The sequence below is a fragment of the Algiphilus aromaticivorans DG1253 genome, from assembly GCF_000733765.1.
Lineage (GTDB): Bacteria > Pseudomonadota > Gammaproteobacteria > Nevskiales > Nevskiaceae > Algiphilus > Algiphilus aromaticivorans.
Genome location: NZ_JPOG01000001.1, coordinates 961,141 through 1,018,003 on the forward strand (window position 1 = coordinate 961,141; position 56,863 = coordinate 1,018,003).

The window sequence follows — 56,863 nt, forward strand, 5'->3', positions numbered from 1 at the left end:
TCTTTCCCTACGAGTTCAAGGGCAAGTCGCGCAGCTTCTTCGTCTCCTACTCCTACCGCTACTGATCCGGAGGCCAACATGATCCGCTCTTCTCTTAGCTGCGCCCTTGGTCTGTTGCTTGCGGCCTGCTCGCCGCAAGCCACTGCCGACCGCAGCGGTCACGACCATTCCCACGAGTCCGGATACCACAAGACTTTGCGCGGCGATTACACCGCCGGCGAGCTGCGCTGGTGGAAGGGCAACACGCATACCCACAGCTGGTGGAGCGATGGCGACAGCCCGCCGGAGAATGCTGCGGCCTGGTACCGGGAGCACGGCTACGACTTCCTCGTCATCAGCGACCACAATCAGATGCAGGCCGGTGCGCTCAGTCGCGGCGGCATCGTCAAGTATCCGAGCTTCTGGTACACCATCGATCGCGAGGACAAGCAGCGCGCGCTGGCGGTCTATCGTCAGCGCTTCGGCGAGGACTGGGTGGAGACTCGCACCAATAATGACGGCGAGACCGAGGTGCGGTTGAAAACGCTGGACGAGTTCCGGCATCTCTTCGAGGCCGCCGGCGAGTTCATCTTCGTGCCGGGCGAGGAGATCACCACCCGCGTGCTGAAGGCGCCGGCGGTCCACATGAATGGCATCAATCTGCAGCGCGTAATCCAGCCGCGCGGCGGCGACAGCGTCACCGAGGTCATCCAGAACAATCTAGAGGCGGTGCTCGATCAGGGACGGGAGACCGGGCGCGAGATGATCGCGCACGTCAACCACCCGAACTTCCGCTACGCCATCACCGCCGAGGACCTTATTCCGTTGCGCTTTGCGGAGGGCGAGGGTTTCTTCGAACTCTATAACGGGCATAGCGGTGTCAACAATTATGGTGACGACTACCGCGTCGGTACCGAGCGCATGTGGGACATCGTCCTTTCCAAGCGTATCGGTGAGCATGGCGCCGCGCCGCTGTATGGCGTGGCCAACGACGACGCGCACAGCTTCGCCTCCTGGGAGGTCGAGCAGCATTCCAACCCGGGTCGCGGCTGGGTCATGGTGCGCGCCCGGCGGCTGACGCCGGACAGCATCGTTGCTGCCATGAAGGGCGGTGACTTCTACAACTCCACTGGCGTGACGCTCGCAGAGCTGAAGCGCGAGGGCGACACGCTGGCGCTGCGTGTGGAAGCCGAGGAGGGTGTCGACTACACCATCACTTTCATCGGCACGCGCGCCGACGCCGATCTCGCCAGTCGGCCACCGCCGGCGCTGCCGGAGGACGCCACCGGCCGTATCGGTCGGCGTTATAGCGAGGATATCGGCGTGGTCCTGAAGGAAGTCAAGGGTACCGAGGCCAGCTATCGCCTGAGCGGCGAAGAGCTCTATGTCCGTGCGCGCGTGACCTCCAGCAAGCCGCATCCGCACGGCCACATGGCCGACGACGTGGAGATGGCCTGGACACAGCCGCTAGCGGCGCCGCGGGCGCGTTAAGGGTTGCCGACGGGGACTGTGTCGCCGCCTTCCTGCGGTGTTTCCTCTTCATCAAAGCCGGCCATGCCAGCGCGCAGGCCGTCGAGGAGCTGCAGGAAGGCGACGACCAGCCGCGAGCGCAGGCGGTCGCGCAGGCAGATCACATGGCAATAACTGTGGGCATCCAGGTCGGTCACGGGCAGCGGCCGCAGGCGCGCGTCCGGGATGTAGGCGATATCGGAGACGACGCCGATGCCGATGCCGCAGGCCACGGCTTCGCGGATCGATTCGCGGCTGCCGATCTCCATGACCGGGTTGACACGTACGCCGGCCCGATCCAGCGCTGCTTCGAAGACGCTGCGCGTGGTCGAGCCAGGCTCGCGCACCACCATGTCGGCCCCTTCCAGATCGGCCATGCGCAGGCTCTCGCGCGCGGCCAATGGATGATCGCGATGCGCGAAGACTCGCAGCGGCTGCTTTCGGAATGGAATGGAGTGCACGAGCTCGTCGTCCACGCCGTGCACAAGGACGCCGACATCGACGTGGTAGTCGCGGATGCGTTCGACGATCTGCGAGGAATCGCCCACCGACAGCGTCACGAAGATGCGTGGGTACTGCTGCCGGAAGGTCGCCAGCATGGGCATGACATTGAAGGGTCCGACGGCCCCGATGCGCAGATGACCGCGCTGGATGCCGTAGGCCTCGCTGAGCATGTCGTGCGCCTCGTCCTCCAGCTCGAAGAGGCGGTTGGTGACCACCAGCAGGTTCTCCGCGAACTCGGTGAGGACCAGCCGTCGCCCCAGCTGGACGAAGAGCTGCACGCCGTACTGGCGTTCCAGTGCGGCGATGTGCGCCGAGACGGTGGGCTGGCTGACTCCCATGGCCTTGGCCGCGGCGGTGGTGCCGCCGCAGCGGGCGACGAAATGGAAGGCGCGCAGGCCGGTGAGAAAACGCATGGCGATCCATTGATCCGCTCTATGGAACGCGCATTAGAACGGGCCGGTTTTGCAGGGCGGTGACTGTGTGCCTTGCGGCCTCACAACGAAGGAAAGCAAGGTGAGTGAGACGCAGCTCCCCTCGCAGCGCGCCGGCTTCGAATGCATCGTCTTCGATCTGGACGGAACGCTGCTCGATACGCATGAAGCCCTGTTCGGGGCGCTTGATGATCTGCTGGGCAGCCTGCATCGTCCGCCGGCGGATAGACACGCCTTGTCCGGCGCCGTGCACCACGGGCTGACTGCCATGTTGCACGCGGCGCTGGTCGATGCCCCGCTACCTTCCGGCAGGCGCATGGATCGTCTGGAAAGGGGGCTGCAGGCGCACTATTTGCGCACCGCGCGCAGCCGCGTGCAGGCCTTTTCCGGCGTTCCCGAGCTGCTGGAAGCCTTGCGCGCGCGCGGGCACTGGCTGGCGGTGTGCAGCAACCAAGCCGAGCGCAGCGCTCGTCGCCTGCTGCAGCAGCTCGGTTTGGCGCAGCACTTCTCGCGCATCGTCGGCGGTGACAGCCTGCCGCGCCGTAAGCCCGACCCCATGCCATTGCAGTGGCTGATGGCGCAGGCCGGGAGCCATCCGGAGCGGACGCTGATGGTTGGCGATAGCGCCGTTGACGTGGCCTGTGCCGAGGCCGCCGGCTGTGCGATCGCCCTGATGCGACATGCCGAGTCGCAGCCGCCGGTGGACCACCCGGTCCCCAGCTATTCGGGCTTCAAGGCGCTGTCGCTCGACCTGCTGGGTGCCGCCAATCCATAGAGCAAGTCGATGGAAGGCTCCGGAATCCGATGCTTCCTTCACGGTCGTGCAACCTGCGGCCCATAGCCTCTGCCCCTCGCTGGCGCATCGAGACGCCGCCATCCACGCAAATCGAGGGAGATCATGAGCGTGCATTTCAGGCTCGCCTTTGTCGGCTGGCGGTTCCTTGCGCTTGTCGCGGTGATGCTGGCGGCGGTGTCGCCGCTGTCCGCCGAAAGCCTGCGCGACGGCAGTGTGGAAGCACCGCTGCGCGTCATGCTGATCCCGGCGGACGGTGGCACCGCCAGCGGCACGCGGGCGGATTTCCAGCCGCTGTTCAATGCCATTACGCGCGATACCGGGCTGCATTTCGAGTTGCGGGTCGGGGACAGCTATGCGGCTGTCATCGAGGCGATGAAGCGCGATCTCGTAGAGCTGGCCTGGTTCGGGCCGGTGTCCTATGTGCAGGCGCGCGCCGCCGGCGCGGCCGAGTTGCTGGCGGTGTCGGTGACGGACGGCGAATCCGCCTATCACGCCGGCATTTTCGTGCCGGCTGACGCCGCTGTTGCGGAGATCGCCGACCTGCGCGGCAAGCGCGTGGCCTTCGGCGACGTCAATTCGGCCTCCAGCTTCACCTTCCAGGTGGCGATGATGCTGGATGCTGGCCTTGACCCGGCGCGGGACCTCGCGGCTGTGCGCATCACCGGCAGCCACGCTGCCAGCCTCTCGGCGCTGGCGGAAGGGCACGTTGACGCCGCCTGCCTGAGCTTTCCGTCCTTCCTGCGTGCGCTCGATCGTGGCTCGGTGGATGCTGAGCGATTCCGCGTGCTGGCGCGCAGCGTCCCCATTCCGAATCCGCCCATGGCCGTGAACAGCCGGCTATCCGAATCGTTGAAGACGCAGCTGCGCGAAGCCTTCGGTAGCGTGCACGAAGCCCCCGGTATCCGGCCGGAGATGATCCGTGGCTACGGCGGCAAGCAGGTGGATCGTTACGACCCGGATTTCCCCGAAAGCGCCTTCGACGTACCGGCCGAGACGCTGGCCCGTATCGGCGACGACACCCGTGTGGCCATGCTGCGCAAGGCTGGGCAGCGTTGAACGCGGACACGGAGGCACTTCTGCAGCTGCAGGGCATCGGCAAACGCTTCGCCGATGGCACAGTCGGCCTCGCCGACATCGATTTGACGCTGCCACCTGGCCAGTTCTGTGTGCTGCTGGGCGCTTCCGGTGCCGGCAAGTCGACCTTGCTGCGCGTCATCAACGGCCTGCTAGCCCCCACCGAGGGCAGCATCTGGCTGGGGGAAGAGCATCTGCCGCACGGGCGCCCGCGCCGGCGGCGGGGCCGGGTGGCCACCATCCACCAGGGCGTCGATCTGGTGCCGCGGCTGTCAGTCCTAGGCAATGTTCTGACCGGTGCCATCGGTGAGATGCGCGCACCCGCGGCGCTGCTCGGCGGCTTCGGGCGCGCGCGCAAGCGGCGCGCTTGTGCGCTGTTGCACGAAGTTGGCCTGGAGCCAGGACAGCTCTACCGGCGCGCGAGCACGCTCTCCGGTGGACAGCAGCAGCGCGTCGGTATTGCTCGCGCCTTCATGGGGGCGCCGCTGCTGGTGTTGGCTGATGAGCCGGTGGCGAGCCTGGATCCGCATATCAGCGCCGATATCCTGGCGCTGCTGCAGCGCGCCGCGCGCGAGCACGGCGCCACCGTTCTGTGCAGCCTGCATCAGGTGGAATTGGCGCGCCGCTTCGCCGATCGCCTCGTCGGCATGTGCGGCGGTCGCATCGTGCTCGACAGTTCTGTGGACGCGCTCGACGAAGCCGCGCTGGGCGCGCTCTATGGCGGCGCGCTTGCGCGGGAGGCGGCGTGAGCGCCTCGGTCGAGACACGGGCGGTTCCACCGCCGGACGACTGGCCGCTGCGCCCCGGACTGCGGCCGTGGCATCTGCTGCTATTGCTTGCGGCGCTGGTGGCGATGAGCGCCTCCGCCCAGCGCACCGAGATCGATCGCATGGCGGTGATGGTGGCCGAAGGCATCGGCGCGGCAGTGGGTCTGCGCGAGGAGGCGGAGGTCGCCGATGGTCTGGCGCGGATCGGGCGCGACCTGTTCCCGCTGCAGATCGCGGAGCAGCGTCCAATGGCGCGCATCGAGAACCTTGATCGCGATGATCTGCCCTGGGGCGCGCGCATCGAGACCGAACAAACGGTCGAGACGAAGCTGGACCCGGATACGCTGGAGCTGACCGAGGAGCGTGGCAGTCGCGAGGTGCTGGTGGAGCCCTGGGGTTATCTCCTGCACGCCGTCCGGCTCATGCTGGAAACCATCGAGATCGCCTTCTGGGGCACCGTGCTTGCGGTCTTGCTGGCGATGCCGCTCGCCTTCTTCGGTGCGCGCGGCTTGGCGCCACTGGGCCTCTACCATCCCAGTCGGGCGTTGTGCAGCTTGTTACGCGCTATGCCCGATTTGCTGGCGGCGCTTTTCCTGGTGCTGGCCTTCGGCTTCGGACCCATCGCCGGCGTGCTGGCGTTGGGGTTGCACACGGCCGGCTTCCTCGGCAAGTTCTTCGCCGAGGACATCGAGAATGCCGACCCGGCGCCGCAGGACGCTCTGCGTGCCATCGGGGCCTCGCGCCTGCTGGTGCTGCGCTGGGCCGTGCTGCCGCAGGTGCTGCCCTCCTATCTGGGCTATGTGCAGTACATCCTGGAGCGCAATATCCGCACCGCGACGGTCATCGGCGTTGTCGGCGCCGGCGGTATCGGACAGGAACTCAAGGGCCGCTTCGAGATGTTCGACTTCGGTCATGTCGGCACTTTGCTCGTGGTGATCTTCGCCACGGTGATGCTGCTGGAATACGGCACGGGCTGGCTGCGTCGCCGGCTCATCTGAGTGCGCAGGCGAGAGCGGGGGCAGGCAAACTGTCGGCCCACTTCTCAAGAGCAGCCCCATGGCCTACGAGACGCTCCAGACCGAGCAACGCGACGACGGCATCCACATTCTGCGCCTGAGCCGGCCGGATCAGATGAACGCTTTCACCGTGCAGATGGCGAACGAGCTGGAGGATTTCTTCCGCCGCGCCAATGACGATGACGCCGTCCGCGCCATCGTCGTGACGGGCGAGGGCAAGGCCTTCTGCGCGGGCATGGATCTCTCGGCCGACGGCAACGTCTTTGGCCTCGATGAATCCATGGAGCCGACCCTAGCGGATATGGACAGCAAACTGGAGGATCCGGCCTTCATCGCGGGTGTGCGCGATACCGGCGGACGCGTGACGCTGGCCATCTACGATTGCCGCAAGCCGGTCATCGCCGCGATCAACGGCGCGGCCGTGGGAATCGGCGCCACCATGACGCTGGCCATGGATGCGCGCATGGCTTCCGAGAAGGCGCGCATCGGCTTCGTCTTCGGTCGGCTGGGCATCGTGCCCGAGGCCTGCTCGAGCTGGTTCCTGCCGCGCATCGTTGGCCTCGATACGGCGCTGGAGTGGTGCTACAAGGCCGATATCCTGGACGCCGAGACGGCGCGGGCCGGCGGGCTGCTGCGGCAGGTGGCCGCCCCGGAGGCGCTGCTCGACGAGGCCTGTGCCTACGCGTTGTCGCTGGTGCAGAACCGCTCGCAGGTAGCAGTAGCGCTGACGCGCCAGATGATGCTGCGCAATAGCGCGGCTTCTCATCCGCTGGAGGCGCACAAGGTCGACTCGCTGGCCATGTTCTACACAAGCCGCGAGGATGGTCGCGAGGGCGTGGACGCCTTCCGCGCGAAGCGGGACCCGCAGTTCGAGGATAGTGCCTCGCGCGATATGCCGCCCTTCTACGAGGAGTGGCTCAAGCGCAGCCGCGACCGTCACCAGTAAAGGGAAAGCGACACATTCTCATACGCACCGGAGAATGTTTCGCAAGTTGCTGATTTTGGGACAGAAATGCTACGATTCAATGGTGATGAAGCGCGAGCGACTAGGCTTGCGCCCCTGATGATCAACCGAGATGACAGCATGAAGAAGTTCCATGGCAAGTCCTTCGATCGCCGCGGTGTCCTGAAGCTCGCGGCCCTCGGTACCGGCGTTCTCGCCACCGCTCGTATTCCGGCCGTGTTTGCTCAGGATGATCGGGTCGATCCTGAGTCGGCTCAGGCGAAGTCGCTGAATTATGTGCACGACGCTGCCGAAGCCGCGGAGCACGAGCGTTTCAAGGAAGGCAGCAATTGCGCCAACTGCCAGCTCTGGCAGGGCGGCGATGCCGAATGGGGCGCTTGCGCCATCTTCCCCGGCAAGAAGGTTGCTTCCGTGGGCTGGTGCACGGCCTGGGTCGCCAAGAACTGAAGCTCTTCGGCTTACCCTGCCGCTTCGCGGCAGGGTAAGGCGGGACAGCTCAGGCAGGCGTCGGCCCGGCGCGCCGCCGCCGCTTCCAGATCGGCTCGATACCGTCGCAGGTAGGCTGATACGCGTCGCTGAAGGTCTCGAAGGCGGCCAGGCAGCCTTGCGGGTCCTGATCGGCCCGTAGCTGGAAGGCATTGACGCCGCAGCGTGCCAAGTTGAAGAGCTGATCGCGCACGACAGCTTCGCCGCAGGCGCGCACTTCCCCGGAGAATCCGTAGCGGTCGCGCAGCAGCCGCGCCTGCGAATAGGCACGGCCGTCCGGAAAAGCGGGGAAGTCCAGAGCAATCAGCGGCCGTTGCGCAATCTGCTGCCAGCCTTCCGCCAGATCCAGCGTGTTCGGCATCTGCACGCCGACTTCGGGGTAACGGCCGTCGTCGGTCGTGCCGTCGAGCAGCGTCTGCCAGCGCTCCCAGGAGACGATCACGGGCGTGCCGTCCTCGGGTAGCGCTGATTCGTCATCGAGCCACTGGCGGTCGTCGGCAACGATCTTCCGATCGCGGATCAGCGCGCTCATGCCGCCTTTTCCTTGGCCGGATAGAGCGCGGCCTTGAAGGGCGCCATGCCGACGCGGCGATAGCAATCGAGGAAGCGCTCCTCCTCGCCCTCGCGCACGTCGAGATAGGTGCGGATGATCGTCTCGACGGCCTCGGCGACGTCCTCGCGGTCGAAGGAGGGGCCGGTGCGGTCACCCAGCGTGGCATCGTTTTCCGACGAGCCGCCGAGCGTGATCTGGTACCACTCCTGGCCCTTCTTGTCGACGCCGAGAATGCCGATGTGGCCGACGCTGTGGTGGCCGCAGCCATTCATGCAGCCGGACATCTTGAGCTTGATCGGCCCGACGTCGTACTGGTAATCCAGCGCGTCGAAGCGCTCGAAGATCTCGTGATTGACGCCGATGGAGCCGGCGTTGGCCAGCGAGCAGAAGTCCAGTCCGGGGCAACAGATCAGATCCGTTACCAGGCCGATGTTGGGCGTGGCCAGCCCGTGTTCCGCCAGCTTCTGCCAGACGGCGTAGACGTCCTTCTCGGCGATGTCGGGCAACACCAGGTTCTGGTCGTGCGTTGTGCGGATTTCGCCAAAGCCGTAGCGATCGGCGAGATCGGCGACGACCTCCATCTGCTCGGCCGTGGCGTCGCCGGGCGCAATGTCCTTCGCCTTCAGCGAAACGAAGACGACCTTGTAGCCGCCCTGCCGGTGGGCGTGGACATTGCGCTTGACGAAGGCACGGAAGGCGCTGTCCTGCTCCTGCAGGCGCTGATAGTCTTCGCTGGCCGCGTCCTCGGCGTAGTCCGGCGCCGGGAAGAAGGACTTCATGTAGGCGATGTCCTCCGGCTGCAGCCGATACTGAGCGTGATCGATCTGCTGCCACTCGGACTCGACCATGTCGCGGAAGGCCTCGGGACCAGTGGCCTTGACCAGCACCTTGACCCGCGCGCGATGGATGTTATCGCGCCGGCCGAGCCGGTTGTAGATGCGCATCACTGCCTCGAGGTACGAGAAGAGATCGGCCTCGGGCAGGAATTCACGGATGCAGTGGCCGATCATCGGCATGCGGCCGAGGCCGCCGCCCACGAAGATGCGATAGCCCAATTCGCCGGCGTCGTTCTTCACGATATGCACGCCGATGTCGTGCACGGCGGTGGCCGCGCGGTCCGTCGTGCTCGCCGAGAAAGCGATCTTGAACTTGCGCGGTAGCCAGTTGAACTCCGGATGGAAGGTCGACCACTGCCGCGTCAGCTCGCAGTAGGGGCGCGGGTCCACCAGTTCGTCGCGCGCCACGCCGGCGAGATGATCCGTGCTGATGTTGCGGATGCAGTTGCCGGAGGTCTGAATGGCGTGCATCTCGACTTCGGCGAGTTCGGCGAGGATGTCCGGAGCTTCCTCCAGCTTCGGCCAGTTGTACTGGATGTTCTGGCGCGTGCTGAAGTGGCCGTAGCCCTTGTCGTAGGTGCGCGCGATATGCCCCAGCCGGCGCAACTGATCGGAGGACAGCAGGCCGTAGGGGATCGCGACGCGCAGCATGGGCGCGAAGCGTTGGATGTAGAGCCCGTTGCGCAGGCGCAGCGCCTTGAATTCCTCGTCCGGGATGTCACCGGCGAGATAGCGCTGGGTCTGGTCGCGGAACTGGGCGACGCGCTCGTTGACGAGCTGCTTGTCGATGGCGTCGTAGCGATACATAGGGGCCTGGTAGCAGGGGTTTGTGACGGGGCGCGATATTGCACTTTGCCAGGGTTTCCGGCAATCGCTTATTCCTTATCAGTCTTACAAAAGGCAGAGCGGGCGTCAGGCGCGCTACGGCTCTCGAAGCGGGCTCAGAGGTCGCTGTATCCCCGACGGCGACGGCGTGCCAGTACCGGAAGCAGCAGGCCCAGAAGCACGCCGCCACCGACTAGCGCCGCGCCGGTGACCAACGTGCGCTGGCGCGCGCGCTCGGCGTCGTAGGCGGCAAGGCTTTGCTCCAGCTCTTCGCGCTGCGACTTCAGTTCGGCCTCCAGCTCCGCGTTGCGATCGGCCAGCTCCAGCGCGGGAGCGGCATCCTCAAGGCGCGCTTCCAGCTGCGTAACCTGCTTCTCGAGTTCCGCGACCCGCTGGCGCTCGGCTTCCAGCTCGCGCTGGGCGGCGCGCAGACGTTCGGCGGCCGGTTTCTCGGCGGTCAGGAAGCGCGCGGCCAGCCAGCCTTCGCGGCCGCTCGACAGCCGCACCCGCGCGTAACTGTTGTCGCCCATAGACTCCAGCAACTCCATGGCGTCGCCTGTCTCCACGAAGGTCACCAGCTCGGCATTCGAGCTGGGCTCCTCGCGCACGGCCAGAGTACGTTCGCCAGCGATATAGCGCAGGTTATCCTGCGCCCACGTCACGGGCGCGGCGATGAGGGCCGCCGCGAGAATGGTCTTCCGAAGCATTTGCGAAGTGTAGCAGCGCTATTCATGACCGCTCGGTGAACGGGGCCTGCAGAAGCTTGCTGGACAGGTCTGTAACAGGCTGCGAAGCAGTGACAGTTGCTCTAGGCTTGTCGAATCGGTCCTTGGAGGCCCCCACGTGTCCCGAATTACTTTCCTGTTGCCGGCTGCGCTGGCGATGCAACTCTGTCTTGCGGCGGGCACGGCCGTCGCTCAGAAGGATGTGCCCCGGGTTCGGGTCGTGAATGTGAGCGCGTCTTCCGAGCCCGGTCGCGTCACGCTCACGGGGAGTGTGACCGCGGAGCGCGACGCGCAACTGTCGGCTCGGCTCGAGGGGCTGGTCGCCGATGTGCTCGTTGACGCTGGCGATCGGGTAAGCGCCGGCGATGTGCTGCTGAGGCAGGACGCCACGCTGGCTCAGCTCGCTCTGCGGCGCGCCGAGGCGACCCGTGCCGAGGCGCGCACGCGCCTGCAGGAAGCCGAGCGCCTGCGTGACGAGCAGGAAGTGCTTGCGCGCGATGGCCGCATTCCGGCCTCGTCCTACAAGTCGCAACAGGCCGAAGCCCGCCTGGCCGAAGCGGCGCTGCAGCGGCTGGAAGTCGAGGTGGCGGAGGCGCGCGAACGCGTCCGGCGTCACGAACTGATTGCGCCCTTCGACGGCGTGGTGAGCCGGCGCAGCGTCGACCCTGGCGAATGGCTGGCCACCGGTACGGCGGCGCTGGATCTGATCGCTATCGACCGCGTGCGTGTCGATGTGCAGGTACCGCAACGCTATATCGCCACGCTGGAGAAGGGTTCGCCGGCGGAAGTGACGCTGGATGCGATGCCGGAGCAGACGCTGGAAGGGCGGGTCGATGCGCTGGTGCCGGTCAGTGACCCCGATGCGCGGACCTTCCTCGTACGCGTGCTCGCCGATCAGCCCAGCGCATCCATTCTGCCGGGGCTGTCGGCGCGAGTGACCTTGCGCACCGCTGCCGCAAGCGAGCAGCTGCGCATTCCGCGCGACGCGATCATGCGCTTCCCGGACGGTACGGCGGTGGCATGGGTGGTGGTGCCTTCCGACGACGGCGAGCTGGTCGCGCGCCGCCGTCCGCTCACGCTGGGCGCGACGCTGGGGGACGAAGTGGTCGTGCGCGACGGTCTGAGCGCCAACGAGCGGGTCGTGGTGCGCGGCAACGAAGGCTTGCGCGAAGGCCAGAGCGTGGAAGTGGTCGATGACGCGGACTGATCCCTCGCTGCCGGCGCCGAGAACCGTGGAGCGCCCGGCGTGATCGAGGCGGTGCTGCGTCGCGGCACGCTGTTGACGGTGATCGCGCTGGTCGTGGCCGTGCTCGGCGTGCTGGCCGCCTCGCGCGTGCCGGTGCAGATGATTCCCGATCTGTCGGTGCGCACGATCAGCGTGCAGACGAGCTGGCCGGGCGCCACGCCGCAGGACGTCGAAAAGGAAATCCTGATCGAGCAGGAGGAATACCTGCGGGTCATTCCCAATCTTTCGCGCATGGTTTCCTACAGCTCTACCGGGCGGGCCGAGATCGAGCTGGAATTCCCCTTTGACGTTGACGTGACCGAAGCGCTCATCGACGTCAATAACGCGTTGTCGCAAGTGCCGGACTATCCCGAGAATGTCGATCAGCCGCGCGTGACGGCGAGCTCCTTCTCGGAAAACGCGTTCATGTATTACCGCATCACGCCCCTCGGCGACAATCCGCTGGGGCTGGACATCGATCTGATGCGGGATTTCGTCGATGACAACGTCCGCCCGCGCATGGAACGTGTGGCCGGTGTCTCGCAGGTGCAGGTGCGCGGTGGTGCCGAGCGTCAGGTGCAGATCCACGTCGATCCGGCCGAGCTGGCGCAGCGCGGGCTGGCGATGACGGATGTGCGCGATGTCGTGCGTGCGCGCAACCGCGACACCTCCGCCGGTGACATCGACAGCGGCAAGCGGCGTTATCTACTGCGCACCGTCGGCCGCTACGAGGATGTTGCTGCGCTGGAGGAAACCATTATCGCGCGTCGTGGCGATGCGCTGATCCGCCTCGGAGATGTCGCCGATGTGCGACTCGATCATTTCGAGCTGCGCGAGCTCGCCTTCGCGGATGGCCAGCGTGCCATCACGCTGGCTGTGCGCCGGGTCACCGGCTCCAACGTCATCGCCATCAAGGAGGCGATGGGACCGGTCATCGACGACATCAACGCCGAGGTGCTGGAGCCGGCCGGACTGGAAATGGGGCTGACCAGCGACGACGTGCGCTACGTCGAGGCCTCGGTCGCCAATGTCTGGCAGAACCTCGCCATCGGCGCGGTACTGGCGAGCGCCATCATGTTCGCCTTCCTGCGTTCAGCGCCTGCCACACTGGTGGCTGTGCTCGGCGTACCGCTCTGCACGGTGGCGGCTTTCATCGGCCTGCTTGCCGCCGGCCGCACGATCAACGTGATCTCCCTGGCCGGCGTGGCCTTCGCCATCGGCATGACGCTGGACAACACCATCGTCGTGCTGGAAGCCATCGAGCGCGAGCGCCGCCGTGGCCTCGGGCCACTGGAAGCCGCAGCCGCCGGTGTGCGTCGCGTATGGCCGGCCGTGCTGGCCTCGACGATGACCACGGTGCTGGTCTTTGCGCCGATCCTCTTCATTCAGCAGGAGGCCGGGCAGCTCTATTCCGATATCGCCGTGGCGATCTCGGCCTCGATCCTGACCTCCATGCTGGTTGCCATAACGCTGATACCGGCTGCCAGTGTGCGCATCCGTTTCGCCAGCGCCGATGCCACCCGGGACACGCGCCTGAAGCTCGCTACGGTGTCCGCGGTGCGCTGGCTGGTGGCAAGTCCCGGCCGGCGCTGGAGCTATCTCGGGGGCATCGTGCTGCTCATCGGTGGCGTGCTCTATTTCCTGACGCCACCCGCCGAGTACCTGCCGGAAGGTGAGGAACCAAAGACCTTCGCGAGCATGAGCGCGCCTCCGGGCTACAACCTGACCGAGATGCTACGCATCGCCGAGGAGCTGCAGGAAGAGTTGCTGCCTCATATCGATGCGGACCGTTCGGCCTTTGCGCGCGGCGACACTGATATGCCGCCCATCCGTTATATCAATCTATCCGTGCAGCCGACGGGGCTGCGCATTATCAGCGAGACCGTCGCGCCGGGCGACATCGACGCGCTGATGGCCGCGCTCACCAAGCGCTACGAGCGCTATCCGGGCATGCGCGCCTTCGCCGCGCGTGGCTCCATCATCTCCAGCAACGATGGCGGCACGCGCTCGGTGAATGTCGACATTGCCGGCCCGGACCTTGTCGGCATCTACGAGGTCGCCGAGGCCGTCTATCGCCGGGCAGAAACCGTGCTGGGGGAACCGCAGATCAACTCCGACCCGGGCTCCTTGTCGCTGGATCAGCCATTGATCGAAATCCGCCCGGACTGGGCGCGTGCCGCCGAGCTGGGGCTGGACGCCGACAGCCTCGGCTTTTCGGTCGCGGCGCTGTCCGATGGTGCCTTCGTCGACGAGTTCTTCATCGGTGACCGGAAAGTCGACATTTTCGTCTTCAGCGAGGCTGGCAACCGCCAGGACCTCGCGCGCTTGCCGGAGCTGCCGCTGCATACTCCGCAGGGTGCGGTGGTGCCGATTTCGGCCGTGGCCGATCTCGTCGAGACGGTGGATACGGACCAGATCCGGCGCGTCGACGGCAAGCGTACCGTTACGCTGAACATCATTCCGCCGCGTTCGATTGCGCTGGAAGCGGCTGTGGAGATGGTGCAGCGCGACGTCGTCGATCATCTGCGCGGCCAAGGGGTGGTGCCGGATCGCGTGCAGATGGATATCTCCGGCGCCAGTGATCAGCTGCAGGCCACCCAGGAATCGCTTTCCGGGAATTTCGTCGTGGCACTGGCGCTCTGCTACCTGCTAATGGTGGCCATCTTCGTGCATTGGGGCTTTCCTCTGTTGATCATGCTCAGCGTGCCGCTGGGTATCGCAGGCGGTATTGCCGGTCTGGCCGTGCTCAATCTCTTTGTCCGCCAGCCCTTCGACATGATCACCATGCTCGGCTTCCTGATCCTGCTGGGGACGGTCGTCAACAACCCCATCCTCATCGTCGATCAGGCGCGCTACAACCTGCGGCATGGCGCCGAGAGCATCGAGCAGGCGGTCACTGACGCGCTGCATAACCGCATCCGGCCGATCATGATGTCGATGATCACCACCATCCTCGCGCTGGCGCCGCTGGTATTCATTCCGGGCGCCGGCACCGAGCTTTATCGTGGTGTCGGCACCATCGTGCTTTTCGGCCTGATGATCGCCACGCTGCTCACCTTGACCTTCTTGCCGACGCTGCTCGTTACCGTGCTCCGTATCGGCCAGCGCCTGCGCCCCAGCCGGACCGAAGCCGAAGCTGGACGCCCCGGAAGCTGAGAGAGCGAGACCTGCGCTGCCAGGCTGCCGCGTCACGCGCGGAGGAATGCGCACTGCTACCGGTCAAGAAGGGTTCCGGTCGTTCGGTGCCGCACTGGTCAGTGCGAGAGTCGCCTGCATCGGCTCCGGATTGCGCAGGCCACACCAGAAATATGCGCCCGCACGCATGAGAAACCTGCGCCCAAGTGTGGGCAGGAGCATCTCATTGGTAGCAGCGATGGGCTCGGTGCTGGCGATAAATGGACGTTTACAGATACCTCCGGTTTATTGATCAGAAGGCAATAGCGGAGAAATGACAGCGTGGCCAGGGCGCATGCATTTCCCGAAAGGGAGAAAGCTTTCAAGTTCGCCGGGAGTGGGCCAGGTCGATGTCGTATTTCTGTATCATGCCGTTTCCTGATCCAGCAATGCTTGAATAAATTCTCTCTTTCAATTTATCATCCGCTCGCTTTTCAGGAAGCGAGTGATGTTTACTACTGCCGAGGCATAAACAATGAGCAAGTATCAAGAACTCTTGAGCAAAATCGACACCTTGAAGGCGCAGGCCGAGGAAGAGCGCAAGAAAGAGATCGCCGATGTCGTCGCCGACATCAAGCAGAAAATGGCGCAGTATGATTTGTCGCCGAGCGACCTCGGATTCAGTGGCGCGAAAGCCGGCAAGTCGTCTTCCAAGGGCAAGGGTAGTGTGGCCCCGAAATATCGGGACCCGGCTACGGGCAAGACTTGGACGGGCCGTGGCCGCGCACCGAAGTGGATTAGCGAAGCCGAATCGCGTGGTGTCAAGCGCGATACTTTTCTGATCTGAGCGCTTGCCGCTTTCCAGCGAAAAGGGCCGCCCTCGGGCGGCCCTTTTTCATGGCGCATCGTGAAATAGCTGGTGCCGGAGGTGGGACTCGAACCCACACTGGTTGCCCAACCGCATTTTGAGTGCGGCGCGTCTACCAGTTCCGCCACTCCGGCGCGGTCGCGGACTATAGCGGAGCTGCGACCACCCTACAATGTGCGAGTGAAGCGCAGCGATTTCCACTTCGAGCTCCCCGAGGCCCTTATCGCGCAGCACGCCGTCGAGCCGCGCTCGGCGGCGCGCATGCTGTGTGTCGAGACGTCCGGTCCGCGTGACGCCTGCGTTGCCGACTGGCCCGGCATGTTGGCGCCCGAGGATCTGCTCGTCTTCAACGATACGCGGGTTATCCCCGCGCGCCTGCATGCCACTAAGGCTACAGGCGGCCGTGTGGAAATCCTGCTGGAGCGCGCACTCGACGATCATCGGGTGCTGGTGCAGATGCGCGCTTCCAAGACGCCCAAGCCCGACAATCGACTGACGGTGGACGACGACGGCGCGGCAATGGTCGTCGAGGGAAGGGAGGGCGACTTCTTCCGCCTGCACTTTCCGGAGGAGCCTGCGTTGGCGGTCTTCGAGCGCGCCGGACATGTGCCGCTCCCGCCCTACATCACGCGTGCCGACACCGCCGACGATCGCGAGCGCTACCAGAGTGTCTTCGCGCGGGAATCCGGCGCCGTGGCCGCGCCCACGGCGAGCCTGCACGTCGACGATGCGCTGCTCGCCGCGCTGCGCAGCCGTGGTGTGGGCATTCGGACGCTGACGCTGCACGTCGGCGCCGGCACCTTCGCGCCCATGCGCGTCGAGGACCCCGCCCAGCACCCCATGCACGCCGAGCGCTACCGGGTGACGCCCGAGCTGGTCGAGGCGGTCGAGGCCACCCGCGCGCGCGGTGGCCGCGTCGTTGCCGTGGGTACGACCGTCGTGCGGGCGCTGGAGAGCGCTGCCGTCGACGGCACGCTGACTGCGGGTGCCGGCGAGACGCGCCTCTTCATCGCGCCGGGCTATCGCTTCCGCGTCGTGGACGCGCTGCTCACCAACTTCCATCTGCCGGAGTCGACACTGCTCATGCTGGTCTGCGCCTTCGGCGGCTACGAGCCGGTGATGGCTGCTTATCGGCACGCCGTGGCGGGTGGCTATCGCTTCTTCAGTTACGGCGACGCGATGTGGCTGCCGCGGCGCGTCGATACCCGGGCGCGCGGCTGAGGCGGCGTGTCAGGCGCAGTCTCGCACCACGGCTGCGTCCTTCGCGGGCTGCAGGCGGGCATTCAGCCACTCGGGCAGGCTGTGCTCCAGCCACATGCGCGGCACGCCACTCTGGCCGGCTGCCACGAAGCCGACGTGCCCACCGCGCGGGCTGACGAGCAGCTCGACGGTCTTGGGGAGGCTCGCGGGATCCGGCACGATCTCCGGCACCATCATCGGATCGTCGAGGGCATGGATGATGCGCGTTGGCACGCGGATGCCCTCCAGGTACTGGCCGCAGGAGGCACGCTCGTAGTAGTCCTCGGCGTCGGCGTAGTCGTTGCAGGGCGCGGTATAGGCATTGTCGAAGTCGCGGAAATTGCCGGCAGCCAGCGCCGCTTCCAGATCGGCGTCGGGCGGTAGCGGCACGGGCCCGTGTTTGCGCCGCAGGCCGGCCTTCAGCCCGCGCAGCAGATAGGACTGATAGGCGCGCGCGGCGCCACGCTGCAGATGGTCCACGCAGGGCGCCAAGCGGAAGGGCACGGACACGGCGGCCGCGGCGTCCAGCGGCGCCCGCGCGCCCATCTCGCCCAGGGTCTTGAGCAGGACATTGCCGCCCAGCGACCAGCCGATGGCGGCGCGTCGTCGCTCTGGAAAGCGCTGCGCCATCTGCTGCAGGATCCAGGCGATATCGTCGCTGGCGCCGTGGTTGTAGCTGCGGGCGAGCTGATTCGGCGCCGGTCCCGCGCCGCGCTGCTGCACACCAATGCAGTACCAACCGCGCGCGCGCAGACGCAGCGCGGTGGCGCAGAGATAGGTCGAGTCCAGGCCGCCACCGAGGCCGTGCAGCAGCAAGGCAACCGGCGCGTCGGTGGACGCGCTCGCCGGCGGCAGGTGCCCGATGTCGATGAAGTCGCCGTCGGAAAGCTCGAGGCGCTCCACGCGCCAGTCCACGTGCGGCGTCCGACGCAGCAGTGCGGGCAGGGCGGTCTGCGCATGGGCCTGACGTATAAGCGGGTGCGGCTGAAAGGGAATGGTCATGCGGGATCTGTTGGCATCGTCAGCGTCATGCGCAGATACTGTGCGGACGACAACATGGCTGTCAGCTTAGCGAAGGAGATAATCATGAACCGGGAAGAGCTAATGCGTAAGGCCCGCCAGCGTTTGGAAGTGTTGCAGGCGGATATCGAGAAGCTTGAGGTCAAGGCGCAGCACGCGTCGGAGGATGTCCGCGCCCAGGCCGAGACGCATCTCCAGCGTGCACGCGAGCAGGCCGACGAGCTACGCGGCCGGATGGAAGAGATCCGTGAGGCGGCCGAGGGGCGGCTTCAGGAGCTGCGCGGCCAGGTTGATCAGCTCGGCGAGCGCGCGCGTGAGACGCTGGAGAAGATCCGCGGCAAGATCGGTCTCTGAGGCCGGCCGCGCCGGGAGTGGCGTTGAAGCAGCGCACCTTTGCCAAGAAATTTGCGCGTCAGCGATTGTGCTGACGCGCGGGTGCCGCTACAATCTCGCCCGCTTTACGGGGCCATAGCTCAGCTGGGAGAGCGCCTGCATGGCATGCAGGAGGTCGGCGGTTCGATCCCGCCTGGCTCCACCAAAAAATCGGCCGAGGCCGAACCTCTGTTCGTCCCCATCGTCTAGAGGCCTAGGACACCGCCCTTTCACGGCGGCGACAGGGGTTCGAATCCCCTTGGGGACGCCATAGAAGCAAGTCGACGGGCCCGCGCATCAGCGCGGGCCCGTTTTGTTTGGGCGGTCGCCGTGATCGAAGGGGCTCGGCCCGCGGTAGCGGCCCCTGCGTTAACCTAGCTAGGCATTTGGGTAGCAGGCACGATCATGGCAGCCAGCAAGCCCCGCAACGTTGCGCAGAAGCTCATCGCCGGGCATCTCGTCAGCGGTGAGATGCGTCCCGGCGATGAGATCGGCATCCGCATCGACCAGACCCTGACCCAGGACGCCACCGGCACCATGGTGATGCTGGAGCTGGAGGCAATGGGTGTCGATCGGGTCCAGACCGAGCTGTCGGCACAGTACGTCGACCACAACCTCATCCAGGAAGATTTCAAGAACCCGGACGATCACCTCTTCCTGCAGAGCGCCTGTCAGCGCTTCGGCATTTGGTTCTCGCGGCCCGGCAACGGCATCTCGCACGCGGTGCATCAGGAGCGCTTCGGCGCGCCGGGTCGCACCATGCTGGGTTCCGACAGCCACACGCCGGCGGCGGGCGCGCTGGGCATGCTGGCCATCGGCGCCGGCGGGCTGGAGGTCGCGCTGGCCATGGCCGGGGAACCCTTCTACCTGAAGATGCCGGAAATCTGGGGCGTGAAGCTCAGCGGCGAGTTGCCGGACTGGGTTTCCGCCAAGGATGTCGTGCTGGAGATGCTGCGCCGCCACGACGTCAAGGGCGGCGTCGGACGCATCATCGAGTACTGCGGCCCCGGTGTGGACAGCCTTTCGGCGATGGACCGCCACGTCATCGCCAACATGGGGGCCGAGCTGGGCGCAACCACGACGGTGTTCCCCTCCGACGGCGAGACGCGCCGCTATCTGCGCGCCCAGCAGCGCGAGGACGCCTGGTCCGAGCTTCGCGCCGACGAGGGCGCGGCCTACGACATCGATGAGCACATCGATCTGTCGGCGCTGGAGCCCCTGATCGCCAGGCCCTCGTCGCCCGGCAATGTCGTGGCCGTGCGCGAGGTTGCCGGCGAGCCGCTCTATCAGGCCTACATCGGGTCGTCGGCCAATCCCGGCTATCGCGACTTCGCGGTGCCGGCGAAAATGGTGGACGGCCGCGTCGTCGATCCGCAGGTTTCCTTCGACGTCAATCCCAGCTCTCGCGCCATGCTCGAGACGCTGACGCGCGACGGGCTGCTGGCGCCGCTGATCCACGCCGGCGCGCGGCTGCATCAGGCCGGCTGCAACGGTTGCATCGGCATGGGGCAGGCCCCGGCCACCGGCCGCAACAGCCTGCGCACGACGCCGCGCAACTTTCCGGGGCGCTCGGGCACGCCCGAGGACGCGGTATTCCTCTGCAGCCCCGAGACGGCCACTGCCAGCGCGCTCGCCGGGGTGATCACGGATCCGCGCGACATGGACATGGCTTATCCCCGCGTCGCCGATCCCGACGACCCGGTCGTCAACGAGGCCATGCTGCAGGCGCCGCTGACGCCGGAGATCGCGCGCCAGGTCGAGCTGATCAAGGGCCCGAATATCGCCTCCCTGCCCGAGATCGAGGGCCTGCCCGACGCGCTGGAGCTGCCCGTGCTGCTGACGGTGGGCGACAACGTCTCCACCGACGAGATCATGCGCGCCGGTGCCGAGGTGCTGCCGTTTCGCTCGAACATCCCGGAGATCGCCAACTTCGTCTACGACCAGGTGGATGCGGAGTATCTGGCGCGCGCGCAGGCCACCGGCGACCACGCCATCGTCGGCGGTGACAACTATGGCCAGGGCAGCTCGCGCGAGCACGCGGCACTGGCGCCGCGCTACCTGGGCCTGCGCGCGGTGCTCGCAAAGAGCTTCGCGCGCATCCACTGGCAGAACCTCGTCAACTTCGGCGTGCTGCCCCTGACCTTCGCTGATCCGGCTGACGCCGAGGCGCTGCCGCGCGACAGCGTGATTGGTCTGGAGGGACTGCATCAGGCCCTGGCTGCCGGCCCGGAGATCAGCGCGCAGTGCGATGGCAGGACGCTGCGCCTGAAGCATGCGCTGTCCGAACGTCAGGTGGCGCTGCTGCGCGCGGGCGGACTCATCAACTGGATGCGCGAGCGCGGCTGAAGCGCGCGACCGTCGCTCGCGCGCTTCACTCAAAGAGTGTTCGCTGCTCGCTGGTCGGGGCGGTGGCTTCGTCGGTGCGTTCCAGCTGGCTCAGGCCGACGCCGACGAGGCGGTAGCGCTCTTCGCCGGTGTCTTCTACGCGCGCGAGCAGCTCGATTGCGGCCCGGGCCAGTGCCTCCGCGCTGGCGGGTGGCTGCGCCTGCGTGGCGCGCCGCGTCAGGATCCGAAAGTCGGCGGTCTTGAGCTTGAGCACCACCGTACGGCCGCGGGCACCGACCTTCTGCGCGCTGCGCCAGGTCTTGTCCGCCATGCGCCCAATATGCGGTGGCAGCGCTTCGGCCGGCAGATCCTCGGGCAGGGTGTCCTCGGCGGAAATCGATTTGCGCGGCCGGTCCGGCTGTACCGGGCGCTCGTCGATGCCCCACGCCAGCTCGTAGAGCCGGCCGCCCCAGCGGCCGAAGCGCGCCTCCAGGTCCTCGCGCCGCCAGGCCCGCAGGCTCGCCACGTCGCTGATTCCCAGCGCTTCGAGCTTGGTCTGCATGACCCGGCCGACGCCGGGCAGCCGCGCCACCGGCAGCGGAAGCAGGAAGGCGTCGATGCGTTCGGGGCGCACCACGCAGATGCCGTCCGGCTTGTTGGCGTCGGAGGCCAGCTTGGCCAGGAACTTGTTCGGGGCCACACCCGCGGAGGCGGTCAGCTGCAGCTCCTCGCGGATGGCGCTGCGGATGGCCTCGGCGACGGCGGTGGCGCTGGGCAGCCCGGCGCGGTGCTCGGTGACGTCGAGGTGTGCCTCGTCCAGCGACAGCGGCTCGATCAGCGGCGTGTAGCGCGCGAAGATCGCGCGCACCTGCTGCGAGACGGCGCGATAGCGCGCGAAGTCCGGCGGCACGAAGACCGCGTCCGGGCACAGTCGGGCGGCGCGTACCGAGGGCATGGCCGAGCGTACCCCATAGGGCCGCGCCTCGTAGGAGGCGGCGGTGACCACCGAGCGCGGCCCGGCGCCGCCGACGATGACCGGACGGCCGCGCAGGCCGGGGTCGTCGCGCTGTTCCACCGACGCGTAGAAGGCGTCCATGTCGATGTGCACGATCTTGCGCACGCGATGCTCAGGCAGGTGCTGGGCCGACGATCATGCCGCCAGCTCCGGGAAGGGGCCAGCGCTCAGCGAATGCCGTAGTAGTCGCGGTACCAGTCGACGAAGCGCGCCAGGCCATTATCGAGGGGGGTGTCGGGCGCGAAGCCGACGTCGGCGCTGAGGTCGGCGACGTCGGCGTAGGTGGCATGGACGTCGCCGGGCTGCATGGCGACGTACTCCTTGATGGCCTCCCGACCGCAGAGGCGCTCGAGGGTGGCGATGAAGTCACCGAGTGCCACGGGGCTGTGGTTGCCGATGTTGTAGAGCTTGTAGCGCGCCTGGCTATGGTAGCGGCCGTCGTCGCCGACGGTGATCTGAGGCGGCCGGTCGGCGACGCGCAGCACGCCCTCGACGACGTCGTCGATGTAGGTGAAGTCGCGCTCCAGTTGGCCGTGGTTGAAGACCTTGATCGGCGTGCCCTCGAAGAGGGCCTTGGTGAAGCTGAAGTAGGCCATGTCGGGCCGGCCCCAGGGGCCGTAGACCGTGAAGAAGCGCAGCCCCGTCGTCGGAATACCGTAGAGATGGCTGTAGGCGTGGGCGCTGACCTCGTTGGCCTTCTTGGTGGCGGCGTAGAGGCTGATCGGATAGTCGGTGCGATCACCGGTGGAGAAGGGCAGTTCGGTATTGGCGCCGTAGACGGAACTGGAAGAGGCAAAGACCAAGTGATCCAGCCCCTCGGCGTGCCGGCACAGCTCGAGCAGGTTCTGGAAGCCGATCAGATTGCTGTCGACATAGGCCTGCGGGTTCGACAGCGAGTAGCGCACGCCCGCCTGGGCGGCGAGATGGATCACCGTCTCCGGCCGGGCATCGGCCATGGCCGCACTCAGAGCTTCTGCGTCCTCGAGGCCACCGCGGTGAAAGCGGAAGTTGGGCAGCCCGGCCAGCTCATCAAGGCGGGCCTGTTTCAACGCCGGGTCGTAGTAGGCGTTGCAGTTGTCGAAGCCGACCACCTCGTCTCCCCGGGCGCAGAGCGCCCGGGCGGTGTGGAAGCCGACGAAGCCGGCGGCTCCGGTGAGCAGGATGCGCGCCACTGCTATAGCGGTGCGTTGCGGCCGATGCCGTAGTAATGCATGCCGGCACTGTTGACCAGGCCGGGGTCGTAGATGTTGCGGCCGTCGAAGAGGGCCTTGTCGGTGAGGGTGCGCGCCATCTCGAAGAAGTCCGGGCTGTGGAAGACCTTCCACTCGGTGACCAGCACCAGGGCGTCGCTGCCTTGCAGGGCGTCTTCGGGGGACTCGCAATAGACCAGGTCGTCGCGCTCGCCCCAGATGCGGCGCGCCTCGTCGGTGGCGACCGGGTCGAAGGCACGCACCTTCGCGCCGGCAGCCCAGAGGGCTTCGATCAGCACACGGCTGGAGGCTTCGCGCATGTCGTCGGTGCGCGGCTTGAAGGACAGGCCCCAGATGGCGAAGGTCTTGCCGTTGAGCTCACCCTTGAAGTGGCGCTGGATCTTCTGGAAGAGCAGCGATTTCTGGCGCTCGTTGACCGACTCCACGGCGCGCAGCAGCTCGGCGTCGAAGGCCTGGCCGTCGGCAGTGTGGATCAGCGCCTTGACGTCCTTGGGAAAGCAGGAGCCGCCGTAGCCGGCGCCGGGGTAAATGAAGTGGTAGCCGATACGCGGGTCGGAGCCGATGCCCACACGCACATCCTCGATGTTGGCGCCCAGCTTCTCGGCCAGATTGGCCAGCTCGTTCATGAAGCTGATCTTGGTGGCCAGTATGGCGTTGGCGGCGTACTTGGTCAGCTCGGCGGAGCGCACGTCCATGATGACCAGACGGTCGTGGCTGCGGTTGAAGGGGGCATACAGCGCCTTCATCAGCTCGGCGGTGCGCGGATTGTCGGTGCCGACAATGACGCGATCGGGCTTGGTGAAATCGCTGACGGCGGCGCCTTCCTTGAGGAATTCGGGATTGGAGACGACGTCGAAGTCCACCGGCGTGCCGCGCGCGCCCAGCGCCTCGGCGACGGCTTCGCGCACCTTGTCGGCGGTGCCCACCGGCACCGTCGATTTGGTAACGACGATGCGGTAATCGCCCATGTGCGCGCCGATGGTGCGCGCGACATTGAGCACGTACTGCAGGTCGGCCGAGCCGTCCTCGCCGGGCGGGGTGCCGACGGCGATGAACTGGAAGAGGCCGTGATTGACGCCCTCGACGGCGTCCGTCGTGAAGACCAGCCGCCCGGCCTCGAAATTGCGCTGAACAATGGCTTCCAGCCCCGGCTCGTAGAAGGGCACTTCGCCGCCCTTCAGGCGCGCGATGCGGGCGCTGTCGATGTCGACGCAGACAACATGATTGCCGGCGTCGGCGAAGCAGGCGGCGGTAACCAGACCGACGTAGCCGGATCCGAAGATGGTGAGTTTCAAGCGGTGGCTCCTGGGTGCCCGTGGCGCGGGCTCTTGTGCGCTGCGGAAGGATAAGGCCTCAGCCTCCGCCACGAAAGCGGCAGCGCTTCAGCCGTTCAGGCCCAGCCCCTTCTCGTACAGTCGATTCATCCAGCTATTCGGCAGGCCCAGGCCGTAGCCGACCTTCAAGGCCTGGTTCATCAGCGTCTGGCGCCAGACGCCATTGCGTCGGTAGCGAATCGCCGAGGTCGTGACCTGCTCGGACAGGCGCTGCGGCGGGCTGCGCCGCAGCAGGCGGCGCGACAAGGCAGTGTCCTCGAAGATTGCCAGCTCGGGGACCGGTCGCTTCCCGGCAAGGCTGCGGTGCAGGAAAATGCAGTGGTCGAGGTAGGCGATGCCGCGGCCGTCGAGGCGCACGCGGTTGGAATACCAGGAGGTCCAGGCCAGCAGCGGGTGGGCGAGATCGAAGCGGTGGGTGAAGGCGCCCCAGCCGACATGCTCGGGGAGCCGTTTCAGCGCCGCGAGCGCGGCCGGTTCCAGCAGGCTGCGCGGGTGGTGCAGTAGCACCAGATCACATTGTGCCGCCGTGATACCGGCGTTCAGCCGCTGCGCGCGGTTGCGGCCCGGCAGTCGGATGACTCGGGTCTCCGAGGCTTCTAGCAGTTCGGCGGTGCCGTCGTCGCTGGCGTTGTCGACAGCGATCAGTTCGATGTCCGGATATCCCTGCAGACGCTCCAGGATGCGCGGCAGATAGTCCAGGCCCAGCTCGTTGCTGGTGGGCAGTACGACGCTGAAGCTCATGCCTGCCGGCTCCCGCGCGCTGTGGTCTTCCGGCGGGCTTCCGCGGCAGGCGCTAGCTGGCCGAGCACGCGCCGCCGCCGAGTACGCAGAACTTGGCGCAGTGCGGATGATTCAGCTTGACGGGTTGCCAGGCCTCGCCGAGCGTCCGGCCCATTTCGAAACCGGGCTGGTAGGGCAGCAGGGTGCAGGCCGCGACCACCGGATGCGGCTCGCCCTTGCGCTTGACCACCATGCGCGAGCTGGCGCACATGATGTCGGCCGGGTCCTTGCCCAGAATCGACCAGCAGCCGGTGGTTATCTCGGGCACCTCGGCGTGCTCGTCCATCTCCGGAAAGAGGATCAGCCGGGCCGGATCGTCGGCGTCGATGGCGACGTTCTGTGCGACGAAGAATGCCTGGTAGCCGGCGCGTATCGCGGCTTCGTCCTCGTTCCACATGGTGCGGCCGGCCGCTGACAGGTTGAAACCATGCTCGGATAGCCAGCGCAGCCCCCGCACCGTGGGCGCCCAGGAGCGCGGGCCGCGCTCCTCTTCGTGCAGGGCCTGCGTGTAATGGTCGATGGACACGCGAATCTCCAGTCGCTCGCCGTGCTCCTGGTGCAAGGTCAGCAGCGCCTCGGCGCATTTCTCCATGGGACGCATGGCATTGGTCAGCACCAGCGCGCGATAGCCGCGCGCCAAGCTGTCGGCCAGCATGGCCATGAAATGCGGGTTCATGAAGGGCTCGCCACCCGTGAAGCCGATCTCCTCCGTGCCGAAGGCGCCGTCCTCGATCTCGTCGAGATAGGCGGCCACTTCGCGATCGTTGATGTAGACCAGCGCGTCGTTGCTGGGCGATGACTCGATATAGCAGTGCGTGCAGGCCAGATTGCAGAGCGTGCCCGTATTGAACCAGAGCGTGCGCAGCCGTTGCGGCGCGACCACCGCGCGTGGCTCGCCGGCCGCGGTGACGTCCGGATCGCTGAACTTGGTCGGCAGCGGGGGGGCGATGGCAGTGCTTTTCATGGCTGTAACAGTGCCCCGTGGCACCGGGGCTGGCAATGTTCGTCGCAGGCGAGGATCATGTTCGACCGTACGGCAACGTGCCAGCATCGGTTGCAGGGCTTGAAATTGCGGTGCGGGCCCCTATTGCCTGCGCTGTTGCGCGTGACGGCGCCCATATCGAGAAAAGAAATGCCTTTCTACGAGTACAGCTGCCCGCGCTGCGGGTCCGAAAAGGAAGTGCTTCACGGCATCAATGCCAAGCCCGAGGTCGTCTGCGACGCCTGCGAGGGCGAAGTGATGCAGCGCTTGGTGTCTGCGGCGGGTTTCCGTCTCAAGGGCGGCGGTTGGTACGAGACTGACTTCAAGTCCGACAAGCGTCGTAACGTGGTCAGTGACAGCGACGGCACCGCCAAGACCACCGACAGCGCACCGGCGGCGTCGAGCGATAGCAAGGACAAGGGCGCCGACAAGCCGGCTGCCAAGGACAAGAACACCGACAAGCCCGCTGCCAAGAGCACGAGTGGCGACAGCGGGAAATCGGGAAGTACTGCTACGGCAAGCTGAGCCGGCTGGCCGGCTGCGCTCTCGACGGGCGCTGGCCCGCTACAATGCGCGCCCCCGAATCGCCGGAATCCGTCCATGCGTTCTCATTACTGCGGCCAGGTCGAAGAGAGCCTGGTTGACGCCGAAGTCACTGTCTGCGGCTGGGTGCACCGTCGCCGCGATCATGGGGGCGTGATTTTCATCGACCTGCGCGACCGCGAGGGCCTGCTGCAGGTGGTCTTCGACCCGGATCGGGCCGAGATCTTCGCCGAAGCCGAGCGCGTTCGGCCCGAATACGTGCTCAAGATCACCGGTCGCGTGCGCCGGCGGCCGGAGGGCACCGTCAATCCGGAGATGCCCAGCGGGGCGGTGGAGGTGCTCGGCTTGTCGCTGGAGGTGCTCGCCCGCGCCGAAACGCCGCCGTTTCATCCCGAGGACGAGAATGTCGGCGAGGACGTGCGCCTGCGCCACCGCACCATCGACCTGCGCCGCGGCGACATGCAGCGCAACCTGCGCCTTCGCCACCGCGCCGTGGCGGCGCTGCGTCGCTATCTGGACGCCGAGGGCTTCATCGAGGCCGAAACGCCGATCCTGACGCGCGCCACGCCGGAGGGTGCGCGCGACTATCTGGTGCCCTCGCGCACGCACGCCGGGCGCTTCTTCGCGCTGCCGCAGTCGCCACAGCTCTTCAAGCAGCTGCTGATGATGGGTGGCCTGGATCGCTACTACCAGATCGCGCGCTGCTTCCGCGATGAGGATCTGCGCGCGGACCGTCAGCCCGAGTTCACGCAGCTCGACGTCGAGGCCAGCTTCGTTACGCAGGACGACATCATGCGCATCATGGAAGGCATGATCCGGCAGCTCTTCCGCGAGACGCTGGACGTCGAACTCGGCGACATGCCTCATATGAGTTGGGCCGAGGCCATGCGGCGCTTCGGCTCCGACAAGCCGGATCTGCGCAACCCGCTGGAGCTGGTGGATGTCGCCGATCTGGTCGCGGATTGCGACTTCAAGGTCTTCGCCGGCCCGGCCAACGATCCGGGCGGCCGCGTGGCCGCGCTGCGCGTGCCGGGCGGCGGCACGCTGTCGCGCGGGCAGATCGACGCCTACACCAAGTTCGTGGGCCAGTACGGCGCGCGCGGGCTGGCCTGGATCAAGGTCAACGATGCCGCGGCCGGCCGCGACGGGCTGCAGTCGCCCATCACCAAGAACCTCTCCGATGCGGCACTGGAAGGCATCGTCGCGCGCACGGCTGCCGCCGACGGCGACGTCATCTTCTTCGGCGCCGATCGCTTCGGTGTCGTTTGCGACGCCATCGGCGCGCTGCGCCAGAAGGTGGCTGCCGATCTCGATATGATCGCCAGCGGTTGGCGCGCGCTCTGGGTTATCGACTGGCCCATGTTCGAGTGGGACTACAAGGACAAGTGCTGGTTTGCCAGCAACCATCCCTTCACCGCGCCGCAGGGTGGCGACCCGGCGGCGGTCAAGAACGATCCCGCCGGCTGCCTGTCTCAGGGCTACGACATGGTGCTCAACGGCGTCGAGATCGGGGGCGGATCGATCCGCATTCATGACCGCGCCATGCAGGAGGCGGTGCTGGACATCATAGGAATCGATGCGCAGGCGGCGGAAGAGAAGTTCGGCTTCTTGCTGGAAGCCCTTCGATATGGCGCACCGCCGCATGGCGGTATCGCGTTCGGCATCGATCGCCTGATCATGCTGATGGTCGGGGCAGGCTCGATCCGCGACGTCATCGCCTTCCCGAAGACACAGACGGCACACTGTCCGCTGACCGATGCGCCTGGTCGGGTTGAACCGACTGCGCTGCGCGAGCTCTCGATTAAAAGCCTGGCGCCGGCGGCGCCGGCACCGAACACGGCCCCGACGGAGGCTTCATGACGCGGTATTCCCCATATTTCCTGATGTCCGGCGTTTGCGCGCTCACCCTGTTGGCCGGCTGCGACGCCGTCGGCGATGGGGTCGCGCCCACCGGCCTGACGTTCGAGCCGAACTTTCAGGCCACCGGGCTGACCGCTCGCGAAGCCGAGGAAGCACAGGAAGCCTTCGAGAATGGCGAGCCCTTCCGAATCACCGAGTGCATTCCAGCGCAGGCTCGGACGGTGCTGGAGTTCGACAACGGCGCGCGCGAGAACGCCACCCAGCGCAGCGAGAACATTCGCTACTCCAGCAGCGACGAGAGCGTGCTGGAGGTCTCTAATTTCGACATTCCCTTGACGGTCAACCCGGATCAGCCCTTTCCGCGCGGAACGCTGATTCCGCGTTCACCCGGCACGGCCACAGTGACTGTGAATTTCTCGAACTTCGAGACCAGCATGGAGGTCGAGGTCCAGCCGCTCGGGGAGATCGAGCCTTTTGTTGATTTCCCCCGGGCGCTCGCCCCCAATGCCTTCGCCGAGGTCGTCGCCAATGCCGAGGTCAACGGCCAGACGCTATCGGTCAGCAATGCCGCGGCGCTGAAGCTGACGGACGTCAACAGCGGTGATCCGAGCGAAGCAGTACGCAGCGACCGCACTGCGGACGGGCGCGTCTTCGTACGGGGCCTGCTGCCCGCCGTCGATCAACAGGCCGAGCTGGACTTCGCGCTCTGTGATCGCCAGTTCACGCAGGAGTTCGACGTCGCCGAGATTTCCGAGCTGCAGCTGGCGCGCGCCGAAGACGACGGCGAGCCTGCAGTCATCGGCTTCTCGGAGCTGCTGGAGGCCACCGCGGTCTTCGCCGACGGCAGCGAGCAGCGTCTGAGCGAGCAGGTCAGCTTCTCGCGCCCGGAGGAGGAGGATAATCTGCTCCTGCTGCTTAATACGCAGACGCGCGGCAACAGTCTGTTGCTGCCGCTGTCCGGCAGCGAAGGCGACGATCCCGACGAGGGTGAGATCAGCGGTACGGGCGGCGTCGGCACCCTCAACGCCAGCTTCGACCAGGACGCCAGCAGCAGCCTTCCCACCACGGAGCTGCCTGACGGCGTGACGGATCTTCCCGAAGTCGAGGCGACGCCGTTGGAGATACCGGTCCGTCCCGGTCGGGCCGCGGCGCTGCACTGGCGTGTCGAAGCCAACGACGAGGGCGAGCGCGTTCTCGAGCTGCCCCAGGGCTGCGAGACGCAGCCGGGCGTCGAGGCCGATATTCAGATCTTCCGCGGTTCGGACGACTACGTGACGGTGACCCGCGACGTCACGCGCAGCGTGAACTACCTTGTCGGCGATGAAAGTCTCGACGAGGAGGAGGACGAGGCGGATACCGCGCAGGATGAGGAAGAGGAATCCGAGCCCGTTATCAACGTCGTGCGCAGCGGCACACTTTCTTCCCAGCTGCGCGCTGGCACCATCACCGCGGTAGGCGAGGTCGGCGAAGAGGAGCGCCTGCGCGCCGTACTGGTGCAGAGCGGCACGATCCCCGGATTCGACGAGCCGGCGGAGGGCGAAGAGCGGCGCATCGAGGACGAGATCCTCGTGCGGGTTGTCGAAAGGCAGGACTGCGCTCCCTTCGACGACCCCGGTGTTTTAGAATAGTGCAATGAATTCGCTCGATCGCCTGCCGATCAGGGGCTACTGAATTGGCTGCAGCCCTGCAACTCGACGACTTCGCACTGCTCGATGAAGACGAGTGCGAGGCCCGCATCCGCGCTGCCAAGAAGCAGCTCGGAGAACGGGCCGTGCTGCTCGGTCACCACTACCAGCGCGAGGAGGTGTATCGCCACGCTGATCTGACGGGCGATTCCCTCAAGCTCGCGCATCTGGCGGCCGAGACCGAGGCCGAGTTCATCGTCTTCTGCGGCGTGCATTTCATGGCCGAGGTCGCCGACATCGTCACGCACGGCCAGCGCACGGTGGTGTTGCCCGACCTCGCGGCCGGCTGCGCGATGGCCGACATGGCCAACCTGGCCAAGGTGAAGACCTGCTGGCGCGAGCTGGCCGAGGTACTGGACCCGGACGAGCAGGTCACACCGGTGACCTATATCAATTCCGCGGCCGACCTCAAGGCCTTCTGCGGCAGCCACGGCGGCATCGTCTGCACTTCGACGAATGCCCCGGGTGTGCTGAAGTGGGCCTTTGAGCGCCGCGAGAAGGTGCTCTTCTTCCCGGATCAGCACCTGGGTCGCTGGACGGCCTGGAACATGGATATCCCGCTCGACGACATGGTCGTCTGGGATTTCACCAAGAAGATGGGCGGGCTGACGCCCGAGCAGATCCGCAACGCCAGGGTCATTCTCTGGGATGGCTTCTGCTCGGTGCACCAGATGTTTCAGCCCGACCACATCAAGCAGTTCCGCGAGCAGCATCCGGAGGGCAAGGTCATCAGCCATCCGGAGAACGCGCTGGAGGTCTGCCGGGCCTCCGACTACGTCGGTTCCACCGAAACCATCCTCAAGACCGTGCATGCTTCCGAGCCCGGCACGCACTGGCTGGTCGGAACCGAGCTCAATCTGGTCAATCGCCTGGCCGCCGAGATGAAACCCAAGGGCGTGTCCGTGCAGTTCATGTCACCGATGGTGTGCATGTGCTCGACGATGTTTCGCGTTGATCCGCAGCATCTGGCATGGACCCTCGAGAATCTCGTGGTCGGCAACACGGTGAATCGCATCCAGGTGCCGCAGGACGTCGCCGAGCCGGCGCGCGTGGCGCTCGATCGGATGCTCGCCATCGCCTAGCGGAACGCCGCCGCGTTGACCCGCGGCCTTCGTTGCGATCCGCCCCAAGAAAGCAAAAAGGAGTAGAACCACCATGTGGAAGAACGCGCCCAGTCTTGCCGAATTCGATCCAGAAATCGCGCGCGTCGTCGTCGCGGAAGCGGGTCGACAGGAAGCGCACATCGAGCTCATCGCCTCCGAGAACTACGCCAGCCCGGCGGTCATGGCCGCGCAGGGCTCGGTGCTGACCAACAAGTACGCCGAGGGCTATCCCGGCAAGCGCTACTACGGTGGCTGTGAGCACGTCGACGTCGCCGAGCAGCTCGCCATCGCGCGCGTCAAGGAACTCTTCGACTGCGACTACGCCAATGTCCAGCCGCATTCCGGCGCCCAGGCCAATGCCGCCGTCTTCATGGCGCTGGCCGATCCGGGTGACACCATCATGGGCATGAGCCTGGCGCACGGCGGCCATCTCACGCACGGCCACCCGGCCAATTTCTCCGGCAAGCACTACAACGTGGTCGCCTACGGACTCGACGAGGAAACCGGTCTCATCGACTACGACGCCATGGAGAAGCAGGCCATGGAGCACAAGCCGAAGATCCTCATCGGCGGCTTCTCGGCCTATTCGCGCGTCAAGGACTGGGCGCGCATGCGGCAGATCGCCGACAAGGTCGGCGCCTGGTTCTGGGTGGACATGGCCCACGTCGCGGGCCTGATCGCCGCCGGCGTCTATCCCTCGCCGCTGCCGCACGCTCACGTCGTCACCTCCACCACGCACAAGACCCTGCGCGGCCCCCGGGGCGGCATCATCCTCGCCAAGGGCGCGGACGAGAAGCTGCAGAAGAAGTTCAACTCGGCCGTTTTCCCGGGCATCCAGGGCGGCCCGCTGATGCACGTCATCGCCGGCAAGGCGGTGGCCTTCCGCGAGGCACTATCCGACGAGTTCCGCGGCTATCAGCAGCAGGTGATCGCCAACGCGCAGTCCATGGCCAAGGTCTTCGCCGAGCGCGGCTACAAGGTGGTTTCCGACGGCACCGACGACCACCTCTTCCTGCTGGATCTGGTCGCCAAGGACGTCACCGGCAAGGACGCCGAGGAAGCGCTGGGCCAGGCGCACATCACCGTCAACAAGAACGCCGTGCCCGGCGACCCGCGTTCGGCCTTCGTGACTTCGGGCCTGCGTATCGGCACGCCGGCCTCGACGACGCGCGGTTTCGGTGCCGACGAGATGGGGCAGGTCGCCGGCTGGATCGCCGACATCGTCGACGCGCTGGCCAGTGGCGACGCGGAGTCGACCATTACCCGCGTGCGCGGCCAGGTCGAGCAGCTCTGCGCCCGCTTCCCGGTCTACGGTGATACGCCTCGCGTGGCGGCCTGATGGCCGACGGCGCGCGCATCGGCGGGTGACGCCGTGCAGTGTCCCTACTGCCGGCACGCCGATACGCGCGTCGTCGATTCGCGCACTGCGGATGACGGGTCCTCGATTCGCCGTCGTCGCGAGTGCCCCGAATGCGGCGCGCGCTTCAACACCTTCGAACGCGCGCATCTGCCGGTGCCGCCGCTGGAGAAATCCGACGGCAGCACCGAGGCCTTCGACGAGGAGAAGCTGCGTCGCGGCATGGCGCGGGCGCTCTACAAGCGCCCGGTATCCGACGAGCGCTTGCAGGAAAGTATCGACCGCATCGTCGACAAGCTGCGCACCTTCGGGGAGCGCAGTGTGCCGGCCCGCACCTTGGGCGAGTGGGTCATGGAGGAGCTGCGCGAGATGGATCATGTCGCCTATGTTCGCTTCGCATCGGTGTATCGCCAGTTCAATGACGCCCAGGCCTTCCGCGAGGAGATTGAGCGCCTCGAGAGCTCGCCGAGCGCCGAGCTGCGCCGTAATCAGCTGCCGCTGATCGGTGAGGATGACGACAGCGATGCCTCGCGCTGATGGGGCGCCGCGGCACCGCGCACCCTCTCTCCCCCGGCCCCTCTCCCCGGCGGGGAGAGGGGAGTCTGCTGCGATGCTCGGGAATAAAGCCCCTCTCCCCGCCGGGGAGAGGGGTTGGGGAGAGGGGGCCGCGTGAGCGCTTCCTTCTCAGCTGCCGACGCCACCCACATGGCGCGCGCCCTGCGCCTGGCGCGGCGAGGTGTTGGGGCAACGCATCCGAACCCCGCAGTGGGCTGCGTGCTGGTGCGCGACGGGCAAGTGATCGGCGAGGGCTTCCACGCCCGCGCCGGGCAGCCGCATGCGGAAGCGGCCGCGCTGGCGGCGGCCGGCGAGGCAGCGCGCGGGGCCGAGGCCTTCGTCACGCTCGAACCCTGCGCGCACCACGGCCGTACACCGCCCTGCGCCGACGCGCTGATCGCGGCCGGCGTGGCGCGGGTGGTTGCGGCCCACCGCGATCCGGACCCGCGCACGGCCGGGCAGGGGCTCGAGCGCCTGCGCGCTGCCGGCATTGACGTCGCCGAGGGGCTGATGCGCGAGGCCGCGCGCGCGCTCAATCGCGGCTTCATCGCGCGCCTGGAGCGCGGTCGGCCCTTCCTGACGCTGAAGCTGGCGGCCAGCCTGGACGGGCGCACGGCCATGGCCTCGGGCGAGTCGCAGTGGATCACCGGAGCGGCGGCACGCGCCGATGTGCACCGGCAGCGCGCCCGCCATCACGGCATTCTCACCAGCGCGCAGACCGTGCTCGACGACGATCCGCAGCTGACCGCGCGTCCTGCGAGCGGCGCGCCGACGCGTCAGCCGGAGCGCATCGTGCTGGATGCGCGCGGCCGCGTGCCAGCGACGGCGCGTGTCTTCACCGACGATGGCGTGCCGCGCTGGTGGCTGGTCGGCGAGGGCGCCTCCGTCACGCCGCCGGCCGGCGTCGAGATGCTGTGCCTGCCGGGCGCCACGCCGCCGGATCCGTGTGCGGTGGTGCAGCAGCTCGCTGCGGCAGGCTTCAACGACGTTCTGATCGAATGCGGGCCGCGACTCGCGGGAGCCTGGTTGGCCGCCGGCGCGGTGGACGAGCTGCTGCTTTACGTGGCGCCGTCTCTGCTTGGCGACGCGGCGCGGCCGTTGGCGGCGCTGCCTGGGTTGGAACGCTTGGCCGATCGCGTGCAGCTGCGCTGGACGGATGTACGGCAGCTGGGCACGGATCTGCGCATCACCGCCACGCCCGTGGCGGGTCAACAGGAGGGCTGAGCATGTTTACCGGGCTGATCGAGGCCATGGGCCGACTCGAGCAGGTCAGCGAGCGCGACGGCGACCGTCGGCTGCGCATCGTTACGCCATCGGGCTTTCTGGAGGGCGTAGAAGTGGGGGCCAGCATTGCCACCTCCGGGGTCTGTCTCACGGCCGTGGCGCTGGACGGCGACGTCTTCGAGGCCGATGTCTCGGTCGAGACGCTGGACGCCACCACCGCGCGCGAATGGGAGGCCGGCCGGCCGCTGAATCTGGAGCATTCGCTGACGCTGGCCAAGCCGCTCGGCGGTCATCTGGTCTCCGGCCACGTCGACGGCGTCGGCCGGTTGGTTGACCGCCAAGAGGATGCGCGCAGCTGGCGGCTGGAGCTGGAGGTGCCGGAGGCGCTGTCGCGCTACATCGCGCGCAAGGGCTCGGTGGCCGTCGACGGCATCAGCCTGACCGTCAACGACGTCGAGGGCAGCTGCTTTGGCGTTAACATCGTGCCCCACACATGGGCCCACACGACATTGGGCACCACCGAAGTGGGGGCGGCCGTCAACATTGAGGTCGATCTCATCGCACGCTATACCGAGCGGCTGCTGGCCGCGGGCAACGGATCATGAACAAGCCGGACAAGATGGCAACACAGGCCGCGGGCGAGGGCACTACCGACGGCGCGCTCGACAATATCGCCGATGTTGTTGCCGACATTCGCGCGGGAAAGATGGTCGTCATCATGGACGACGAGAACCGCGAGAACGAGGGCGACATCATCATGGCCGCCGAGCATGTACGTGCCGAGGACATCAATTTCATGGCTCGTCACGCGCGCGGCCTGATCTGCCTGACGCTGTCGCCCGAGCGCTGCCGCCAGCTGCGTCTGCCGCCGATGGTCGCGCACGGCGATGACGCGCATCGCACCGCTTTCACCGTTTCCATCGAGGCCGCCGAGGGCGTGACGACCGGCATCTCCGCTTTCGACCGCGCGCACACGATTCGCACCGCGGTGAAGCCGGACGCTTCGCCGCAGGATCTGGTGCAGCCGGGGCACGTATTCCCGCTGATGGCGCAGCCCGGTGGCGTGCTGACGCGCGCCGGCCACACCGAGGCGGGCTGCGATCTGGCGCGACTGGCCGGCGTCGAGCCGGCGGCGGTCATCGTCGAGATCATGAACGAGGACGGCACTATGGCGCGCCGGCCGGATCTGGAGGTCTTCGCGCGCGAGCACGGCCTGAAGATCGGCACCATCGCTGACCTCATCCGCTACCGCCTGCAAGAGGAACACAGCGTCGAGCGCGTCGCCGAGTCGCGCGTCGACACCGAGTTCGGGCCCTTCCGCCTGATCAGCTACGAGGATTCCGCCGACAACACTGTGCATCTGGCCATGGTGCGCGGCACGATCCGGCCCGATGAGCCGGCGCTGGTGCGTGTGCATTTGCGCAATACGCTGGCTGACACCCTGGGCGTGCGCCATCCGGATTTCGGATGGCCACTGCGCCGGGCTCTGCAGCGTATCGCCGAGGAGGATCACGGCGTGCTGGTGGTGCTTCGCAAGCCGGAGTCGCCGCGCGAGGTGGCGCAGCAGATCCAGGAGCTGTCCATGCACGCCCACGCGGAGGGGCCGGTGACGACTGGCGACGACCACGAGGAAGTGCTGCGCACTTACGGCATCGGCGCGCAGATTCTTTCCGATCTCGGCGTCCGCAAGATGCGGGTGCTGTCGGCACCCAAGCGCATGCAGGGCATTTCGGGCTTCGATCTTGAAGTCACCGAATACGTGCCCTGCGACTGAGAGGATGTTCATAAAACTACTGCGCTCCGCATCTTGGTCGCTGGCGGTGCTCGAAATGCTCATGTATCGGCTTATACACTGCGCGTTCTGTGCGCCGGCGGCGACCAACCTGCGTTCGCTCGCCACGTTTTCTAAACACCCTCTCCCCTAGAGGAAGAACAAGCGCATGTCAGATATCAAAAGCGGATACCACGCGCCGCCGGCGCCCTCGGATGGCGAGTTCGCCAATACGCGGGTGGCCGTGATCGCCACGCGCTGGAATGCCGGTGTCGTCGACGCCCTCGTGGACGGCGCGCTGGGCGCGCTGCACGACTGGGGCGTGGCCGAGAACAATATCCGCGTCTACCGCGTGCCGGGCGCCTATGAGCTGCCGCTGGCCTGCGAGCATCTGGCGCGTGGCCAGCACTTCGACGGCGTCGTCGCGCTGGGCGCCGTGATTCGGGGGGACACGCCGCATTTCGACTTCGTCGCCGGCGAGTGCGCGCGCGGATTGCAGCAGGTCATGTTGCGCCACGCCATCGCCGTCGGCTTCGGGGTCTTGACGGTCAACACCCCCGAGCAGGCCGAGGAGCGCGCCGGCGAGGGGCCGGACAACAAGGGCCGCGAGGCCGCACAGGCGGTGCTGGAGATGATTCGCTTCGAATGGGAGGTCGACGCACCGTGAGTGCCGACGCCGCCAAGCCCAAGGCGCAAGGGTCGAGTCGCCGCGGGCTGGCGCGACGGCTGACGGTGCAGGCGCTCTATCGCTGGTTGGTCAACGAGGCCCCTGCCGAGCAGCTGCTGCGCGAGTTCCGTGAGGAGCCGGGCCTCGGCCGCGCCGACGGCGCCTACTTCGACGAGTTGCTGCGTGGCATCACCGACGACGCGGTGCAGATCACCCAGACCTTCGCGCCGCACCTCGACCGGCCGCTGGTCGAGCTCGACCCGGCCGAGCGCGCCATTCTCATGCTGGGGACTTTCGAGTTGATGGCCAAGCAGGATGTGCCCTGGCGGGTGGTGGTTAACGAGTCGGTGAATCTCACCAAGATGTTCGGCGGCGTCGACGAGTCCTACAAGTTCGTCAACGGCGTGCTCGACCGCGTCGCCCACACCGTGCGCGGCGCGCAGGTGCAGGCCGGGCTGTAGCCGGCGCTTCCGCCTTGGACGAGTTCGCGCTCATCCGGCGGCATTTCGCGCGCCCCGCTAGCGGCATCGTGACGCTGGGCATCGGCGATGACGCGGCGCTGCTGCAGCCCCCGGAAGACTGCGAGACCGTCGTCGCCTGCGACACGCTGGTTGCCGGCCGTCATTTCGCCGGCGACGCCGATCCCGCCGACATCGGCTGGAAAGCCCTCAACGTCAATCTCTCCGACCTGGCGGCGATGGGAGCCGAGGCCGATGCCTTCCTGTTGGCGCTGACGTTGCCCGAAGCCGATGAGGACTGGCTGGCGGCCTTCGCCGGCGGGCTGCGCGAAGCCGCGGATGCTGGTGGCGTCTGCCTGGCCGGTGGCGACACCACGCGCGGGCCGCTGACGATCACGATCACCGCCATCGGCCACCTGCCGCGCAACTCGGCGCTGCGCCGCGACGGCGCCCGCGACGGCGATCTGCTGGCCGTTACCGGAACGCTGGGTGATGCCGGAGCGGCGCTGGCTGGCCACGCCGATGCCGAGCTGCAGCTACGCCTGCATCGACCGCGCGCGCGGCTGGAGGCCGGGCGCGTTCTGCGCGGCCTGGCGCGGGCCGCCATCGATGTTTCGGACGGGCTCCTCGCGGACGTCGGTCATATCTGCCGCGCCAGCCGGGTGGGGGCTGCGGTCCGCGCCGATCGCCTGCCGGCCTCCGAGGCACTGGCAGCGCTGGCTGTGCCGGAGGAACACCGCCTGGCTTGGCAATGCGGCGCCGGCGACGACTATGAGCTGGCCGTGGCAATCTCGCCGCAGGCGCTTGATGCTGCGCAGGCCGCCTGCCTGGACATTGGGGTGCCGCTGAGCGTCATCGGGCGCTTCGTGGTTGGTGAGCGCGCGCGTCTCTTCGACGCAGAAGGCAAGGAATATAACGGCATTACAAATGGATACAGCCATTTTTGAGGGTGAATTCTTGAGATTGTCCGGGCGCCCGCATGGATGAGGCCGGCCGTCGCGCGACCGTGCGCTTCCCGGCGCGACTGATTCTGGGCTCGCCTCTGCATCAGCTCGCCTTCGGTTTCGGGACGGGGCTGGCGCCGGTTGCGCCGGGCACTTTCGGCACACTGCCGGGCGTGCTGCTCTTCCTGGCGCTGAGCTGGCTGCACGCGCCGGCCTACGTGGTCGCGTTGCTAGTCCTGAGTGTCGCGGGCGTGATCATCTGCGGCACGAGCAGCCGGCGGCTCGGCGTGCACGACCATCCGGGTATCGTCTTCGACGAGATGGTGGGCTATTGCGTCGCCGCGCTGCCGCTGCTGCCGGCGCTGGGTTGGCTGGATGTGCCGCTGTGGGCCGGGCTGCTGGTGGTCTTCGTCGCCTTCCGCTTCTTCGATGCGTTCAAGCCACCGCCCATCGATTGGCTGGATGCGCGCCTGGAAGGCGGGCTGGGCATCATGCTCGACGATCTGGCGGCGGGCGTCATGGCGGCTGCGGCCAGCTGGGTGGTGCTTATCGGCCTGGATTTCTTCTTCTGGTGATACGGCGAATCCCACCCACCCGCGGGTAGGTTGCCGGGCCGGGAAGTGTGGCAATCTCGCCCGCTGCTCACCTCCATCGACTGGCGGGAAGGAACGGGGAATGACGGATAAAACGGTACGCATCGGCTGCGCTTCGGGTTTCTGGGGGGATACCAATACCGCTGCGGAGCAGCTGGTTTCCAGGGGCAACATCGACTATCTGGTCTTCGACTATCTGGCCGAGATCACGATGTCCATACTCGCCGCCAAGCGCATGCGCGACCCCGACGAGGGCTATGCCAACGACTTCGTGCAACACGTCATGGGCGGGCTGGCTCCGCAGTTGGCCGCCAAGGGCATCAAGGTCATCGCCAATGCCGGCGGCGTCAATCCGCTGGCCTGCAAGAAGGCGCTGGAGGAGGTGCTGGCGGCCGCCGGCGTGTCGATGAAGGTGGCCGTGGTGCTGGGCGACGATCTCATGCCACGCAAGAAGGAATTCGCCGGCGCAAAGGAGTGGGAGAGCGGCGAGCCGCTGCCCGACAACATTGTCTCGATGAACGCCTATCTGGGTGCGCTGCCAGTGGCCGCCGCGCTGGCCGAGGGGGCGGATATCGTCGTCACCGGCCGCTGCGTGGATTCGGCGGTGGTGTTGGGGCCGCTCATGCACGAGCACGGCTGGGGGGCGCAGGATTTCGATCTGTTGGCTGCCGGCTCGCTGGCCGGCCACATCATCGAGTGCGGCGCGCAGTGCACGGGCGGCAATTTCACCGACTGGCGCTGCGTGGCCGACGGCTACGCCGAGATGGGCTTCCCCATCGCCGAGGTCGCGGCCGACGGCAGCATGGTGATCAGCAAGCCGGAGGGTACCGGCGGCGCCGTGTTGCCCGGCACGGTGCTGGAGCAGATGCTCTACGAGATCGGTGATCCTCGAAGCTACTACCTGCCCGACGTCATCTGCGACTTCAGCGAGGTCACCGTCGAGGATCTGGGCGGTGATCGGGTGGCCATGCGCGGTGCGCGCGGTCGCGCCCCGACGGGGCAGTACAAGGTCAGCGCCACGCACCCGGCCGGCATGCGCTGCGCCGCGCTTTTCATGATGGCTGGCCCCGATGCGGTGGCCAAGGGCCACGCCGTGGCCGAGGCCATCATCACCAAGGTACGTAAGCAGTTCGCCGAGCGCGGGATGGGGGATTTCACCGGCGTGGACATCCACGCCGTGGGCGCGGAAGAAAGCTATGGGCCGCATGCCCGTGCCGGCGCGCGGGCTACGCGCGAGGTGGCGATGAAGATCGCCGTCCAGCATCCGGACGCCAAGGCTCTGCAGCTGTTTTCACGCGAGATCGCGCAGGCGGCCACCGGCATGGCGCCCGGCTACACCGGCTACTTCGGTAGCGGGCGTCCGCAGCCGCACATGGTGCCGAAGCTGTTCTCGACGCTGGTCGACAAGGCGGCTGTGCCCGTAGAGGTCGCTGTCGAGGATCGCCGCGTGACGGTGGATATCCCGCTGATAGATGCCCCCGGTGAGCCGCGTGCGGCCGTTGAGCCACCGGCACCGGGGGAGGCCACGGATCTGCAGGAAGTGCCGCTGTTGCGCGTAGCCATGGCGCGCTCCGGCGACAAGGGCGATCACGGCAACGTCGGCGTTATCGCGCGCAAGCCCGAGCTGTTGCCGTGGATCGCCGACGCGCTCAGCGGGGAGGCTGTGACTGCCTATTTCGCGCATCTGCTGGATCCGGATCGCGGCACTGTGGCGCGCTGGTATCTGCCCGGCTCGCACAGCTTGAATTTCCTGCTGCGCCACGCCCTCGGCGGTGGCGGTGCGGCCAGTCTGCGCACGGATCCGCAGGGCAAGGCCTTCGCGCAGATGCTACTCGATCATCCCGTGCAGGTGCCGGCGGAGCTGCTGGAGGGGCTTTGAGGCATGCGGCGGCCGATCGTCGGCAGTAGGGGCGAAGGGCCGCTGCTGCGGCCGCGTTACAATATGCCGAACAAATACCAACAGGGATGCGGTGTCGCTGGCCGGCACCGCCATGACTGGGATACGCCATGTCAGAAGAACGCGATGTAATGGAATACGACGTGGTCGTCGTCGGCGCCGGCCCGGCCGGGCTGTCCGCGGCGATTCGTCTGAAGCAGCAGGCCGAGGCGGCCGGCAGCGAGATCAATGTCTGCGTCGTCGAGAAGGGCTCCGAGGTTGGCGCCCACATACTCTCCGGCGCGGTCTTCGAGCCGCGTGCCCTCGACGAGTTGATGCCCGACTGGAAGGACAAGGGTGCGCCGCTCAACACGGCCGTCACCCGCGACGAGATGCATCTGCTCAAGTCGCCGGAGAAAGCCTCCAAGCTGCCCAACGCCATCGTGCCGCGGACCATGCACAACCAGGGCAACTACATCATTTCCCTGGGCAAGCTGGTGCGCTGGCTGGGCGAGCAGGCGGAGGCGATGGGCGTCGAGATCTATCCCGGCTTCGCGGCGCAGGACGCCATCATCGAGGACGGCGTGGTGCGCGGCATTGTCACCAATGACCTCGGCGTGGCGCGCGACGGCGGTCACAAGGAAGACTTCTACCCGGGCATGGCGCTGCGCGCCAAGTACACCCTTTTCGCCGAGGGCTGCCGCGGCCATATCGGCAAGCGGCTGATCAGCCAGTACGGCCTCGACGAGGATCGCGACCCGCAGCACTACGGCATCGGCCTGAAGGAGCTGTGGGAGATCGACCCGGCCAAGCACGAACCCGGTCTGGTCGTTCACGGCGCCGGCTGGCCGTTGGATGACGACAATCCCGGCGGCTGGTTCCTCTATCACCTGGAGGACAACCTGGTATCGGTGGGCCTGATCGTCGATCTGTCCTACGAGAACCCCTATCTGTCGCCCTTCGACGAGTTTCAGCGCTTGAAGCATCACCCGGTGCTGGCCAAGCATCTCGAGGGCGCCAAGCGCGTCTCCTACGGCGCGCGCGCCATCACCAAGGGCGGCCTCAACGCGCTGCCCAAGATGACCTTCCCCGGCGGCGTGCTGATCGGCTGCGACGCCGGCACGCTGAACTTCGCCAAAATCAAGGGCAGTCATACGGCCATGAAGTCCGGCATGCTCGCTGCCGAGGCCTGCGCCGAGAAGCTGCTCGCCGGCACCGAAGGCGGCGACGAGCTCACCGGCTACGCCGAGGCCTTCGAGAAGAGCTGGCTCTACGACGAACTCAAGGCCAGTCGCAACTTCGGGCCAGCGATTCACAAGTTTGGCGCCTTCTTCGGCGGTGCCTTCAACTTCATCGAGCAGAGCCTGCTCGGCGGCCACGTGCCGTGGACGCTGCACGATCTCGTGCCGGACCACGCCACGCTGAAGCCGGCTGATCAGGTGCAGAAGATCGAGTATCCCAAGCCGGACGGCAAGCTCTCCTTCGACAAGCTGTCCTCAGTTTTTCTGTCGAGCACCAATCACGAGGAAGACCAGCCGGTGCATCTGACACTGGCCGATGCCAGCATCCCGATCGAGCACAACCTGCCGAAGTTCGCCGAGCCCGCGCAGCGCTATTGCCCGGCCGGCGTCTACGAGGTTGTCGACGACGAGTCGGGCGGCAAGCGCTTCCAGATCAATGCGCAGAACTGCGTGCACTGCAAGACCTGCGACATCAAGGATCCGGCGCAGAACATCACCTGGATCGCCCCGGAAGGTGGTGGCGGTCCGAACTACGGGACGATGTAGCGAGCCGGCTGCTCAACCAACAAGAGCCAAATTTTTCTCTGATTCATGGGGTTACTTTTGAATCCTCAGGTATCGAAAGAATCTTTGGCTCGCCGCTTTTCGACATCAGCAAGGAATAGAGGTCATTCATGAAAGCTCTGGTCAGCGTCAAGCGCGTTGTCGACTACAACGTGCGTATCCAGGTCAAGAACGACGGCTCCGGTGTGGTCACCGACGGCGTCAAGCACTCGATGAACCCCTTCGATGAGATCGCCATGGAAGCAGCCATGCGTCTCAAGGAGAAGGGCACCGTTACGGAGATCGTGGCCGTGACCATCGGCGGTGCCAAGTGCGAGGAAACCCTGCGCACGGCGCTGGCTTTCGGCGCCGATCGCGCCATCCACGTCAAGAGCGAGGAAGTGGTGGAGCCGCTGACCGCAGCCCGCGCGTTGAAGGCGGTCTTCGAGAAGGAATCCCCGGATCTCTTCTTCATGGGCAAGCAGGCCATCGACGACGATGCCAACCAGACCGGCCAGATGACCGCCGCACTGCTCGGCCGCCCGCAGGCAACCTTTGCCTCGGAAGTCGAGGTGAGTGATGGCAAGGCCAAGGTCACTCGCGAGATCGACGCCGGTCTCGAGACGCTGGAAGTGGATCTGCCGGCCGTCATCACGACCGACCTGCGCCTCAACGAGCCGCGCTACCTGAAGCTGCCCGACATCATGAAGGCGAAGAAGAAGCAGATCGACGCCACCAGCCTGGACGAGCTGGGTGTCGAAGCCGCGCCGCCAATCAAGGTCACCAAGACCGCACCGCCGCCGGAGCGCAGCAAGGGCGAGATGGTCAAGGACGTCGACGAGCTGGTCGAGAAGCTCAAGTCCAAGGGCCTCGTCTAAGACGCGGTCAAACGGAAAATCAAGGAAATCATCATGAGCAAGATTCTTCTTATCGCCGAGCACATCGAAGGTCAGCTGAACAGCGGTGTGGCCAAGGCCATGGACTGTGCGCAGCAGATTGGCGGTGATGTCGATGTCGCGGTCTTCGCCGACTCCGGTCAGGCCGTCGCCGAGCAGGCTGCCAAGCTGGCTGGTGTGTCCAAGGTGCTGGTCGTCGACAATGCGGCCAACGCCCATCCCATGGCCGCCATACTGGCGCCGCAGATCGTCGCGCTGGCGCAGCAGGGTGGCTACAGCCACGTGCTGGCGCCGAACACGACCACTGGCAAGGATCTGATGCCACGCGTCGCCGCGCTGCTGGGCGTGCCGCAGGTGACCGACATCATGGCCGTGCACGGCCCGAACAGCTTCGATCGGCCGATCTACGCCGGCAACGCCATTATCACCGTCGAGGCGCCGGCCGAGCCGATGATTTGCGCCACGGTGCGTCTGGCTTCCTTCCAGCCGGTGGCTGCCGACAACAGCGCGGCCGTGGAAGCGGCCAGCGTCGATGCCGAGCTGCCCGACCACACCCGTTTCGAGGGGCTGGAAGTGCACAAGTCCGATCGCCCGGACTTGCAGTCGGCCACGAAGGTCGTCTCCGGTGGCCGCGCGCTGGGCTCTTCCGAGAACTTCGACATCATCTACAAGCTCGCCGACAAGCTCGGCGCGGCGGTCGGGGCCTCGCGCGCGGCAGTGGATTCCGGATATGTGGCCAACGATATGCAGGTGGGTCAGACTGGCAAGATCATCTCGCCGGAACTCTATATCTGCGCTGGTATCTCCGGCGCGATTCAGCATCTGGCCGGTATCAAGGATGCGCGCACCATCGTTGCCATCAACAAAGACGAAGAAGCGCCAATCTTCGAGGTGGCTGACTATGGGTTGGTAGCCGACCTCTTTGAGGCCGTGCCGCAGCTGACTGAGAAGCTGTAGACAACCGTCCCGCCGTCGGTTGTTCTTCTACGCCCCGGTTCCGCCGGGGCGTTTTTGCTTGCAGGAGAGAGTTAGATGGCTTATCGATCGATACTCGCGCCGGAACTGTTCCAGGACCAAACCATCATCGTGACCGGTGGCGGTAGCGGTATCGGCCGCTGCTGCGCGCATGAACTTGCCAGCCTGGGCGCACACGTCGTGATTACCGGGCGCAAGGCGGAGAAACTGGAGGCGACTGTCGCCGAGATCCGCGAGGACGGTGGCAACGCCGACTTCGAGGCCTTCGATATCCGCCAGGAAGAGGACGTTGCCGCCGCGATCGAGCGCATTGTCGCCGCTCGTGGTCGCATTCATGGCCTGGTCAACAACGCTGGCGGTCAGTACCCGACGCCGCTGGAAGCGATCAGCAAGAAGGGCTGGGAGGCCGTGGTTGCGAGTAATCTCACCGGTGGCTTTCTGGTGGCGCGCGAGTGCTTCAAGCAGATCATGCAGGCGCAGGGCGGCGCCATCGTCAACATCATCGCTGACATGTGGAACGGCATGCCGGGCATGGGACATTCCGGTGCGGCGCGCGCTGGCATGCTCAACTTTACCGAGACTGCGGCTACCGAGTGGGCCAGTGCCGGTGTGCGCGTCAATGCTGTGGCGCCGGGCTACATCGCCTCCAGCGGTATGGATCATTACGATCCCGATTTCGCCCGCAAGGTGATTCCGAAGCTGAGCCGTCTGGCGCCGATGCAGCGCATGGGCGAGGAAGCCGAGGTTTCCAGCGCCATCTGCTGGCTGCTTTCCGAGGGCGCGGCCTTCGTCACCGGCAGTTGCATCAAGGTGGACGGAGGCAGCTCTCTGGGCATCAAGGCCTTCGAGCTTGAGGCACACGATCGCGCACCCCGATACGAAGGCTTTCACCGCGCGCGGCGGCCGAAAGCGCTGGACGTTGATCGCTGAAGTCGTCGCAGCGGCATTAAGGCCGGCTTTGCGCCGCGCGCTATCGGCGCGCTAGGCTCCGATCTGTGCCGGTATGTTCTCCGGCTTCGGGGGAGGGCAGGGATGCGTCTTCGTGGCAGGCAGCGCGGTTTCACGCTGATCGAGATCCTGATCGTTATCGCCATCGTCAGCATCCTGTCGGCGATCGCGGCGGGCACCTATGTGCACTTCCTGACCAAGGCCAAGCTGAGCGAGGGCCTTGTGCTGCTCGGCCCAGTCAAAATGGCCGTCTCGGAGTACCACGCTCAACATGGCCGAATGCCGCAGAGCAGCAACTGGCTGGCGCTGCTCAAGGAACTTGGTCTTCCCGCCAGTACGGCGACCGGTGCTGGCTCCGGAGAGTATGTCGAGCGCATCTGGTGGAACAACAGCGAGCGTGAGATCCGCATCCGATATGGCTTTTTCCCCATTAAGGGAAAATTGCTGGTGCTGCGGGCCGAGGTAAGTAACGGCACCCACCTACGCTGGCGATGCACAACCCCTGCAGGCGGCGATGCTATTCCGTCGATCTATTTGCCTGCGAGCTGCCGCGACGGCGCTTCCTGACCGACCGCCGCCGCGGTCGCCTGAGACCGCTCTAAGCCTTGGCGCGGCGCTTCATTTGACGCTGCATGCGCAGGGTCATCCAGATGCCGCTGATGCCCAGCCAGATGGAAAGGATGCCAACGATATTCACGATCCAGACGCCGGCTTCACCGAAGATCTGCCCGCTGTGAAGGTCCAGCAGTGCGCGCTCGGCCGGCAGGCTGGGACGTGAATAGGGCGCCAGCGCGTCGCGCTGCGCTTCGGACAGTTCCGACGGGCCGGACCAGCGCACCTCGGCTGGGGCGATAGGCTCCCAACTCATACCGCCATCGGGGCTCTGGTACGACTCCGTTTCGCCGCGTATCGCCACCACGTCGCCATTGACCGTTCCCATTTCCTGGATGGTGCGCAAAGGCAGAATCGGTGGGGTCAAGCGGTCGTAGACCGAGCCATCGGTTGTCAGCAGCAGTAGCGACTCCCGTCCGGCCACGTAAAGAAGCTGTTGGCCCGACGCGCTGCTCGCGACCATGCCGCGCGGTTTGCTGATGGAAAAGTCGACCGGCTTGCTGTCTAGGAACAGAGTGTCGCCCCCTTCGGCAAGCCAGTGGTTACCTGCGACGAAGCCTTCGCGGGGCGGGGATGCTTTGAGCCCGTAGAGTGACATCAGCGCCGGCCAATCGATACGGGCGGTGTCGTAGCCCCACTCCGCGCTCTGATTGATGAGAAAGCCGCTCGCCCCCAGCCAGATCATGAAGGCAAAGGCGAAGACGCCAGCGCGCTTGTGCCACTTGCGTAGGAAGGCGGCCAGAGAATTTCGTTGCGCGCTGGTCTGGGTCTTCGCTGCGCGGCGTTGCCGCCACTCGCGGATCAGCTGCGGAAGAACCCCGTTGAAGCGTGTGTCCGAGGTTGCCAGCGCACTGTCGCTGCTATTCGAGATTTCGAGCGAAGAATCCGCCATGGTCAGTTCACCAGGCTGTCAAGTGTGATTGCGGTGCGCGCCTTGCGCTTCATCATGTCCACGGACTCGGTGGCGCCGGTAATGCTGTCCACTGTCTGGTCGAGGCCGTTGCCATCCGCCCGCGCGCCTTCGAGCTGCTCGAGAAAGAAATCTTCTCCCACTTCCTCGCCACGGGATTCCCGGTAGGTCAGTACGCGCGCGGCCACTACTGTGCCGTCCTTCACGACAAAGCCACTGGTCGTGGGTTGATAGCCTTCCTTGCCGATGTCGTCGAAGATCCAGGCGGTCTTGCCATCGGCGCTCCAGTAGTGCAGTCGCGGCTTCGGAAAGGGGCGGCCATAGACCTCGCGGATGCGTTGCTGCTCGCTGTCACCCAGCTGCAGGACTTGCGGCGACGGCGGTTCTCCGTCGAATGCTTCCTTCAGGAAGTCCTCGGGTTCCTGAAAGTAGATGTAGAACTCGAATTTCTCCTCGGCGTGCGCGACGCTAAGCACGTAATCGAAAAGGAAGAGCGCTGCGCCTACACACATCGCTGCGATGCCCAGCAGCTCGATGGAAGAGGTAGGTTGCGCGGTACGGCATCGTGGGTCGTCGACCGATCGATGCCCTGTTACTGCTCGAATCAGGGCCCCTACGGGGCGAGTCTTTTTATTGCGCATGAGCTTATGTGATTCTGGTTTGGATGAAGATTTGTGGCGAAGGCGGTCGCGTTCCGTGCGGCCGCGGTCAGCTGGGTATTCCGCCGCATTGCGACATGCCGCCGCACTGGGCGGCATGTCGCGACGGATGCGTGAGCTACTGCGTCACGATGTCGAAGGTGAAGGGGGCCAGACCAGCGATGATCTGGTTGCACTCGTAGTAGTGATAGTTCACGCGTTCGCAGGCGTTGTAAGCCGCTTCAACCACGGCGTTGAACTCGCTCATGGTGATCCCGAGATCGGAATGTGCAGCCGACATGCTCGCGCCCATGTATTCCACATTGCCACCCAGAACACGCTGCACGAGCTGCGTGTTCAGAGCGATCTGGCGGTCGATGTTGCCGAACTCTATGAAGATGGGCGCGATCCGGGTGTCGAGCAGGATGTAGTGGAATAGAGCTTCCACCCACATGCGGACGCCTTGCTCGCCGCCGAGCGATTCCACCGTTCCACTGGGTATCCCAGGGAAGGCTTTGGCCTTGCCCGATTCGCCGTAGGCCGAGCCGTCCTGAGCGAGGACAGGTGTCGTGGCACAGGCCGCCACCGCGACGGCGGTGCATGCGAAGAGCTTTTTGATGGCTGAGGTTGAGAGTTTCATGGTTGTACTCCGATGATTGCTTGTTGGTAACGATGCGCCTTGCCCGCGAACGGGCAGATGCGCTTGCTGCAGGTGGGTCTAGAAAGTCGCGTGCATCGACATGTAGAAGCCGTGCTGCTCGGGTGTCAGCGTGATGTTTCCGAGCATCGCGTAGGCGACCGTGAACGAGAGGTTCTTCGTCGGGGCATAGGCGAAGAAGACATCCACCCAGTCGCTTTCGTCGAGCTGCGTCAGCGTGTCGCCGATGTCGAGCCCCAGACCGCCGAGCAGATCGGTGACGGGAGTCAGATCCAGGGAGCCCAGCGCGACGCTGCGGCCGTCCAGGTTGTCACCGTGTTGTGCGTACTCGACGCCGATAGCCGTCTGCTTGTTGAGCAGATGGGCGATAGAGCCCTCGAAGCGGATCTCCTTCTCGTTCTCGTCACCGCCGCCGAAGCCTGTCAAACCGGTCTGGTTGGCCGAGGTATAGCGGGCGGTGATGTTGAACAGCGTGCTGATCGGGAAGAAGATCTTGGTGGCGGCGATGTAGCCTTCCCAGTCTTCTGCCTTGTTCGCCTGCAGGGTACTCAGCAGTGCCTCGTTCTCGTTAACCTTGTAGAAGCCGCCGATGGCGACCTGCGGGATCAGGCTCTGCGAGTTGTAGACTGCGTCGCCGAAGAGCCTGAGCTTGGCGCCGTAGACATCCATCTTGATGGTGGTGTTGAAGGGGTCGATGCCCGCCCCAGCGCCATTCAACAGATCGAGGGCAAGGCCGACCGTATCGAAGGTGGTGCCAGTCGGAAGAACGTTGCGCGAGTACGACAGCTCGAAGCGGTCATAGAAACCGAATGCCACGCCCAGCGCATTCAGGCTGTAACCCGGAAGATTGGCGTAGGTGTAGCGGATACCGCCGTTGATGCCGTCACGGCTTCCGTAACCGGTGATTGTGGCCCAGGGGGTGATGCCGCCACCACCTGCACCGTCGATCATGCCAACGCCGCCAGTCAGGAATACCTTGCCGTCGTTGTACTGCGCCCAGCTGCTTGTGGAGAACACGCTGAGACAAGCGCCGAGGACGGTTGCACAAGCGAGTTTCGTAGTCTGCATTTCACGTATCTTTTTCATTGGGTCTTGCTCCCTGGTATCGAGTGTGTGCCGTAGGGGTTTCTGGTCGGCACTTCGCGATGACAAAAAAAAAGTCCACCCTCAGCAGTAGCTGAGAAAGCGGACTCCTTCGCCGGTGTGATTGGCGGCGCTGCCAATCAGACTGCTTTGTAGTGACGCCGTCATCGGCGCTGGGTGAATATCAGCAAATGCCGTGCCAATCTTCGGAAAGCTGGCAATGGCGTGCTGTGTGCGCGTTCTTGGGGCTCGCCCTGCTGGACCCGGAGTCGCGTTCAGGTGAGGCTGCGGCCGCAAAGCGGGCGGCTTTGCGCACCAACGGTGCACCGCCGCTGCCCTTAGATGCTGCAGCGCACCATTCCGAGGCATCGCCTGGACGGAGGTCGGCTGCTTCCATCTCGACGGTGAGTCAACGGAACGTGTCGACAGTAGGCGCTGCCAAGGCCGGCGACGTGCCGTGAAGTCAGGGGGTGACGTCTACACGCTGGCACATGGCTTGCTATTCAAGCTTGCATGCGCTCGTACCGCAGCGGCGCGCTTGGACCGAAGGCGGTCACCGATCTGGACCACAGCGTCACCTGCGTTGCAGCGCACTTTTCGCGCGCGGCGAGGGGCGCAGCTATTCAGGAAGCGCCGTTCGATGACCTATCAATTTTCCGCAACTCTTGCGTCGCATACGCGATGCAGTGATAACCGCTGGAGCCCTTCATGCGCTCCAATCTGAGCCCTCGGTACGCCACTTTCGTTGCGCGGCGCAGCGGATGGGCCGTGCTCGCAGTGGCCGTGCTGACCGGCGTTGTCGCCGCAGGCGCGGTGCTCGGTGACCGAGTCGCGGGCGATATCGGCGAGGTCAGCATGCGCTCGCCCGCGCACGAGGCGCGGGATGTCATAGAAGCCACTTACGCGTCCACGCAGCACATCGACTCCTACATCATCGTGCGCGATGGCGCCGAGCGGCTGCCCGGCATGGCTGCGGTGCTCAGGGGGCTGCGTTTCCAGGCCGCGATCACGTCGCATCCCGAAATTGCGCCCACGCTTGTTGCGACCGATGCGGTGAAGGGGTTGGAGAATTTCGTCGGGCGTGCGGCCTGCGCGATGGAGGCTGAGAAAGTTGCTGACGAGTCCGGGGCATCTCTGCCCCGGCAGGAAGGAACGCGCGTGGCGCAGGCGGACTGCGACCTGCACGCTCAGATCAGCGCCGTCGAGCGCCTCGCGGAGGCGGAGTTTCGCGCGTTGATTGCCGCCGTGGTCGATCCTGCTACCGCGCCGGCCGGCAGCAATCCGCGGCGCTTCCTGCCGGTAGGTGCTGAGGGCGAGGATGTCCCGCGTGGCCCGCGGGCGATGCTGCTCTCGCAGCGCAACCCTAATAGTGCGCCAGTTTCGATGGAGGAGGTGCGGCGTGCGCAGCTTCGTATCGACGCCATGCTGTCCGATTGGTTTGACGGCGCCTTCATTCACGGCGAGGGCGTGGCGAAAGCTGAATCGACCCGTGCTGTGGCGGACAGCTTTAGGTTGATCACGCCGATAGCTCTGGTCTTGCTTGCAGTGGTGCTCACGCTGACATTGCGCGACCCGTGGGACATCGCATTGACGCTGCTTGGTGTCGTTGTCGTCGTGCTTTGGCTTCAGGGCTTGCAGGGGTGGCTGGCGATCCCCTCGACGTCGATCCTCATCGCAGTGCCTTTCCTGCTTGTGGGTCTGGGCGTCGACTACGCGCTGCATGTGCTCATGCGCTATCGCGAAGCGGGCGAGACGCCGGCGGAGGGCCTTGCCGATGGGATACAGGGACCGGCGCCTCGCGACGCGATGACACGGGGTTTGCTCCCTGTGCTGCCCGCGCTCGGCATTGCGGCTGTATCCACGGCCATCGGCTTTCTCGCCAACATCTTCAGCCCGCTGGAATCCATCCGCGACTTCGCCTTGATCAGCGGCTTGGGCATTCTGGCGACGCTGCTTGTCTTCACCAGTTTCGTGCCTGCGCTCAAGGTGCTGCTCGAAACCTTTCTGCAGAAGCGCGGGCGGACGCGTCGCAGACACGCTCTGGGCCGGGCGCCAGGGCTGCTTAACCGCCTTCTTCTTGCGGCCGCTTACGCCGGGGTGCGTTGGCCTTGGCGCGTGAGCTTTCTTGCGCTGGTGTTGGCGGTGGCAGGTTTCGTTGCGGCGCTCGGTATCGACACCAGCTTCAAGCGAACGGATTTCCAACCTTCCAAGGCCCCCAGTTGGTTGCGGAGCCTGCCCGCGCCTCTGGCACCGGCGGATTATTCCGTCAAGGACAACTTCGCCTATCTGCTCGACCATTTCGGCCTGATCGCACGGCCGATGGAGGCCGAGATTCTCCTGCGTGGTGACGTGACCTCGCCGGAGATGCTGCAGGCTATCGAGGCCGTATCCTTGCGCGCGACACGTAACGGCACCTTTGTGACCGCCAGCCCGGCTGGCTTGATCCGCATGGCCGCGCGCTCCGATGCCGACTTTGCCGCCGCACTCGCCGAGCGTGACGATGATGGGGACGGCTTGCCCGACCGCGACGTAGCGACCCTCTACGATCAACTGTTTACGCTCTCACCTGATCGCGCTGCCGAGGTTCTGTATCGCGGGGAGGGTGTCTATCAATCAGCGCGGCTGCCGATAGGTCTGCTACTGAATGCCTCCGTGCAGGACATCGCTACGGACATTAGCGCGCTGGCCAGCATCATCGAAGAACGTGCGCCGGTGCGCGCAGTCGCGACGGGTCGGCCGGTGCTCAGTGCCAAGGTGCAATCCGCTTTGTTCGCGACCCTGGTCGAAGGCTTCGCCATCACTCTGATCGTTATCGCAGCCCTGCTCGCCGTGCTTTACGGCATGCGGTGGCATGCGCCTGGTGTGGGACCGCTGCTCTTGCTGCCGGTGGTAGTGGCCTTGGCGTGTCTGCTTGGTCTGATGCGCTTGCTCGGGATCCCCTTCAACTCGGAGACGGTGGTGATCACGAGCCTCGCTATAGGCATCGGGGTCGACTACAGCGTGCACATCGGCGAGCGCTTCCTGAGCGCGCGTGCCAGGGTGGGCGGGGTGTCGCTGCATGACGCCATGCAGGAGGTCTTGACCGGTACCGGCGGCGCATTGCTTGGCAGCGCGGTGACGACGGCCTGCGGTTTCGGCGTTCTGGCACTGGCAACATCGCCGCCTTTGCAGCGCTTCGGCCTCGTTACGGGCATGTCCATCCTGCTGGCCTTGCTGGCCAGCGTCGTGTTGCTGCCGAGCCTCTTGGTGCTGCGCGAGCGGTGGCTTTCGGTGCGTGCCCAAGTGCAGTAGGTCGGTAGGGTGGCGCAGGGTGGTAGCGTGGCCATAAAAAATGCCCCGCATATGCGGGGCAAATGGTCTCTACAGACCGGGAGAGACCTCATGCCCGCTACCGGTTTCGATCCTTCGAAACGCGGCAGCGGCCTTTGCTCACGGGGCCTTGACCTCGATGGTCCCCTTCATTCGCGGATGCATGGAGCAGTGGTACTCGTAAGTACCGGGCTCGTCGAAGGTGTGGGACCAGGTCGACTCCATATGCAGACGCCCGCTCTTGGTGCCGTCCGCGAGCGTGACTTTGTGGTTCGAACCGTCGTAGTTGGTCCAGACGACGGTCGTACCCGGCGTTACTTCGAGCACTTCGGGGTCGAAGCGCATGAAATCGACGATGTCTACCTTCGCCGACCCTTCGGGTGGGGGTGATGCGTCTTCTGCCCCGGATGCAATAGGAGCAACGGCGAAGAGCAGGGCCGCCGCCAGCATGGTTGGCGGCTGTAGCAGGTGTCGTAGGGTCATGGGACTCATGGAACTCCTTAGTCACTGGGGGATACGACGACTCTTCCGGTCATCGAGGGGTGGATGCCGCAGCTGTACTCGTAGCTGCCGCTCGCTTCGAAAGTGCGCTCGTAGCTGTCGCCGGTTGAGAGCTCCGGGCTTTCCGTGTCTTCGAATGCGACGATGTGAGCGCGCCTGTCGGCGTTGACCCAGGTGACGGTCGTGCCGACGGGCACGGTGAGTGCCTCTGGCGAGAACTCGAAGTTCTCGATGGTCACTGTCGAATCCGACGTCACAGCATCGGCGGAAGTGTCCGAAGAGGCGTCTTCTTCGGGTGTCCCGGCGCTCGTATCGGCTTCGGGCGGAGCCTTCTCAGGGCCGCCTTCTTCCACAACGTGCAGTTCCGCGCGGCGATTGGCAGCACGTCCCTCGGCGGTGTCGTTGTCGTCGATGGGCTGCAGTTCGCCGAATCCGCGCACGCTCATGCGACCCTCGGCAACACCCAGCGAGACCAAGCGCTGCTTGACGGCTTTCGCGCGCCGCGAGGAGAGATCATCGTTGTAGGCTTCGGAGGCCGAGTCGTCGGTGTGTCCGCGAATCTCGACCTTGAGGTCCGGGCGTTCGACCACCAGAGCTTCCGCGACGCGCTCCAATGTTCGCCTCGCGCTCTCGTCGAGCTCGGTGCTGTCGACCGCGAAGTTGACGCCTTCGAGCACGATGGTGTCGTCCTGCTCGCAGCCGGACAGGTCGACAGGGCCGTCCGGACCCGTTATCGCGCAGGGCGCTTCCACGACCCGCACGGGCTCCGGCTCGGGCTCGGGCATCGGTTCCGGAGCTGGTGGCGCCGCGGCTGCTACGGCCGTCGCGGCGCCGAAGGGGAGCTTCAGTCCCAGATTGATGCGCGGTTCCTCGACATCGGCCGCGCTCTGGTAGAGCGCCTCGACGACGAAGGACATGTTGCCGAAGCCGCCCATCTCATAGCCGAGCCCGCCACTGTAGTGGCCATGGTTGCCGGCCAGTGCCTGCAGATGCAGGTAGAGATTGCCAGCGAAGGGGTAGAGATTCAGGCCCAGGCCGCCGCCGTAGAGATCGAAGTCGCCGCCGTCGGGGCAGGCTACGCCCAGACCGCCGCAGAGCAGGCCGCTCTCCTCCGGATCGACGTCGCCGTAGTCGAGATAGCTGGCACTGAGTTCGACGGCCATATATTCCGTCAGCCGGCGGCCCACGGCCAGGGCTGCGCCATAGCCGTCGTCGGTATGACGCTCGTCGTCCGCGAAGACATAGGAGGCCATGGGCATTACGTAGTAGCGACTGTCGTAGTCGGCGGCAGCTCCCGATGCCGGCAGGAGTAGTGCGAGCCAGGCCAAGCCGATTGTTGCGGTACGCGACCACGCCTGCCTGGCATGTGCCGCGAGGCTATCTACGTTCGTCATTGCGCTTCTCCCTAGTTGTCCATCTTCGTGCCGGTCGACGGCCTTCGGGCTTATTGGTGCCCCAACAAAAAAGCCCACCCCGCCCTTGAAGGGCTGGATGGACTTCGCTATCCGAGGGGCGGTCCCCGTTGACCGCGGCAATCTGTCGCCCATTTTTCGGGCCGGGTTTAATCAAGCAAAAGGCATGCCAGCTATTCGTGACGCGGTATGGCACATGCCTTGCTTGCGCTATCAGCTAGAAAGCGCGATCGGCTGACGGCGGCCGCGGGCAAAGAAGCTCCCGCTATTTCACGAGGCAGAGGTTGGGCGGTGCTCCCGCCGGAGGCGTGAATGCTGGATTGGCTCCTATCAAGTGGTCGAAGACTCCTGCTCGGACAAGGGCTGCTGATCTGCGCCCTGCTACCGGCACCGGTGCTTGCATCGCCGCCGACGGATTCAATGCACAGCCCGGTCGTCGCTGCAGTCCATGAGGCTCTCGCCGTCGAGCGCTTGTACGCGCAGAACAAGGCCTCGGCGGTCGGAAACGGGGAAGTTCAGGTCTATATCGGCGTGGAGACCGAGGATCTGATGCTGCAGGAAGCAACGCTGACCGTGGCGGGTCGCGAAGCCGTGCGCATCGAGTTGGGGCATCGCGGCGCAGCGGCGCTGCTGGGTGGCGGCATGCTGCGGTTGCGCGATGATTGGGAAGGTGCCGGTACTGTTCCGCTGCACGTCGAGATCCTGGCGCGCCAGACTGGTGCCGGCATGAGCGCACATATGGTGCGTCTTGCTCTGCAAACGGACTATGTTCCGGAGTCCGAGCCGCTCGGCTTGCGCTTGGCCATTACGCGCGACGGGATGTTCCGGCGCCACGCGTTGCAACGTCGCGAATGGAGTGCTCAGCCATGAGGCCCGCAGCCGGTTGGCGCTGGATGAGCGGCTTGTCCGCCGCGTTGCTCGTCACCTCCGCTGCCGTCGCGGAGCTTGCGGTCGACCCCCGCCTTGCTCATGCGCAGTGGCTGCTCGATAGCGGGCACCCTTATCGCGCAGCCGCAGAATTGGCAAGCATCCCGAGTGATGCCCTGTCGCCCGCGATCGCGGCCCGCAAGGTGGCCTTGCAAGAAGCGGTTGTCGGGGACCTTGTCGCAGCACTGACCCATTCCGGCGTTGCGGTACGATCGGGCGGAGAACCGTCGCTGGACGAAGCCCTCCGAAAGCTCGCGCAGGACGGCACAGACGATGCCGTGCTCAAGGCGCTACTCGACGCTACGGCAGGCAGCGACCCGATAGCGCGCGGTGTGCGCGACCAGGTGCATCTGCTGCTCGGTCGTCGCGCGCTGGCGCGCGGCGCGGCCCACGAGTCACGCGAGCATTTCAGCTCGGTGCACAGCCCCGGCCCCTATGCCACCGAGGCATTGCTGGCCCTGGGGTGGAGCTATCTACTCCCCGTCGGAGGCGATCCAGCGAGCGCCGGGACCGGTGACTCGTCTTCAGTCTGGGCGCCGATCGCTACGCCGCTGCGCGCGACCTCCGCGGATGCACTCGCTGCGTTCCGCCGTAGCACGCCGTTTCGGAGTGCCTCCGGGGTGGCCGGGAGCGAGCGAGCCGGGGATCTGGAAGCGGCTCTGGGTGTCTGGCAGGAACTGATCGGCCGCGATCCGCTCGATCCTCCCGTACAGGAAGGTCTGCTCGCGATTGCCTACGCCTACCAGCACCTCGGTGCGCGGGAGCAGGCCTTCGAGCGCTACAAGCGTGCACTGGATTCGCTGCGTCGGGGCAGGGATCTGCTCGATGATGCCTTGGCCCATGTCGATTCTGGCGCGTTGCTTGACGCGCTGCGGGAGAACGCCATGGACCCGCCGGGCGGATGGCCCTGGTGGGCCGTGGAGCGGCGGGCTGCCCAGTGGTGGCGCAATGGCGGGCGGGAGGTCCCGGGTCTGTTCTACGCGCACTACCTGATGGCCGACTTGCGCTTCCGTGAGATCGCCCAGCGAACGCAGCTGCTCACGATCGTCGTGGACCGCATGGAGACGGCAACTCAGCTGCAGGAGGGCAACGTGGTATCCGAGGCGCGTACGGTGGCTGCCAGCCTGCGCCCGGAGTTGCGTAGCCAGGAGCGTGCGCTGCAGGAGCGCGCGACGGAGCTGATGGCATCTCGGCTGGCGCTCACCGAGCGCTACATGGCCGAAGCCCATTTCGCGCTGGCACGTATGAGCGAACCCGGCGCCACCGATGTTGCTGTCGCGTCGGGAAGCGGGAAGGAGGCTGCGCCATGACCGGATACTGGCGCGGCATGATCTGTGGCGCGGCACTGGCGGTGCTTGCGGGGTGCCAGCACGTGACGCCGGGTGCTGAGCCGTCGGCACCCAAGGTGGGCGCTACCACCAGGGCGGGCGCGGGCCTCTCCGAAGGTGGAGGGTGGTTCACGGTCGACAAGACCGACATCCTGACACCGCGTCGCGGCGGCGAGACGGCAGCGGACGTCGATGCTGCCATCGCGCACTACGACAGCGTGCTTAAGCTGCAGGCCGCCCCCGAGCTTCGCGCCGAGGCTATGCGGCGCGCCGCTTATCTGCGCATCCGGCGTTTC

Annotated in this window: 53 protein-coding genes and 3 tRNA genes (2 of these 56 running past the window's edge); 39 read left to right on the forward strand and 17 right to left on the reverse strand. The window is 66.0% G+C overall.

Annotated elements, in window-relative coordinates; genetic code table 11:
• On the forward strand, positions 1-65 hold the end of the coding sequence (locus U743_RS04470; protein ID WP_043765821.1) for a TonB-dependent receptor plug domain-containing protein. 2,116 nt of this gene lie to the left of the window's left edge; only the last 65 of its 2,181 coding nucleotides appear in the window; its start codon lies off the left edge, out of view; it ends in the stop codon at positions 63-65.
• A 13-nt stretch (positions 66-78) separates the two neighbouring features.
• Positions 79-1,470: a CehA/McbA family metallohydrolase domain-containing protein gene (locus U743_RS04475; RefSeq protein ID WP_156966330.1), complete on the forward strand. Its 1,392-nt coding sequence runs from the start codon at positions 79-81 to the stop codon at positions 1,468-1,470.
• On the opposite strand, the gene U743_RS04480 is transcribed toward U743_RS04475, so the two are convergent.
• Positions 1,467-2,405: a LysR substrate-binding domain-containing protein gene (locus tag U743_RS04480; protein ID WP_052367526.1), complete on the reverse strand. Its 939-nt coding sequence runs from the start codon at positions 2,403-2,405 to the stop codon at positions 1,467-1,469. The two genes, U743_RS04475 and U743_RS04480, sit on opposite strands and share 4 nt — an antisense overlap.
• 100 nt (positions 2,406-2,505) lie before the next feature.
• Between U743_RS04480 and U743_RS17935 the strand changes: the two genes are divergently transcribed.
• From U743_RS17935 to U743_RS04510, 6 genes are all read left to right on the forward strand, one after another.
• Positions 2,506-3,198 (forward strand): HAD-IA family hydrolase, encoded by a 693-nt coding sequence (locus tag U743_RS17935; RefSeq protein WP_052367527.1) that lies wholly within the window; start codon positions 2,506-2,508, stop codon positions 3,196-3,198.
• Between the two features lie 123 nt (positions 3,199-3,321).
• The gene (locus tag U743_RS04490) at positions 3,322-4,275 is read left to right on the forward strand and encodes a phosphate/phosphite/phosphonate ABC transporter substrate-binding protein (RefSeq protein WP_052367528.1); all 954 of its coding nucleotides are present in this window, start codon (positions 3,322-3,324) and stop codon (positions 4,273-4,275) included.
• Positions 4,272-5,042 (forward strand): phosphonate ABC transporter ATP-binding protein, encoded by a 771-nt coding sequence (locus tag U743_RS04495; RefSeq protein ID WP_052367529.1) that lies wholly within the window; start codon positions 4,272-4,274, stop codon positions 5,040-5,042. Before U743_RS04490 ends, U743_RS04495 begins: the two co-directional genes overlap by 4 nt.
• On the forward strand, positions 5,039-6,058 hold the full coding sequence (gene phnE / locus U743_RS04500) for a phosphonate ABC transporter, permease protein PhnE (RefSeq protein ID WP_232226716.1): 1,020 nt from the start codon (positions 5,039-5,041) through the stop codon (positions 6,056-6,058). Before U743_RS04495 ends, phnE begins: the two co-directional genes overlap by 4 nt.
• 58 nt (positions 6,059-6,116) lie before the next feature.
• Complete coding sequence (locus tag U743_RS04505) at positions 6,117-7,022, forward strand: crotonase/enoyl-CoA hydratase family protein (RefSeq protein ID WP_043765823.1); 906 nt, start codon at positions 6,117-6,119, stop codon at positions 7,020-7,022.
• Positions 7,023-7,160: 138 nt separating this feature from the next.
• Positions 7,161-7,487 (forward strand): high-potential iron-sulfur protein, encoded by a 327-nt coding sequence (locus tag U743_RS04510; RefSeq protein ID WP_043771120.1) that lies wholly within the window; start codon positions 7,161-7,163, stop codon positions 7,485-7,487.
• Positions 7,488-7,536: 49 nt separating this feature from the next.
• On the opposite strand, the gene U743_RS04515 is transcribed toward U743_RS04510, so the two are convergent.
• The 3 genes from U743_RS04515 to U743_RS04525 form a co-directional block, all read right to left on the reverse strand.
• Positions 7,537-8,058: a DUF934 domain-containing protein gene (locus U743_RS04515; RefSeq protein ID WP_043765825.1), complete on the reverse strand. Its 522-nt coding sequence runs from the start codon at positions 8,056-8,058 to the stop codon at positions 7,537-7,539.
• On the reverse strand, positions 8,055-9,722 hold the full coding sequence (locus tag U743_RS04520) for a nitrite/sulfite reductase (RefSeq protein ID WP_043765829.1): 1,668 nt from the start codon (positions 9,720-9,722) through the stop codon (positions 8,055-8,057). The genes U743_RS04515 and U743_RS04520 overlap by 4 nt, the downstream gene beginning before the upstream one ends.
• A 134-nt stretch (positions 9,723-9,856) precedes the next feature.
• Positions 9,857-10,447, reverse strand: coding sequence for a TIGR04211 family SH3 domain-containing protein (locus U743_RS04525; protein ID WP_043765831.1), 591 nt, complete (start codon positions 10,445-10,447; stop codon positions 9,857-9,859).
• A gap of 136 nt (positions 10,448-10,583) precedes the next feature.
• Here U743_RS04525 and U743_RS04530 point away from each other — a divergent pair, with 136 nt between their 5' ends.
• The 3 genes from U743_RS04530 (at position 10,584) to U743_RS04540 (ending at position 15,651) form a co-directional block, all read left to right on the forward strand.
• Entirely contained in the window at positions 10,584-11,672 is a 1,089-nt protein-coding gene (locus tag U743_RS04530) for an efflux RND transporter periplasmic adaptor subunit (RefSeq protein WP_156966331.1), read from the forward strand.
• Between the two features lie 39 nt (positions 11,673-11,711).
• Entirely contained in the window at positions 11,712-14,846 is a 3,135-nt protein-coding gene (locus tag U743_RS04535) for an efflux RND transporter permease subunit (protein ID WP_043765834.1), read from the forward strand.
• 493 nt (positions 14,847-15,339) lie between these two features.
• Complete coding sequence (locus tag U743_RS04540; RefSeq protein ID WP_043765837.1) at positions 15,340-15,651, forward strand: H-NS histone family protein; 312 nt, start codon at positions 15,340-15,342, stop codon at positions 15,649-15,651.
• A 70-nt stretch (positions 15,652-15,721) separates the two neighbouring features.
• On the opposite strand, the gene U743_RS04545 is transcribed toward U743_RS04540, so the two are convergent.
• Positions 15,722-15,806: transfer RNA gene (locus tag U743_RS04545), tRNA-Leu, on the reverse strand.
• Positions 15,807-15,852: 46 nt separating this feature from the next.
• On the opposite strand from U743_RS04545, the gene queA reads away from it, so the two are divergent.
• On the forward strand, positions 15,853-16,893 hold the full coding sequence (queA, locus tag U743_RS04550) for a tRNA preQ1(34) S-adenosylmethionine ribosyltransferase-isomerase QueA (RefSeq protein WP_043765840.1): 1,041 nt from the start codon (positions 15,853-15,855) through the stop codon (positions 16,891-16,893).
• Between the two features lie 9 nt (positions 16,894-16,902).
• Here queA and U743_RS04555 read toward each other — a convergent pair whose 3' ends face one another.
• On the reverse strand, positions 16,903-17,913 hold the full coding sequence (locus tag U743_RS04555; RefSeq protein WP_052367532.1) for a hydrolase: 1,011 nt from the start codon (positions 17,911-17,913) through the stop codon (positions 16,903-16,905).
• An 84-nt stretch (positions 17,914-17,997) separates the two neighbouring features.
• Between U743_RS04555 and U743_RS04560 the strand changes: the two genes are divergently transcribed.
• The 4 genes from U743_RS04560 to U743_RS04575 all read left to right on the forward strand — a co-directional run bounded on the left by U743_RS04560 (position 17,998) and on the right by U743_RS04575 (position 20,649).
• Positions 17,998-18,285, forward strand: coding sequence for a sll1863 family stress response protein (locus tag U743_RS04560; RefSeq protein ID WP_156966332.1), 288 nt, complete (start codon positions 17,998-18,000; stop codon positions 18,283-18,285).
• A 108-nt stretch (positions 18,286-18,393) separates the two neighbouring features.
• Positions 18,394-18,469: transfer RNA gene (locus U743_RS04565), tRNA-Ala, on the forward strand.
• Between the two features lie 29 nt (positions 18,470-18,498).
• A tRNA-Glu gene (locus U743_RS04570) sits at positions 18,499-18,574 on the forward strand.
• Positions 18,575-18,708: 134 nt separating this feature from the next.
• Positions 18,709-20,649, forward strand: a complete 1,941-nt coding sequence (locus tag U743_RS04575) for an aconitate hydratase (protein WP_043765845.1) — start codon at positions 18,709-18,711, stop codon at positions 20,647-20,649.
• Between the two features lie 25 nt (positions 20,650-20,674).
• Here the strand turns inward: U743_RS04575 and dinB are convergent, their stop codons facing one another.
• From dinB to U743_RS04600, 5 genes are all read right to left on the reverse strand, one after another.
• Positions 20,675-21,748 carry a DNA polymerase IV gene (gene dinB, locus U743_RS04580; RefSeq protein WP_084191361.1) on the reverse strand — a complete coding sequence of 358 codons (1,074 nt, stop codon included), beginning with the start codon at positions 21,746-21,748 and terminating at the stop codon, positions 20,675-20,677.
• A 62-nt stretch (positions 21,749-21,810) separates the two neighbouring features.
• Positions 21,811-22,815, reverse strand: a complete 1,005-nt coding sequence (locus U743_RS04585; protein WP_043765848.1) for an NAD-dependent epimerase/dehydratase family protein — start codon at positions 22,813-22,815, stop codon at positions 21,811-21,813.
• A gap of 2 nt (positions 22,816-22,817) precedes the next feature.
• The gene (locus U743_RS04590) at positions 22,818-24,149 is read right to left on the reverse strand and encodes a UDP-glucose dehydrogenase family protein (protein ID WP_043765850.1); all 1,332 of its coding nucleotides are present in this window, start codon (positions 24,147-24,149) and stop codon (positions 22,818-22,820) included.
• 87 nt (positions 24,150-24,236) lie between these two features.
• Positions 24,237-24,929: a glycosyltransferase gene (locus tag U743_RS04595; protein ID WP_043765852.1), complete on the reverse strand. Its 693-nt coding sequence runs from the start codon at positions 24,927-24,929 to the stop codon at positions 24,237-24,239.
• Positions 24,930-24,981: 52 nt separating this feature from the next.
• Positions 24,982-25,932 (reverse strand): radical SAM protein, encoded by a 951-nt coding sequence (locus U743_RS04600; protein WP_043765855.1) that lies wholly within the window; start codon positions 25,930-25,932, stop codon positions 24,982-24,984.
• 168 nt (positions 25,933-26,100) lie between these two features.
• Between U743_RS04600 and U743_RS04605 the strand changes: the two genes are divergently transcribed.
• The 19 genes from U743_RS04605 (at position 26,101) to U743_RS04695 (ending at position 45,756) form a co-directional block, all read left to right on the forward strand.
• Positions 26,101-26,475 (forward strand): FmdB family zinc ribbon protein, encoded by a 375-nt coding sequence (locus U743_RS04605; RefSeq protein WP_043765859.1) that lies wholly within the window; start codon positions 26,101-26,103, stop codon positions 26,473-26,475.
• Between the two features lie 75 nt (positions 26,476-26,550).
• Complete coding sequence (gene aspS / locus U743_RS04610; protein WP_043765861.1) at positions 26,551-28,353, forward strand: aspartate--tRNA ligase; 1,803 nt, start codon at positions 26,551-26,553, stop codon at positions 28,351-28,353.
• On the forward strand, positions 28,350-29,981 hold the full coding sequence (locus U743_RS04615; protein WP_156966333.1) for a hypothetical protein: 1,632 nt from the start codon (positions 28,350-28,352) through the stop codon (positions 29,979-29,981). Before aspS ends, U743_RS04615 begins: the two co-directional genes overlap by 4 nt.
• Before the next feature lie 44 nt (positions 29,982-30,025).
• Positions 30,026-31,120: a quinolinate synthase NadA gene (gene nadA / locus U743_RS04620; RefSeq protein ID WP_043765868.1), complete on the forward strand. Its 1,095-nt coding sequence runs from the start codon at positions 30,026-30,028 to the stop codon at positions 31,118-31,120.
• A 73-nt stretch (positions 31,121-31,193) separates the two neighbouring features.
• On the forward strand, positions 31,194-32,480 hold the full coding sequence (gene glyA / locus U743_RS04625) for a serine hydroxymethyltransferase (RefSeq protein WP_043765871.1): 1,287 nt from the start codon (positions 31,194-31,196) through the stop codon (positions 32,478-32,480).
• Positions 32,481-32,513: 33 nt separating this feature from the next.
• Positions 32,514-33,035, forward strand: coding sequence for a transcriptional regulator NrdR (gene nrdR, locus U743_RS04630; RefSeq protein WP_043765874.1), 522 nt, complete (start codon positions 32,514-32,516; stop codon positions 33,033-33,035).
• Between the two features lie 132 nt (positions 33,036-33,167).
• Positions 33,168-34,277, forward strand: a complete 1,110-nt coding sequence (gene ribD, locus U743_RS04635) for a bifunctional diaminohydroxyphosphoribosylaminopyrimidine deaminase/5-amino-6-(5-phosphoribosylamino)uracil reductase RibD (RefSeq protein ID WP_043765877.1) — start codon at positions 33,168-33,170, stop codon at positions 34,275-34,277.
• Between the two features lie 2 nt (positions 34,278-34,279).
• Positions 34,280-34,882 (forward strand): riboflavin synthase, encoded by a 603-nt coding sequence (locus U743_RS04640; protein WP_043765879.1) that lies wholly within the window; start codon positions 34,280-34,282, stop codon positions 34,880-34,882.
• 101 nt (positions 34,883-34,983) lie between these two features.
• Entirely contained in the window at positions 34,984-36,051 is a 1,068-nt protein-coding gene (ribBA, locus tag U743_RS04645) for a bifunctional 3,4-dihydroxy-2-butanone-4-phosphate synthase/GTP cyclohydrolase II (protein ID WP_408607394.1), read from the forward strand.
• A gap of 166 nt (positions 36,052-36,217) precedes the next feature.
• Positions 36,218-36,715, forward strand: a complete 498-nt coding sequence (gene ribH, locus U743_RS04650; RefSeq protein WP_043765883.1) for a 6,7-dimethyl-8-ribityllumazine synthase — start codon at positions 36,218-36,220, stop codon at positions 36,713-36,715.
• A complete protein-coding gene (gene nusB / locus U743_RS04655) occupies positions 36,712-37,176 on the forward strand; it encodes a transcription antitermination factor NusB (protein WP_232226718.1) in 465 nt (154 codons plus the stop codon). Before ribH ends, nusB begins: the two co-directional genes overlap by 4 nt.
• Positions 37,177-37,190: 14 nt before the next feature.
• Complete coding sequence (gene thiL, locus U743_RS04660) at positions 37,191-38,120, forward strand: thiamine-phosphate kinase (protein WP_043765890.1); 930 nt, start codon at positions 37,191-37,193, stop codon at positions 38,118-38,120.
• A 32-nt stretch (positions 38,121-38,152) separates the two neighbouring features.
• Positions 38,153-38,692 (forward strand): phosphatidylglycerophosphatase A family protein, encoded by a 540-nt coding sequence (locus tag U743_RS04665; RefSeq protein WP_052367533.1) that lies wholly within the window; start codon positions 38,153-38,155, stop codon positions 38,690-38,692.
• A gap of 100 nt (positions 38,693-38,792) precedes the next feature.
• Positions 38,793-40,589 (forward strand): acyclic terpene utilization AtuA family protein, encoded by a 1,797-nt coding sequence (locus tag U743_RS04670; RefSeq protein ID WP_043765893.1) that lies wholly within the window; start codon positions 38,793-38,795, stop codon positions 40,587-40,589.
• Between the two features lie 128 nt (positions 40,590-40,717).
• Entirely contained in the window at positions 40,718-42,373 is a 1,656-nt protein-coding gene (locus U743_RS04675) for an electron transfer flavoprotein-ubiquinone oxidoreductase (protein ID WP_043765895.1), read from the forward strand.
• Positions 42,374-42,501: 128 nt separating this feature from the next.
• On the forward strand, positions 42,502-43,248 hold the full coding sequence (locus U743_RS04680) for an electron transfer flavoprotein subunit beta/FixA family protein (protein WP_043765898.1): 747 nt from the start codon (positions 42,502-42,504) through the stop codon (positions 43,246-43,248).
• Between the two features lie 33 nt (positions 43,249-43,281).
• Positions 43,282-44,223 (forward strand): electron transfer flavoprotein subunit alpha/FixB family protein, encoded by a 942-nt coding sequence (locus U743_RS04685; RefSeq protein ID WP_043765901.1) that lies wholly within the window; start codon positions 43,282-43,284, stop codon positions 44,221-44,223.
• Positions 44,224-44,298: 75 nt separating this feature from the next.
• Positions 44,299-45,171 (forward strand): SDR family oxidoreductase, encoded by an 873-nt coding sequence (locus tag U743_RS04690; RefSeq protein ID WP_043765903.1) that lies wholly within the window; start codon positions 44,299-44,301, stop codon positions 45,169-45,171.
• Positions 45,172-45,273: 102 nt separating this feature from the next.
• Entirely contained in the window at positions 45,274-45,756 is a 483-nt protein-coding gene (locus U743_RS04695; RefSeq protein WP_043765905.1) for a pilin, read from the forward strand.
• A 31-nt stretch (positions 45,757-45,787) separates the two neighbouring features.
• Here U743_RS04695 and U743_RS04700 read toward each other — a convergent pair whose 3' ends face one another.
• From U743_RS04700 to U743_RS04715, 4 genes are all read right to left on the reverse strand, one after another.
• The gene (locus U743_RS04700) at positions 45,788-46,693 is read right to left on the reverse strand and encodes a PepSY domain-containing protein (RefSeq protein ID WP_043765908.1); all 906 of its coding nucleotides are present in this window, start codon (positions 46,691-46,693) and stop codon (positions 45,788-45,790) included.
• Positions 46,694-46,695: 2 nt separating this feature from the next.
• Complete coding sequence (locus U743_RS04705; RefSeq protein ID WP_052367534.1) at positions 46,696-47,223, reverse strand: FMN-binding protein; 528 nt, start codon at positions 47,221-47,223, stop codon at positions 46,696-46,698.
• A 265-nt stretch (positions 47,224-47,488) separates the two neighbouring features.
• A complete protein-coding gene (locus U743_RS04710; RefSeq protein ID WP_084191363.1) occupies positions 47,489-47,989 on the reverse strand; it encodes a group I truncated hemoglobin in 501 nt (166 codons plus the stop codon).
• A gap of 78 nt (positions 47,990-48,067) precedes the next feature.
• A complete protein-coding gene (locus tag U743_RS04715) occupies positions 48,068-49,024 on the reverse strand; it encodes a DUF3034 family protein (protein WP_232226719.1) in 957 nt (318 codons plus the stop codon).
• Positions 49,025-49,798: 774 nt separating this feature from the next.
• On the opposite strand from U743_RS04715, the gene U743_RS04720 reads away from it, so the two are divergent.
• Positions 49,799-52,381, forward strand: a complete 2,583-nt coding sequence (locus U743_RS04720) for an MMPL family transporter (protein WP_043765913.1) — start codon at positions 49,799-49,801, stop codon at positions 52,379-52,381.
• A gap of 138 nt (positions 52,382-52,519) precedes the next feature.
• Here U743_RS04720 and U743_RS04725 read toward each other — a convergent pair whose 3' ends face one another.
• Together U743_RS04725 and U743_RS04730 are read right to left on the reverse strand one after the other, a co-directional pair.
• Entirely contained in the window at positions 52,520-52,891 is a 372-nt protein-coding gene (locus U743_RS04725; protein WP_084191364.1) for a cupredoxin domain-containing protein, read from the reverse strand.
• Positions 52,892-52,899: 8 nt separating this feature from the next.
• Positions 52,900-54,294, reverse strand: coding sequence for an OmpA family protein (locus U743_RS04730; protein WP_043765919.1), 1,395 nt, complete (start codon positions 54,292-54,294; stop codon positions 52,900-52,902).
• Between the two features lie 330 nt (positions 54,295-54,624).
• Between U743_RS04730 and U743_RS04735 the strand changes: the two genes are divergently transcribed.
• The 3 genes in view from U743_RS04735 to bamD are tightly spaced (each overlapping or abutting the next) and all read left to right on the forward strand, a layout consistent with a single transcriptional unit that may run on beyond the window.
• Positions 54,625-55,182 carry a hypothetical protein gene (locus U743_RS04735; RefSeq protein ID WP_156966334.1) on the forward strand — a complete coding sequence of 186 codons (558 nt, stop codon included), beginning with the start codon at positions 54,625-54,627 and terminating at the stop codon, positions 55,180-55,182.
• Positions 55,179-56,549 carry a hypothetical protein gene (locus U743_RS04740; RefSeq protein WP_156966335.1) on the forward strand — a complete coding sequence of 457 codons (1,371 nt, stop codon included), beginning with the start codon at positions 55,179-55,181 and terminating at the stop codon, positions 56,547-56,549. Before U743_RS04735 ends, U743_RS04740 begins: the two co-directional genes overlap by 4 nt.
• On the forward strand, positions 56,546-56,863 hold the start of the coding sequence (gene bamD / locus U743_RS04745; protein WP_043765930.1) for an outer membrane protein assembly factor BamD. It continues 2,538 nt past the right edge of the window; only the first 318 of its 2,856 coding nucleotides appear in the window; the start codon lies at positions 56,546-56,548; its stop codon lies beyond the right edge, outside the window. Before U743_RS04740 ends, bamD begins: the two co-directional genes overlap by 4 nt.

Bases quoted from the DNA above. Each gene is read 5' to 3' on its own strand.
- U743_RS04475 (WP_156966330.1), top strand. From the start codon at position 79: ATGATCCGCTCTTCTCTTAGCTGCGCCCTTGGTCTGTTGCTTGCGGCC.
- U743_RS04480 (WP_052367526.1), bottom strand. From the start codon at position 2,405: ATGCGTTTTCTCACCGGCCTGCGCGCCTTCCATTTCGTCGCCCGCTGC.
- U743_RS04490 (WP_052367528.1), top strand. From the start codon at position 3,322: ATGAGCGTGCATTTCAGGCTCGCCTTTGTCGGCTGGCGGTTCCTTGCG.
- U743_RS04505 (WP_043765823.1), top strand. From the start codon at position 6,117: ATGGCCTACGAGACGCTCCAGACCGAGCAACGCGACGACGGCATCCAC.
- U743_RS04510 (WP_043771120.1), top strand. From the start codon at position 7,161: ATGAAGAAGTTCCATGGCAAGTCCTTCGATCGCCGCGGTGTCCTGAAG.
- U743_RS04515 (WP_043765825.1), bottom strand. From the start codon at position 8,058: ATGAGCGCGCTGATCCGCGATCGGAAGATCGTTGCCGACGACCGCCAG.
- U743_RS04520 (WP_043765829.1), bottom strand. From the start codon at position 9,722: ATGTATCGCTACGACGCCATCGACAAGCAGCTCGTCAACGAGCGCGTC.
- U743_RS04525 (WP_043765831.1), bottom strand. From the start codon at position 10,447: ATGCTTCGGAAGACCATTCTCGCGGCGGCCCTCATCGCCGCGCCCGTG.
- U743_RS04540 (WP_043765837.1), top strand. From the start codon at position 15,340: ATGAGCAAGTATCAAGAACTCTTGAGCAAAATCGACACCTTGAAGGCG.
- U743_RS04555 (WP_052367532.1), bottom strand. From the start codon at position 17,913: ATGACCATTCCCTTTCAGCCGCACCCGCTTATACGTCAGGCCCATGCG.
- U743_RS04560 (WP_156966332.1), top strand. From the start codon at position 17,998: ATGAACCGGGAAGAGCTAATGCGTAAGGCCCGCCAGCGTTTGGAAGTG.
- U743_RS04575 (WP_043765845.1), top strand. From the start codon at position 18,709: ATGGCAGCCAGCAAGCCCCGCAACGTTGCGCAGAAGCTCATCGCCGGG.
- U743_RS04595 (WP_043765852.1), bottom strand. From the start codon at position 24,929: ATGAGCTTCAGCGTCGTACTGCCCACCAGCAACGAGCTGGGCCTGGAC.
- U743_RS04600 (WP_043765855.1), bottom strand. From the start codon at position 25,932: ATGAAAAGCACTGCCATCGCCCCCCCGCTGCCGACCAAGTTCAGCGAT.
- U743_RS04605 (WP_043765859.1), top strand. From the start codon at position 26,101: ATGCCTTTCTACGAGTACAGCTGCCCGCGCTGCGGGTCCGAAAAGGAA.
- aspS (WP_043765861.1), top strand. From the start codon at position 26,551: ATGCGTTCTCATTACTGCGGCCAGGTCGAAGAGAGCCTGGTTGACGCC.
- U743_RS04615 (WP_156966333.1), top strand. From the start codon at position 28,350: ATGACGCGGTATTCCCCATATTTCCTGATGTCCGGCGTTTGCGCGCTC.
- glyA (WP_043765871.1), top strand. From the start codon at position 31,194: ATGTGGAAGAACGCGCCCAGTCTTGCCGAATTCGATCCAGAAATCGCG.
- U743_RS04640 (WP_043765879.1), top strand. From the start codon at position 34,280: ATGTTTACCGGGCTGATCGAGGCCATGGGCCGACTCGAGCAGGTCAGC.
- ribBA (WP_408607394.1), top strand. From the start codon at position 34,984: ATGGTCGTCATCATGGACGACGAGAACCGCGAGAACGAGGGCGACATC.
- ribH (WP_043765883.1), top strand. From the start codon at position 36,218: ATGTCAGATATCAAAAGCGGATACCACGCGCCGCCGGCGCCCTCGGAT.
- U743_RS04665 (WP_052367533.1), top strand. From the start codon at position 38,153: ATGGATGAGGCCGGCCGTCGCGCGACCGTGCGCTTCCCGGCGCGACTG.
- U743_RS04670 (WP_043765893.1), top strand. From the start codon at position 38,793: ATGACGGATAAAACGGTACGCATCGGCTGCGCTTCGGGTTTCTGGGGG.
- U743_RS04675 (WP_043765895.1), top strand. From the start codon at position 40,718: ATGTCAGAAGAACGCGATGTAATGGAATACGACGTGGTCGTCGTCGGC.
- U743_RS04680 (WP_043765898.1), top strand. From the start codon at position 42,502: ATGAAAGCTCTGGTCAGCGTCAAGCGCGTTGTCGACTACAACGTGCGT.
- U743_RS04685 (WP_043765901.1), top strand. From the start codon at position 43,282: ATGAGCAAGATTCTTCTTATCGCCGAGCACATCGAAGGTCAGCTGAAC.
- U743_RS04690 (WP_043765903.1), top strand. From the start codon at position 44,299: ATGGCTTATCGATCGATACTCGCGCCGGAACTGTTCCAGGACCAAACC.
- U743_RS04695 (WP_043765905.1), top strand. From the start codon at position 45,274: ATGCGTCTTCGTGGCAGGCAGCGCGGTTTCACGCTGATCGAGATCCTG.
- U743_RS04700 (WP_043765908.1), bottom strand. From the start codon at position 46,693: ATGGCGGATTCTTCGCTCGAAATCTCGAATAGCAGCGACAGTGCGCTG.
- U743_RS04705 (WP_052367534.1), bottom strand. From the start codon at position 47,223: ATGTGTGTAGGCGCAGCGCTCTTCCTTTTCGATTACGTGCTTAGCGTC.
- U743_RS04710 (WP_084191363.1), bottom strand. From the start codon at position 47,989: ATGAAACTCTCAACCTCAGCCATCAAAAAGCTCTTCGCATGCACCGCC.
- U743_RS04720 (WP_043765913.1), top strand. From the start codon at position 49,799: ATGCGCTCCAATCTGAGCCCTCGGTACGCCACTTTCGTTGCGCGGCGC.
- U743_RS04725 (WP_084191364.1), bottom strand. From the start codon at position 52,891: ATGAGTCCCATGACCCTACGACACCTGCTACAGCCGCCAACCATGCTG.
- U743_RS04730 (WP_043765919.1), bottom strand. From the start codon at position 54,294: ATGACGAACGTAGATAGCCTCGCGGCACATGCCAGGCAGGCGTGGTCG.
- U743_RS04735 (WP_156966334.1), top strand. From the start codon at position 54,625: ATGCTGGATTGGCTCCTATCAAGTGGTCGAAGACTCCTGCTCGGACAA.
- U743_RS04740 (WP_156966335.1), top strand. From the start codon at position 55,179: ATGAGGCCCGCAGCCGGTTGGCGCTGGATGAGCGGCTTGTCCGCCGCG.